Consider the following 57671-nt stretch of genomic DNA (forward strand, 5'->3'; position numbering starts at 1 on the left):
TCAAGAGTGGTGGAACCGACATTCATCGCTTCACTGGCTTGTCGATATGAGTAGCCCTTATCAAGAATCAGCTGTGCACATTCCAGCCTGAACTCGGGGGTGAAAGTACGCTTAGTTTTCTTGTTCATTAAGTCACCTGTTTTGTGTTGAGGTGAGAATATCACCTTTAATCAGGTGGCCAAATTTACTGTGCCACTACACGATATCCGATAAGACGGGGCTGGCGATTAATGAAGTTGGCAATATGTTTATTACAACCAATGACGGTGCCAGCGAGGCCATCAATAAGTTAATTGATGTCGGGTATAGTTACGATGAAGCACGTCAAAAGGTCTCACAATATAAGGATTCAGAAAATTTTACGGCTCTGAATGCTGATATTGACATGCATCGTCGAGAGATACTTAAAATTGGCGACTCCTGGATGGCAGCGGTAATGAAAGTAAAAAACTATTACACAGCTGCAGACAAAGGTAAGCAGGCTGTTGCTCTTGGTGGCGCAATAGACCCCACGATGAGAATTATTGGACAGGCCATTGATCTACAATCAACGATGAATGTCCTGACTATTGAGGGAAATAAAGCTTTTGCAGAATCTGTAGACTGGATTAATAAAGAGTATTTGGCGGCTGACAGAGTCGCTGGAGCCGAAGTAAGGCTAAAGGAAGTGAGGGCGTAATCAAGAAAAATAGCTTTCTCAGGTAATAAAGAGGCGATTGAACAAGCTAATGCGCTCATTGCTGTTCGTGAAAAGGAATTGGAACAGGCCAAAAAGCAGGGAAATGAAAAACCTAAGAAAGAGATAAAAACATTTACAGAGGACGCAGCGACTCGGCCAAGCGGTGATAAACATACTTCTGCTATCTTTGTACGTAAGAAATCGACGCTGCCCCTGATTCTGAATGGTGGCCAGAGCCCGGAGCAGAATATGGGGCTTCCCGGCTTAATGGGGATATTCGCCGTCTACAATCGCGTATTGTCCGATGCTGAGCAGACAGATGTCCGTGACAAAATGAAAAGTATCATGGCAATGCGAGGGGTGGTTGTGAACTAAGCGTTTCTACTGAGTTCTTGTATGTAAAAAACCCGGTATCCTTATGCAAAGGCTATCGGGCTATTTTGTAAGATGATACGCACTAATATCTAAAGCTCAGTGATTTTTGCATCAGCAACATACAGGTTACCTGATGACATATTGTTTAATGAGATTTTGACAATAAGTTCAGTCGCCCATTCAGGGGTATAATTTCTGGCACTCTGTTGGGTAACCGGTATCCATTCAGATATAGTGGAAGAATCAATGGTTCGTGTTGGCCCGACCTTTAAAACTCTTGATGCTATTGGAATTCCAATTTGGTTGTTATATATTGTTCTGCAATAATAAGCGCTAATGTTAATGTTTCCTGTGAGATTGACTCCCTGAATAAACATAGTATACATGGTTAGCATGTTTGCTGATATTGGAGCGTTTATTTGTATTTCTGAAGAAGTACCGACACCAAGGGCTTTGCTTATTTTCAAGGATGCTGTACCACTTGTTCTAAAGTTGGATGTATCCTTTGATAGTTTGGTGTTTTCACCTGATGTCCGACTGGTTAATGCTCCTGTATCAGATGAAATATACCAGTCTACAACCTCTGTTTGGGTTAATTCAGGGTCTGATATTAAATTGTGTGTATCAGATTTGAGAAGTGGGACCCGAGGGTTTCCGCCGCCAGAAATAATATCTATACCAGTGGTCTGGAATTTCCCTTTACCACTGTTTATATTAGTAAATCCTGTTGGTAGCACTATGTTCATCAATTCCATATTTGATAAACCAATTCCATTCGTATTATCGCCACATTTAAATATTGTGGTAACCTCATCTGGCAGTGGAGTAATATAGCCTCTTATCCCGCCTCCCATTAGTGAAATTTTCGCTGTTTCTGCACCAGAGGTTTCAAAAGGAATTCCATTCAATTTGTTCGAGTTGTTGTTAAATTCAATGTATGTTCCATATGTTTCAACACGGCCAGCGGTAACAACTATGATCCTCCCCATATAATCCAGTGATCCACCATACACTCGTATCGCACCATCAGCATTGTCATTGCGGATACCTGTGCCACTTGAAGTTGAAATGGTCGATGCGTGATATTCTATTGCTTCGCCGTAGTTTGAGTAACCAGATGGCATCCATATATGATTGGTACAGCGGGTAATACTCCTTCCCCAGTGTTTTATAATATATGCATTTTGACGGTATGAATCGCCAGTTCTGAATCCCATAGTACCAAGACTTCTGGTTGTGAAAGATGCTATGGCACGTGTGGGATTATGGTAAATTATTGCATCAACATTACTGGTAGCCCCTGGGCCAAGACAAAAAATGTCACGTATTTTATCCGTGTAAATGTTTCCAATATTGTTAATACTGGATGCGCCGGAGTTATACAGACGTAGCCAGTAATTACCATCAACATCAGGAATGCTTGTGGCATCGATTGTACAAACACCACCTTCACCAACCAAAGAGACCCACGCAAGGTCAATATCAGTTTGGGGGGCAATCCATGGCTCGAATGCTTTTGAAAGACGAATCTCAGTTGCTTTTTTAATGTTTGTATTGACGTAATTTACAGCATCTACCAATTCATCACGAGACTTTACCCGAATGTATCCTTCGCGAAGGAAATCGCCGAGGAAAACCTCAGCGCCTGTAATGTCGTCGTAGATGATCGAGTCAGCATTTAAATTGTCTGAAATACTTTCATTCATTATCTAACCCTCAGATTTTAATAAATATTGCATTAGGCGCGGTTTGCATAGGATCACTCCTCAACTAACCACATGTCAGATTCTTCAAACATCTCTTCAAGCATGCAATTCAGTCGCTCTTTCTCCGTTTTTGTGTAGTCACTGTTTAACGCGTTTGTCTGCATTGGCTTAACCTTTACCTCTGCATCAGGGAAAACTCGATGTACTCGCTTAGTCAGTTCAGCCAGTATGATTTGTTGAGCGCCAGGCAACCCCTGGACATTGCGCTTGTCATAAACGAGCTCCACAAACATCTTAAATACCTCTTTACTGGGTTCGAATACAGTAATTATACTGTATAAATAAACAGTATCAAGGGGAGTTCATAATGGGATTTATATCATCAGTAAAGCTGGCTTTGATGACTGCCCGGTGATGTGATGTTTGCTCTAGTTGATGTGAGCAGCTTCTATGCGAGCTGCGAAACCATTTTCAGGCCGGATCTGCGAGGTAAGCCGGTTGTTGTATTGTCCAATAACGATGGGTGCGTGACAGCGCGTTCGGCCGAAGCCAAGAAGGTTGGCATCAAGATGGGGGATCCGTACTTCAAATGCAAAGACCTGTTTCGTCGGCAAGGTGTGGTTTGCTTCAGTTCAAACTATGAACTCTATGCAGATATGAGCAACCGGGTCATGACGACACTGGAGGAAATGTGTCCCAGAGTTGAAATCTACAGCATTGACGAGGCGTTTTGCGATCTTACTGGTGTACGTAATTGCCGTGTGCTGGAAGAGTTCGGGCATGAGCTGAAAGATACCGTTTACCGCAATACCAGGCTCCCGGTCGGGGTGGGGATCGCACAAACAAAGACGCTGGCAAAACTCGCCAATCATACGGCGAAAACATGGAAAGCTACTGGCGGAGTTGTCGACCTTTCGAATGTGGAACGGCAGCGCAAACTGATGGCTTTACTTCCGGTGGATGAGGTATGGGGGGTTGGCCGTCGTATCAGCAAAAAGCATGAAGCTATGGGGATAAACACCGTCCTGCAGTTGGCTGATACGGATATCCGCTTCATCCGCAAACACTTCAATGTTGTGCTTGAGAGAACCGTTCGAGAGCTTCGCGGCGAGCCGTGTCTTGAGCTGGAAGAGTTTGCGCCAGTGAAACAGGAAATTGTCTGCAGCCGGTCGTTCGGGGAGCGCATTACCACCTATGAACAAATGCGCCAGGCTATCTGTTCATATGCGGCCAGAGGCGCAGAGAAACTTCGTGGAGAGCATCAGTACTGTCGTTACATCTCCACCTTTGTGAAGACATCTCCCTTTGCGTTGAATGAAAAATACTATGGCAACAGTGGGTCCATTAAGCTACTGACGCCCACGCAGGATAGCCGGGATATCATCAATGCCGCGGTAAAGTGTCTTGATGCGATATGGGTAGACGGGCACAGGTATCAGAAAGCGGGGATCATGCTCGGTGATTTCTATAGCCAGGGTGTCGCGCAGCTGAACCTGTTCGACGAGAATGCGCCAAGGCAGAACAGTGAGAAACTGATGGAAGTGCTCGACCACCTCAACGCAAAGGACGGGGGGGGGAACTCTGTATTTTGCTGGACAGAGGATCCAGGCCACCTGGCAGATGAAAAGGGAAATGCTATCCCCGCGCTATACTACGAGGCTCTGTGACCTGCTCAAAGTTAGATGATTCGGCTATTAACGGTAGTGGTCATGCTGCTACTACAGTCTGTTTAGAGCGAAGAACGGACGTTTGAAATTTTCTTCACTGTTTTAAGGCTATCCATGTACATTGACTAACGGATGGCAAGTAAATGCTCAATATAATAGAAAACTTCTAAAATTGGCATGTTTAAGGCAGATCGTATGGAATACATCAGTTTAATAGAGGGCGAAGAAGAGCCGATAACAGAGACGACTCTTCTTCTTATCCTCAGCCAATAAAATTGCATTGGTTTTCGGGTACTTTCACACGACGTTGTTGGACAATTTAACGCTCTGTTGAATTCATACAGGTCTGGCGAAATGATGAATCAAGCATAAGGTCTCGTGCTTCATTTGGATTTCGGAAATTAATCCATTTGGCCATTCCGGATATACACTGTTCAAGTCGAGCGTAATCAACTCTACTGGGTGGAGTTTTTGCAGTAAAACAGCCAACCGCTCCCCAAGACTCACGAACTTTCTGATCAGTTTCGTCATTAGTTAACACAATTGCATAGCCAGATGTAACCGAAATAACATCGACTCTATGCGTGAGGAAAGAACCACTTAATTTCTCTGTAAGTGTCTCGATATCTTTGGTTGATACAGAATGTTCCTTAGTACACTGCTCTCCGGATACACACTGGAGGTTGCATATCGGTAGAAGTCTCGGTTGCTGATTAGCGCAAGCAGCTAGTAAAAATATCTGCGTAATTGCGATAAAACCTCTGCACTGGCAAGTCATGGCAACAACTTAATGTTTGAAAGTTCTGTAAGTATATCCTTTTCAAAAGCGGTATTTTTTTGAACGATGTAGCCAAGTACTCGAAGGCTTGAGTCACCATCAGAAAAGCGTAGCTCATCACCATTTTGTTCAACAGTGTGTTTTTCCTGATGTTCATGACGCTTGTAGCCTCCGCCAAGACCAATTCCAAACAAGCGAACAGAACCACTACCGCCGACAGAGAAATCGCGAGCATAATCGTACTTCCATATATTAGTAGACTTAAAGATTACATTAAATCCTCTCATAACAACTAATGCTTTGGGGTAATAGAGGAGGGTACCTTTAGCTCCAAGGAATCTGTCGAAGGTTCTTTTATTTTTAAGTATTAACTGATTTTCAAAGAGATTAGAATTAAACCATGATGGAGGCTGGATGGGCACTATCATACATGCTTTGCACCCTAACATTACATCTTTAGTGTGAGAAAACTCTTCTTCGATCTTAGTTGATGAAGAAGCGTTGACTGATGCGCTAAACCAGCCATAAGAACCAGATGCTGAAGCAGACCAATCAACGGACATACTCTCTTTCGCAGTACTAGACTCGGTAATTCCAGCACTAAATTGACCGAGTGAACCGCCAGCTATAGTATCAAAAGACATATCGGGGAATATCACAGGTCTATCGGCAAATAGTGCACTATCACCTGTGGCTAGCGATGCAAGGTAAGGTAATGAAAACTTTGAACCATCAGGATACTCATCATCAGGTCGACGTGGATATCTAATGCGAGCCCCGACAGAGATCAACTTGTCCCACGCCTCCTTTATTTCCCGTTGATCCACATCAGAGTATTGTCGTCTTCTCAAGCGTTCAAGCGTTCCGTAGGCGTCAGCAAGTGCTTTACCTTGAGCATCTATGTCGTTTGCATTTCCATAGCGGTTACTCCATTGTAAGTATTGAGACAGGTCCCCAGATGGAATGCCGCGAAGCTCCGCATACTCTTTCCATGCATCAGCTTCTTCTCGTACAAGACGGCGAACCTCTTTTTTGATGTTGTCTAAACGTACAACTTTAGCGTTGATTTCGCTGACTACCTCAGGAGGAAGCTCGATCGCTTCTACAAGTTGCAAGGCGGTTTCAACAAACCTCTCATACTCTCGCGCTAACGTTCTATCTGTAACGGAAAACTGATCACTCAGAGGTTCGGGTTTTATTATTTGGTCGACTTTATTTAAATAAGTAAAGTATGAAAACCAACAGTAATTCTTTGAAAAATCCAAAGGTTCGGCAATTGTTTGAAGTTGAATATACTGTTCTGCTTTTATATCACTTTTAACTTGACCTTTCACAAACTCATAAAACAGGTCAAATGTGGCTTTATAGTGACTAAGCGGTTGTATTTCTTGTAGGTTGGCAATGTGCGGCATTTATTTATCCTCGGTTTTTGATGTGTGAAGAGAATAAAACGCTTCGGGCTAGAACTATGATCCGTACTCACGAGAAAAGATATAAATAGAGAGCCTCCATATTTCCAATGCTGTGGATTACAAACATTGGCCGCAATATGGAATATTTTCTCGTACGATTTGATTAACTCTACTTCTGACACAAGTCTGCTGTTGTAGTCCTGACAATCTTAGATATCAAGCTGTAAGCACCCCTGCAAAACGACCCTTCTACTTTTATATAGTCTATGGTACTCCACCTTCCGTTTCTGACACACAAGGGACGGACTTGTCCAGTAAACCTGGAGACAGAACCGGCCTAATTTGGATGTGCCACCAATTAAATCAAAGGCAGGTATTTTAATACGTTACTCAGTTTAATTATTTTCCGTGCATGTATTTTATATTCCGTTTTAATGTCAGATGTTAATTACATCTCCTTTTTTTAATTTACGCTTTGCCGATAATCTGATTGGTAAATAATGTAAAATTTCTCAAGGAGTGGGGGCTTTATCAATTGCTCCCGCTATCGGCATTTAATAAACATGCGCAAGTCGTTTTATAATACATATCCAAATTCATGTGTGGTCATGAAGGTAATTAATGCCATTTACTTATTTTTAGCACAGCGTATTAAAGTAGTCTAAAAATAAAGTAAAAAAAGATTTATTGCTTCATAACGCTTAAATTCATGGTTCAACTATAGAACGATACAATTCTCGCAACCTAAAATATCGTTAGCGTTCTAATTGAATAGAAAGTTTATGGTGGATACATTGACTGATCTTGACCCACCATCTCCGGACAGCTTCCTATCTGCACATATCATGTGATGAACTACGTCTGATTTGGGCACATTGCGGACGTTATCAATTTATGGGAGCTTAATAGCCTTGATTAATTCTGCCCCCTAGTTTTTCACGTTACCAACGGCCCGTGTCACCGCGTGCCAGATAAACTTGTCTGCAGGCACCGTACCGTCCGCAGATATTTCTTCTGCCTCTTTCCCTCCTACATCCTGTCTCATCCATTCCCTGGCTGCTTCTGGTAAAAGTACCAGCGGCCGGCGGTCATGAATATCTACCAGCCCTTTATCTGCTGCAGCGGTGACAATCAGAAAGCCCTCTGCTTCATCTCCACGTTCAAATGGTGTGCTTCCGATTGCCGCCATGAATATCGGCTGGCCATCGGCACGATGGATAAAGTAGGGTTGCTTCTTGTCGCCTTCCTTCTTCCATTCGAACCATCCATCAGCAAAGCAGATCGCCCGGCCATGTTGCCAGAGAGGTTTAAACATTCTGCTGGTGGCCGCCGTTCCGACACGTGCGTTAATCAGAGGTGACTTATCCCACCATCCTTGCGCATAACCCCAGAAGACAGGATCGATATGTAATTGTTCGTCGCGTTCGCTCAGAAGCAAAACTTTGGTGCCTGGTGCGACGTTGTACCGCCCAATCGGCTCCGGGTCATATGCGATGTCACGATCGGCTTCATCGGCAAGATAGGAAAGATAATCTTCACGGGTCATTGACTGGGAAAAACGTCCGCACATATCAACCTCCAGTGGTCAGACTGAAAGTATAGAAAATGGGATTGTTGTAATGGGGCATGAAAGTGCATCCAAACTTAGATGAACTTGGGAGGTTGGGTGATTTGATGTGTGTAACTAACTGATGTCTGGTGCGCTCTTGGACGATCTTGGTAAGTTACAAAATTTGAATGGTCATATCATGAATATGCCGGTTTAGTCATAAAATCACGGCGCAATTTCTTCCTGCAAACCGCTATGCTTAATGCTGGCGGTTTTGTCTATTTACGGCGACAACGGCAAAAAATTGCGCGCCTCTGCATTGATTTTAATCCATCAACCGGTGAATGAATGAGTCTGAAATATCACTACAATCGATAGGGGATACAGATCAATAGCCGCTCATCGATCGATACAAACGATCTGACTACTACCACTACAAACTGTATGGTCTTGCCAAAATAATTCTAATTTGGAATAGCAGATGTCCGAAAAAGTAGACCATCAATTGCGGCGTAAGGTATGGATAGGGATTTTTCTCGGTTTGTTAGTCTTTTGGGGAGCGATAGCGACGATGGTGGCCTACGCGTTGGCGTAGTCCGAACAGCTTAGACTGTTATTTAGTATCGGCTTGTCAGCCAGAAGACAGGCATTGTTGTGTGAGCGGGGTAAGGCGAAAATTTAAATTTGGATGGCAATTCACTATCGTTTTTCGGCTCTGTAGCAAATAATCTGCGCAAATTTTGCTCCGCGGAGGCGTTATGCTGTGGCTTCAGACCGTTGTATTTTTTGTCGTTTTAGCTTTTGTTGCGATAGCGATGTTTCATGAAACCTGGCGACAGGATAGCGAGTAACCGCCGCTTTTACTCTTCTTGATATGCCCCCTCCTTACCAACAACTAAACTTAGATCGTGTCTAACAATCGTCTGGAGGTTGTTGTGAATAGATTCCACGATGAATACGACGAGCGGGAGCTGTACCATATGGTCTGCCGTTGGGAGGATGAAGGCGGGGCGGTAGCGTAACGCATCTCCTTTGAACTGACAGCATTCTGGCGGATCAGGCGTGAAACCGTTGTAGGGTATGAACGCGCGCGCTTGACCCCTGGCAACTTCAGGGGCAATATTCCACAGACTGTGGTAACCCCGGCAGTGGCATTACATCTGAGCATTTGGCTGAGCAACGCAATGGGTATCTTCAGTCGGAAACGTTGGACAAATATATAACCAGCATGGAGGAGCCTGACGTGGGAAAGCAGCTAACAGAAGATGATCTTCGTGAACATGGCTTCACCGATAAAGAGATTGCCCGCTTACGTGAAATCCTGACGCGACAAGAAAGTAACAATGAAACCTATGCTACTTTGATCGACAGTTTACGAAAACGTTTTTGGGGCGGCGTTATTGTTGTTTGTATTGCCTTTGCCATAGTCGTTTCGTGGATTTTTAACTTCGAAAGTAATGATTTTACTTATCCGCTAATCATTATTTTTATCCTGATTGCTGTTTGGAAATTAACACCTTTCCCGATGGCTTTTAAAGCATATCTTATCTACTTGAAAATCGAGTGATTACTTATTATCAATTTCATATATGGTATTGCCTATTTGTATTCCTTTTACCGTTGATGAAACACCTTTAAGAGCCAGCGCAGGGGCGCTCATCGTAGTTATTTTTCGATAAAAGTCCGGTCCGGTATAATAAAATAGCCGCCATGCTTCGGGTTTTAATGCTAGCTTAAAGGCTCCATAAAGTGACGTTGAAAGATCAACAACCTGATAGGCTAGTAACCCTACTTTTTTATCAAATCCTAAAAAGGAGGCTGTATCCTGATATGCGTTAATCGCAAAATTATCTTTACCTAAATGCTCTCGTATCGTTCCCGCCCCATGGAATACAAGCGTTGCTCCAGCTACAATACCAATGACATTTCCGGTACCTACTGAACCAAGCACTAGTCCTATTCCTCCGATAACCTGCATACCGCCAAGAACAACACCGATTCCGTCGATGATATAGCCGATGATTTTTTCATTTTCCCGGTAGAACCGCACGGAGGCAGTGAGCATGGCTTCACCGGTTCGCAACATTCTGTCCTGAATAAGCAGATTTTCCCGCTCTTGTCTGATTGCCTGAATGCACTGCTGGCACTGCTTATCATCACTGCTATGACGGATAGTGTTAATCTGTGAAAGGGCAAATCTTTTAACACTTTCCTGAAACCTGACTCGGGTCAGGGGATCATGAAGGTGATAAGCAGAAACCGCCAGCGCGGTATTCATTAATCCGTTAGTTTCAGCTTGCGCCATGGCCATAAAATAATTGGAAAAACGCGTTTTCCCGAAGAATACATCCATGTTTTATCCCGTGAGTAATATCATATTAACCCGGTCAAGATAACACAGAATATTTTGCAGGCATATTTCCCTAAACTTGTGAGTTGTTTGTTTTAGCTGGCAGGATGTTTAGGGTATTTAATTGATGAATGTATGAAGCGTAAATAAAATAATAGATTATATATTATTGCTTATTAGCCCTGTAAAACCCGCCGATGGCTTACCAGGCAACACTCTGCATTGCCCTGGTGAGACCCATCATGCGCTTCCTGGCCGGAATATCTGGCTGTGAGGCTGTTGTTGTTATTGTAATTCTTCGCTTTTGCTCTTGATGGCGACCACATTATCGGACTGCAGTTCGCCAAGCAGGAGCGAGCGATCGTCGAACTGGCCGTAAGCGTTGTTGACCGCGTTCTGGCGAGTGGATTGATCGATCAGCGTTTTTAATTGCTCCATCCGCTGCTGCAACAGCCCTTTCAGTACCCCTTCGTTGTCGATAATCTGCTGCAACTTAGCGTTGAGCATCTCTTGCAGAGCCAGCGATGGCCCCGCTTTGCCGGTAAATTCGGCAGTTTTCTCAACCGCCGTCACGTAGGCAAACTGCATTTCCACCAGCGCTTCCCATTGCCCGGCGCGCGCCAGGGCAATCATCTGACTGCTCAGGGTATGGATCTGCTGATAGGCGGCTAAAAGCTGCTGTTGGCGTTCCATCACAATGTACCCTGAGCAGGTTGATAGTTTGGCCCAATTTGCCGCCAGGCATCGGCGATATTCTCCAGCAGCTTGACCACTTCGACGATCGCCGCTTCGTCATTATGCAGGTTGGCCTGCATCAGGCGCCGCTTCATATAATCGTACAGCGCCGCCAGATTATCGGCGATTTCGCCACCTTGCTGGTGGTCGAGGCCGCTTTTCAACCCGTTGTCGATGATGTTGATAGCCTTCGACAGCGCCAGGCCTTTACCGGCGATATCACCCTGATTCATCAGGATGCGTGCGCGAAGCAGGGCGTTAAGCGCCCCGTCGAACAACATTACGATTAACTGGTGCGGACTGGCGCTCATCGCGCTGCTTTCCAGACTGACCTGTGCGTAGGCTTGCGTGCCGCTACGGTTATACATGCTGTTTCATTACCTGATTAAGGGTTACTGGGACGAGAACTGCTGTTGTAAGTAGTTACCCGTGCTGCTCAGCTTGGACATCATGGTATCCAACTGAACAAACTGTTGTTTATAGCGATCGATAGTGTTCTGGATGCTATCGGAAACGGTGTCGATCTGGATATTCAGGCGATCGAGATTGGTGTTGATGCTTTTGGTCGAGTTCTCGATGATGCCGCCCGCTTTAATATAGTTCTGGATTTCATTATGGATTTCGGTGGCCATCCCGGTGTCTTTACCGTTGCCGGCGAAGAAGTTGGCGACCTGATCCGGTTTCTCGTCGAGCGCTTTATTGAGTTTCGTGCTGTCGACTTCAAGCTTGCCGGTTTTGGGATTGGTTGAGATCCCGAGGTTACCAAGGCCTTTCAGCTCCGGGTTGTCCTGAGCGGCGCTGAGCGCGCTTTTAATCGAGGACTGAATGCCGCGCAGGGTGTTATCGCCCAGCAGCGCGCCGTTCTTGGCGCTTTGCGCTTCACCGCTTTTCACCGGGGTGTATTTGGTCAGCGAGCCGAAGGTGTCGAGCAGCGAATTGTAGTTATCGACCCACTCTTTGATTTTGTCGGCGGTGCCGCTCTTATCAATGCCGATCACCAGGTTTTGCGGTTCGCCGGCTTTGGTGGTGGTTTTCAGGTCAATGGTGACGCCCTGCAGCGCATCGGCAATCGAGTTGGTGCTGCGCTTAATTTTGGTGCCGTTGACGATAATCTCCGCATCCTGCCCGGCGACGGTTTGCTTCATCGCGCCGCTTTTGCTGCTGCTGTCATAGTTGAGGATGGCGCCGAGTTTATCGTCGTTATTCACCTGCACCGACACGGTGTTTTTCTCGCCGGTGGTGGAGGAGCTCAGCGCCAGCTGATAGTCATTGTCGCCGACGCGCATGATGCTGGCGGTGACGCCGGCTTTAGCGCCGTTGATGGCATCGCGCATCTCCAGCAGCGAGGTCTGGTCGTCGCTCAGCGGAATCGTGGTCTGTTTTGGCGGGTCGCCGGCGGTGATCGTAATGGAGCGGTCGCTGTTGCCGGCGGTTCCTAGTTTCTCTTGTTGGTCGGTAATTGTCGCCTGGGTGGTCAGGGTTTGCGGCTGCGCCAGCTTCTGCACTTCAACGCTATAGTTGCCCGGCACCGCCTTATTGGTGGTGGTGATGGTGAACTGGTCGTGCTTGGTGGCGGTGGTGCTGTTGAAAAACTCCGGCTTGGCCAGCTCCTTGCTCAGGTTATCGAATTTTTCCAGCGAGCTTTTTAACGTGCCGTAAGCCGTTAGCTGCGCGTTATAGCTGGTTTGCTGAGTGGTATACGGCGTCAGGCGCTGTTGTTCCGCCTTGCTGAGTTTGTCCAGTAAACCGTTGAGGTCGAGTCCTGAGCCGATGCCTAAGGAACTGATCGATGCCATTGGTGTTTCTCCTTACTAATGACGTTATTCGCTTATTGCGTTATCGGCCCAGTGGAGAAAAAGTTTACCGAAAAAGTGAAAAAGGCGATGGCGTAATAGAAGAGGGAAAAAGCGCGTTATTTTCGCCATTGGCGGAGGGGCAAAAATTTTTCAAAAAATGGCTAAAGGTTGCAGAGGATACGTCGATACCAGAAGGGACGGTGGTTGACGCCGTGGGCAAGCAAGCCCGAACCTTTTAACCACGTTGCACTGAACGCAACTGACTCGTAAGGAATGCATATAATGGCACAAGTAATTAATACCAACAGCCTGTCGCTGATGGCGCAAAACAACCTGAACAAATCCCAGTCTTCCCTGGGCACGGCGATTGAGCGTCTGTCTTCCGGTCTGCGCATCAACAGCGCCAAGGACGATGCCGCGGGTCAGGCGATCTCCAACCGTTTTACCGCTAACATCAAAGGCCTGACTCAGGCTTCCCGTAACGCTAACGACGGTATCTCCCTGGCGCAGACCACCGAAGGCGCGCTGAACGAAGTTAACGATAACCTGCAGAACATCCGTCGTCTGACCGTACAATCACAGAACGGTTCTAACTCCGCAAGCGACCTGCAGTCCATCCAGGATGAAATCTCCCAGCGTCTGTCAGAAATCAACCGTATCTCCGAACAGACCGATTTCAACGGCGTTAAAGTCCTGAGCGGCGACCAGAAGCTGACCATCCAGGTCGGCGCCAACGACGGCGAAACTATCGATATCGATCTGAAAGATATCAATGCGAAGACTCTGGGTCTGGAAAAATTCAGCGTGGCTGACGGTATTGATACCACTAAAATTGATGGTGATACCACAACTGTTGCTACCGGTAAGTCGTTGGCTATCGATGCCAACAGTAAGAAAATCGGTGCAACTCCAGCCGACCCGGACCATTTTGTACAGGCTAAGGACGGTAAGATCTATGGTACTAACGCCGCAGGTAGCGAAACTTATGAAGCCACCATTGATAAAGCTACAGGTAAAGTAACTGGCTTTAGCACCTCGGATTCTGGTGCCGTCACTGGCTTGACCGGAGCGAAAACAGTGACCACCGTTGGCGAAGAAGTAACCGCAACCGGCGATACCACTGGCCTGAAATCCTACGATGGTGGTAAATCCTACATCATCCAGGAAGGTACTGGTGCGGATGCGAAATACTTCAAAGCGACCGCTGACAGCACCGGTAAAGTGACCAAAGGCGCTGAAATGAGCACCACGCCGAAAACTGCCGATCCGCTGGCTACCCTCGACAAAGCGCTGTCCCAGGTTGACCAACTGCGCTCCTCCCTGGGTGCGGTACAGAACCGTTTCGATTCTGTTATCAACAACCTGAACAGCACCGTGAACAACCTGTCCGCGTCCCAGTCCCGTATTCAGGATGCTGACTACGCGACCGAAGTGTCCAACATGAGCCGCGCGAACATCCTGCAGCAGGCGGGTACCTCCGTGCTGGCGCAGGCTAACCAGTCGACTCAGAACGTCCTGTCTCTGCTGCGTTAATCGCACGCCTGATTACTGTCGCATCGCAACCCCGCTTCGGCGGGGTTTTTGCTTTTTGCCCGTAACCGCCTGGCAAAACGGCTGAATGAGAAAGCATGTCGTAAATAGAGACGCTTTTATGCGGTTTTTCCGGCGATTGGCATTTTTGCCCCTGCGCATAATAGCGCTGACTCTCTTATCCGCAGGTTTCAGAAATAGTGAGCGATTTGTATACCGCCGAAGGCGTGATGGACAAAAATTCCCTCTGGCTGCGCTACGTTCCGTTAGTGCGGCACGAGGCGTTACGCCTGCAGGTCAGGCTGCCCGCGAGCGTCGAGCTTGACGATCTGCTGCAGGCCGGGGGAATCGGGTTGTTGAACGCCATCGAGCGTTACGACTCGCTACAGGGAACGGCCTTTACCACCTATGCGGTGCAACGTATCCGCGGCGCAATGCTTGATGAACTGCGTAGCCGCGATTGGGTGCCGCGCAGCGTGCGGCGTAACGCCCGCGAAGTCGCCCAGGCGATGCAGAAGCTGGAGCAGCATCTGGGCCGCCCGGCCACGGAAAGCGAACTCGCGCAGACGCTGGGTATCACCCTTGCCGAGTACCGACAAATCCTGCTGGATACCAATAACAGCCAGCTGTTCTCCTATGACGAATGGCGGGAAGAGCAGGGCGAGAATGCCGAACGACTACTGGAAGGGCATGAAGAGGCCAATCCGTTGCATCATCTGCTGGAAGGCAGCCTGCGCCAGCGGGTCATCGAGGCGATTGAAGCCTTGCCGGAACGCGAAAAAATGGTCCTCACCCTTTACTACCAGGAAGAGCTAAACCTTAAAGAGATTGGCGCGGTGCTGGAGGTGGGAGAATCCCGCGTCAGCCAGCTACACAGCCAGGCGATTAAGCGCCTGCGCGCGAAGCTGGCCAACGAAGGCTAATAACCACCTGCCGGGCAGGTGGTTAGCGGATTACGATTTACGCAAATCAATGCGCAGAATGCGCTCCTTCGCCCCTTCGACAAATACCTCAGGATCCCACTCGCGATTGAACCCTTCTTTAATGCCGACGTACAGGGTATCCATGTCCGGCGACAACACCATTTGATTCGGATAAACCGGGGTGCGGAATTCATGAGTCACCCGCCAGGTTTTGCCATCCACGACGCTGATGGTGCCGCTGGTGAAATTACTCACGTACAGCTCGTTATATTTCGGATTGAAGCGCACCGCGTTAGCGCCGATGCCGGTACGCACGTAGCCCAGCGATTTGCCGTCTTTAAGAGCGAATATATACAGGCCGTCGTGCGGGCCGCTGCGATCGTCGTGATCGAAGGCGACGACGAAAATACGCCCTGAGTCGGAATCGACGATCAGGTTTTGCGCGCTGGCCAACTGCGGCGCGTTAAGCGGGATGGTACGGACAACTTGCTGGGTTCTGGCATCGATCTCGTTGATATAGTCGCGGCCGCCAACGTAGATCTTCTGCGTCTTTTCATCCAGCGTCAGGCCGTAGGCGGTGCCGCGATAGGCGCCTTTGACTTCCCCTTTCAGCTGCAACGTCGTGCCGTCGAGCATCAACAATTTATGCAGCGGACGCATCCCGTCCTGGGTTTTCAGCATATGGCTGTAGCTGACAAATAACAGGTTAGCGGCGTGGCTGTATACCATATGCCGCAGATGTTCGAAGCGCGCATCGGCGGCGCCGTCGGTAGTGAAGCTCAGGCGCGGGCTGGTGCGGATGATTTTACCGCTGGCGGCGTCGAACAGGCTAATACGCAGCGAAGCCGCCTGGGTATGGCCGACGTAAAGCACGCGCGCCGGCTGATTCATCGCCAGCGAGAAGGCACGCCTGGGCATATCGTAGCGCTGGATAACCTGCAGGGTGGCCGGATTAAAGGCGTAGAGATAACCTTTATTGGCCGCGCGGTTAACCCGGTCGGTCGCCGCGGCGAATAGCAGGTTGTCGCCATTATCGAACGCCAGCTCATAAACCCCTTCATTGGCTTCCTGCAGATAATTGGTTTTCATCGCAAAGCGCGACGCTTCCCGCGGCGGTGGATCGATAGCGAAAGCCGGGTGGGGGAGCAGGGCGGCGAGCAGCAGCGCAGCCAGCGGTTTTATCAAGTTGCGATTAGGCATGATGGTTATCCTTGTTGATAAATAGGGATCAGAACTGGATTTCGCCGCCGAAAATATAGGTGCGGCCGCGGGCGGTGGTGTTAACAGAGGCGCCCTCTTTGGCGTTATCGAGACTCTGGTTCATACGGTTTAGCGCTTCGGAGTAGTCACGATTCGTCACGTTCTGCACGCTAAAGCGCAGCAGTACGTTATCGGTCATCTGCCAGCTGCTATAGAGGTCGATAATGGTCGGGATATTCGGCATGCTCTCTTTAGGCACCGTGTTGGTGTCGAGGCTAATGCCTTCGGTACTCAGGCGTTTTGATTTACCGGTGAATTTCACCAGGCTGCCGACGGTGAGTTTGCGATCGAACAGGCGCCCGCCCACATCCACCGTGGCGTAGCTGTTGGGGAGATCGCTAAGGTCGCTATAGGCGAAGCTATAGACCGTACTGGCAATAGAGGTGGGCTGATCGGTACGCTGCTTGCTCCATGACACATTGGCGTAGGCAAAACCGATGTCGTATCCGGCTTCAATCTCGTAGCCCTCGGTGGTCACCGGCGAGGTGACGTTAACCGAGATATTGGCGTTGAAATCCGGTGAAGCATTGGCGACATCTTTACACAGCCCGCCGTTACTGCACAGCAGGAAGGATTCGCTGGTGATGTAATCTTTAATCCGCGAGCGGTAGGTCAGAGCTTTCAGATGCAGGCTATCCTGCTCGCTCAATAACCCTTGTTTGATAACGTTAAAACCGGCCTCCCAGGTCTCGGCTTTTTCCGGCTTCAGAAACGGGTTCATCGATGCGCCGCCCTCATTGGCGAAGAACACTTCCTGAACGTTCGGCGCGCGCGATGAACGGCTCCAGCTGACGAACGGCTGCAGCCATGGCGTCACCTGCGCGGAGAAGGTCGCCGAGGGATTAAAACCGTTATCTTTGACGTTGAGTTGGGTTGCCCCTTGCGGGAAGCATTTTTCGTTATCTGCACAGGCCGGTTTATAGCCCTGTACCCGGCTACGGGTATAGTTAAGATTAAGATCGAGCTGATAAATATCCTTGTTTAATGTCAGCCCGCTATAGAGCGAGGCGATCTTCTGTTTGCCCGCCGGGGCAAAGGCGTTATGGTCGGTCTCATTATCCTGCACGAAGCGGCGGGAATAGCGGGTATCCATTAATTTACCGCCGAGCTGGAAAGCGGCATACAGATCGTCGGTAATACGAAAACGGCTGGTGTTGTTCATATCCAGCGCGTTGGACTTATTGGTGGTCGAGGAGTCGTTAAAGTTATACAGCGACTCCGGTTTATATGACTGATTGCCGCGGCTGGTGCTGGCTAAAACATTGAACTCGACCAGTTCATTGAGCGGCGCGTAGTTATAGCGCAGATAGTAGTCGTCGCTGCTAATATCGCGACGGGTAAAGCTATTGCGGTAATTACGCCCGGAAAACTCGAAGCGGTTAAATTGATCGACGTTGAAATTGATTTTATACAGCTGCGAGCGCGGCTCCTGGCGCAGATATTTATTATCTTCGCCGATAAACTCTTCGCTGCTGCGTCCGCCGCCGTTTTTATAGGTCGCATAGGTGCGGGTGCCGCTGATGCCGAGTAGCGCGCCAAGGCCGCCGCCGTTATCGAAGGCGTCGGTTTTGCCGGCTACCGTTACCATACCGGTGCGGCCGAGTCCGTTATCGCCCACGGAAAAACGCGACAGCAGGCCGACCTGATGCCCCGGTTTTAACACATCATCGATACCGATCGTACGCAGGTTGGCGCTGCCCGCCAGCGCGTTGACGCCTTGCGAACCGGCGCTGTTGCCGCGGGTGATATCCACTTCGGCCAGGAAGTTGGGGTCCAGCGGCACCCCGGCGGCGGTATTCGCCCCGCCGTGATAGTTAGCCGGCGCCATGCCGAAGAAGGTCTGGGTGACGCCATCCACCATGGTGTTTACCCGGCCCAGCCCGTTCATGCCGCGAATATTGACGCTGATGGTGCCCTGCAGCGGGTCGATTTGCGTATAGGTGCCCGCCATGCTGCGCAGCGAGGCGTCGAGGCTTTGCAGATTCTTATTGAGCGTTCGCGAACTGTAGGCGCCGGGACGGGTATAGCTCTCCTCTGAGGAGCCGACCTGGCCGACATTTTCCGCCAGCGGGTTATCGGTAATGGTGATAGGAGAGAAAACCGATTCTCCTGCGCTTTCGGCGGCGAAAGCCTGGCCGTTGACGATAAGTAGCCCGGTGACGAGCCCCGTGATTATTTGTGATTTTTCCATAATCCAATCCTGAGGTAATAAATATTTAACGCACAAAAAGGGCAGCAGCGTGCATCGCGCTTATTGCTAAGTGCGATGACACATTGCCCAAAATAAAAAAACATCAGCGGTCAGTGACCGTTATAAATAACGTCCGGGTTGCCTGAATAAATAACAGGGAACCCTGGGTTTATATTTTTAATAAGCCGAATTCCACCGGCAGCGTGACCTTATTTATACCGTTACGCAGCAGCTCTTTTGGCGGCGGCGGAAGCGGACGCGCATTTTCCAGCGCCATCAGCGCGGCGCGATCCAGCGAATGGGTCCCTGATGAGTTTGCCAACTGCGATTGCAACACCTCGCCGCGTTCGTTGACGCTGAAGGTAATAATGACGGTACCGGTACGTTTACGGCGGCGCGCATCTTCCGGATAGTGGCGCATTTTGTTGATTTTGCCTTTCACCAGCGATTCCCAACTGATCTTGTTGTGGCTCAGGCGCGCGGCATCGCTATCGAGCGGCGCGGTGGTGCGCTGAGTAAGGACGGCCGGCGCCGGGGGCGCGGCGAAGCTGGTGATGGTTGAATTGCCCTTTTCCTCTTGTTGCTGGCGGCGGGACTGTTTTTTAACCTCGATTTTCTTTTTCCTCTGCGGTTCGGGTTTGCTGGCGGAGAGCTTTATTTGCGCATTGTCGTGAATTTGTAGCTTCGGCGCCTCTTTCACCGCGGCTGTTTCCTGCTCGGTCATCGCCTCGACTTTGCGCTGCTGGGTGACGCCCGGCGGCAGCTCGGGATGAATAAATGACACTTCCAGTTCCGGCGCGTACTCCACCATCACCGCGGCAGGGGGCGCGGCATCCGGCGGCGAGGCGAAGTGAATGATAAAAGGCACAGCCAGCGCCAGATGACCCAGCACGCTGGCCGTTGTTCCCGTGAACCAGCGAGGGCGCGACGCTATCAATGGCGTGGAGAGAGGGATATTCATTTTTCCGCCGCCACCGACCAGATGTAATCAGCCTGCTTCGCCGTCAGCGTGGCGCCGTCGGTGGTCAGCAGTAACACCAGCGGTTTTTCCGCCTTGAGATCGGCCAGATGCAGCGGTACGCCAATATCTTTCGCCGCATGATAACCGCCGGCAATTAACAGCGCAGGGCGCGGCGCGGCTTTCATTTGCATCGCCATCAGGCGATCGCGCTGCTGTTGGATAGCGAGCATAGAGGTAACCTGCTCGCCATCGATTTGCCCGTTATGCATCAGAAAGATAATGGCCGATAGCGATTCATGTACCTGCGGGCTGTTGGAAAGTGCTCCGCGGGGAAACGTGGGATGTTGATAAATATCGCTCACCTGCTGGCGGCTGAGGTTAGCTGCCAGCAGTGGATAAGGCGCTTGCAGCGCGGTCATCACGACATCGCGATAAAGCGCCCACGGCCAGCCGGGATTCCAGCGCAGCGTTTCCGCCGCGCGAGTGGCGCTCACGGTCGTTCCGCTGAGGCTGGCCTGCTTGACCCGATTAACCGCCTCCTGCTGGCTTAGGTCGATCATCTCCATCAGTACGCTGCCCTGCGGGCGATGGGTATGAAGGTTCTGCAGCAGCCAGCGCTCAATCTGGTGATGCTGGGTGTTGGTATGTTCTTCGCCGACAATAACCAGCGGCGCCTGAGCGAGTTGGTTCAGCAATTGTTGCGGCGTCAGGGAGCGTCCGCTGGCGGTATCGCGAATATCCGCCTGCTCTACCAGCGCGCGCTCCCCGGCAGGGGAGAGGGGATAAACCGGGCTGTGACAGGCGCTGATGAGCAACGTGCAGCCTATAACCATAGTGTTTAAAAGGGTTTCCTTAAACATAAAATATCCATTTTCGGCTTTTTAGTCGTCTTTTCTTCGTATCTTGCTGCTGGAACAGGATGATATGTGATATTGAGAATGATTATCAAGATCATTCTCATTTAAAATTATTGGCAAGAGTGATGGTTTCACCCGGCAAACAGCTGTCCGTTGCCGTGTCGTGGGTAGAATCTGTGAAGACGATCAAGATTTTAAACAGCGATAATATTTAAAGCTGCTGGCTTAATGTTGTCTTAATGTTTGTTTCAGTCGCGCGTCGAAATAAGCATTTTGTCATCAGGAAATTCTAATTGGCGGTGTTTTTCACTTTTTTAAAATGATGGTAATTGTTTTCATTATCATTCACATTCCTCTGTGATTTAATCCGTGCCAACCCGGTTTCTCCACGGCTTTTCGACTACCCATACTAAGGATTAGCTTATGAATTTCCGCTTATCGGCATATTGCGCGGCGATGCTCGCTGCTTCGGCTCTGATTACCGCTCCGCAGGTTATGGCGGCTGACAATGGCGACGGCATTGTGGTGTATAACGCCCAGCATGAAAACCTGGTGAAATCCTGGGTTGACGGCTTTACCAAAGAAACCGGTATTAAAGTCACGCTGCGCAACGGCGACGATAGCGAATTGGGTAATCAACTGGTGCAGGAGGGGTCAGCCTCGCCGGCGGATGTCTTCCTGACTGAAAACTCGCCTTCAATGGTGCTGGTTGATAACGCCAAACTGTTTGCGCCGCTGGATGCCGCAACGCTGAATCAGGTCGCGCCGCAGTATCGTCCTGAGCACGGCCGCTGGATTGGCATTGCTGCCCGCAGCACCGTTTTCGTCTATAACCCGGCGAAAATCAGCGAATCTCAGCTGCCGCATTCGCTGATGGACCTGGCGAAACCTGAGTGGAAAGGGCGCTGGGCCGCCTCTCCATCGGGCGCAGACTTCCAGGCCATCGTCAGCGCCATGCTGGCGTTGAAGGGCGAAAAAGCGACGCTCGACTGGCTGAAGGCGATGAAAACGAACTTCGTGGCCTACAAAGGCAACAGCACGGTAATGAAAGCGGTCAACGCCGGACAAATCGACGGTGGGGTGATCTACCACTATTACCGCTTTGTCGACCAGGCGAAAACCGGCGAGAACAGCAAAAACACCAGGCTGTATTACTTTAAAAACCAGGATCCGGGCGCTTTCGTGAGTATCTCCGGCGGCGGCGTACTGGCTTCCAGCAAACATAAAGAGCAGGCGCAGGCGTTTATCAAATGGATCACCGGCAAGCAGGGTCAGGATGAGCTGCGCACCAATAACGCCTTCGAATATGCGGTGGGCGTGAATGCCGCCTCTAACCCGAAACTGACGCCGCTGAAAGAGCTGGACGCGCCGAAGGTAGAGCCGTCAACGCTGAATAGCAAAAAAGTGATCGACCTGATGACCCAGGCTGGCCTGCTGTAATTTGATGCTGAAGTGATTTATCTATGTCTGTCCTGAGTCTGGTACTCGGAAAGAAAACAGGACGCCTGCCCGAGCGCAGGCGTCCTGCATTTCCGATGGTTGCCTTAGCTGTACTGTTTTCGCTAATGGCGTTACTGCCGTTAGGTTTTGTGGCCGCCGTAGGAATTGAGACCGGCTGGCCGACTATTAAAGCCCTGGTGTTTCGCCCCCGGGTGGCCGAACTGCTCAGCAATACGCTGTGGCTGACGCTGCTGGCGGTGCCCATCTGCATCACGCTTGGCGTGGCGGTGGCCTGGCTTACTGAACGCACCGCGCTTGCCGGGCGTCAGCTGTGGTCGGCGCTGGCGGTCGCGCCGCTGGCTATCCCGGCATTTGTCCAGAGCTATGCCTGGGTTAGCGCGGTTCCCTCGCTGCACGGCCTGTCCGCCGGGGTGTTCCTTTCGGTGCTGGCCTACTATCCCTTTATCTACATGCCGGTGGCGGCGGTGCTTCGTCGTCTCGACCCGACGCTGGAAGATGTTGCCGCCTCGTTGGGTACGCCGCCGTGGAAGGTTTTCTTCCGCGTGGTGCTGCCGCAACTGCGGTTGGCTATCTGCGGCGGCGCGCTGCTGGTGGCGCTGCATCTGCTGGCGGAATATGGCCTGTATGTGATGATTCGCTTCGATACCTTCACCACCGCCATTTATGACCAGTTCCAGTCCACCTTTAGCGGCCCGGCGGCGAATATGTTGGCAGGGGTACTGGCGCTGTGCTGCCTGGCGATCCTGCTACTGGAGAGCCTCTCGCGCGGCAAAGCGCGTTATGCGCGTATCGGCGCCGGCGCGGCGCGAGAACAGAAGCGTCGTCCATTGGGCAACGTGGCCGCATGGGGCGCGCAACTGCTGCTGTTGACGCTGGTGATGCTGGCGATGGGCGTCCCGCTGCTGGTGCTGTGCCGCTGGCTATGGCTTGGCGGGGTGGAGAACTGGCTGCATGCCGATCTTTGGCATTCGCTGCGCCAGACCCTGATGCTGGGCGCGGGCGGCGCGCTGCTGACCACCGCCTGCGCGATTCCTATCGCCTGGCTCGGCGTGCGTTATCCGCGCCGGATGTTCCGCCTGCTGGAAGGCTGTAATTACATCACCAGCTCACTGCCGGGCATCGTCACCGCGCTGGCGCTGGTGACGGTCACCATCCACTATGCCCGTCCGGTGTATCAGACCGAAGTGACGCTGTTCCTCGCTTACCTGCTGATGTTTATGCCGCGAGCGCTGATTAACCTGCGCGCCGGTATCGCCCAGGCGCCGGTTGAGCTGGAAAACGTCGCCCGTAGCCTTGGCCGCAGCCCGGCTCGCGCCTTATGGAGCGTTACCATGCGGTTGGCCGCGCCGGGAGCGGCCGCTGGCGCCGCGTTGGTGTTTCTTGGCGTGAGCAACGAGCTCACCGCGACGTTGCTGCTATCGCCGTTAGGCACCCGCACGCTGTCGACCGGTTTTTGGGCGTTGACCAGCGAGATCGACTACGTCGCCGCGGCGCCCTATGCGATGCTGATGATCGTGATTTCGCTGCCGCTGACGGCGGTTCTTTATGTGCAGTCGAAAAAAATTGCAGGGTTGTAACATGCTGGAATTGTCCTCTATCTCGAAATCCTTCGCCGACGCGCTGGTGCTTGATAACCTTAATCTGACCGTGGCGCCGGGAAGCCGTACCGCCATTGTCGGCCCGTCGGGTTCCGGTAAAACCACGCTGCTGCGGATTCTTGCCGGTTTTGAAACCCCGGATAACGGGCGAATCGTTCTGCAGGGCAACACCCTGTTTGCCGAAGGCGTGTTTGTGCCGGCGCATCAGCGCGGGATCGGTTTCGTGCCGCAGGAAGGGGCGCTGTTCCCCCATCTTAACGTCGCGGACAATATTGCCTGGGGGCTGGATTGTAACCGCGAAGAGAAACGCCGTCGGGTCGCTGCGCTGATGGAGATGGTGGCGTTAGATTCGACATTAGCGAACCACTGGCCGCATGAAATTTCCGGCGGCCAGCAGCAGCGGGTTGCGCTGGCGCGCGCGTTGGCCCAGCGGCCATCGCTGATGTTACTGGATGAACCTTTCTCGGCGCTGGATACCGGACTGCGGGCGGCAACGCGTAAAGCCACCGCCGACCTGCTGGCCGAGGCTGGCGTAGCGTCGATTCTGGTTACTCACGATCAGACGGAGGCGCTGTCGTTTGCAAGCCAGATCGCGGTGATGCGGCAAGGGCGTTTTGCTCAGGTAGGAACCCCGTTCGAGGTCTATTCGCGCCCGGTTGACGAGGCCACCGCGCTGTTTCTTGGCGATGCGCTGGTGCTCGACGCCGAGCTCACGGAGGGGCGCGCGCGTTGCGCCATCGGCGAGTTACCGACTGACAATCCTCACGCCAGCGGCCGCGGACGCGTGATGCTGCGCCCGGAGCAACTGCGGGTGTCGCCGTGCGCGCCGCAGGAGAGCGCCTTTCGCATCGTAGATGTCGATTTCGCCGGCCATATCTCGACGCTGACGGTGACGGTGGCAGGGCAATCGATGCCGCTGGTGCTGAAAACCGTCAGCCAGGCCGCCTGGCAAACTGGCGCCGCGGTTCGCCTGGACGTTATTGGCCAGGCGCGGATATTTTGCGCATAGCGGTGAAAAGGTGAACGTTCAGCCGGGATAAAAATTGATTTGGCGCGGAGATACGTTAATTAGCTGCTGATGTAGCACATTGTGCTAATTACACTTCCAGCGAACGCTTTAGTATCCGCGCCACTGATCTCGTCGCCATGGAGTGGTAGGTCGTTGGAATAATTCCGCGAGGTCAGTCCATTCTTATTTACCCTGGGGATGATTATCGTTGCTGCGCGCTACGGCAGTGCCGACGATATTCCGAGGGTGAACGTTCAGTATTACGTTTAAACACCCGGCAAAAATAGTTGCTATCGATGAAGCCGCAATTATGCGCAATTTCTTTTACTTTTAAATCATAACCGCGTAATAGTTGCTTGGCTTTTTCCAGCCGCACGGCGGTTAGATATTCATTAAAGCCCACCGAGCCTGACTTCTGAAATATATGCGAAAGATAGTTCGGGGTAATATGAAAGCGTCTGGCCACCGATTCTCGGGTCAGCGGCTGGCTTAGATTTTCTTGTAGATAATCCTGAACGGCTAAAAACAGATCGCGGCTGCGGCTTACGCGCATTTCCAGCCCGACTAGTTGTTCAAGGCAGTGGCTTAACAGCGCGGAAACTACCAGCCGGGCGGTTATTGGGTCAGGCTGCAGGCAGACCTCATTCAACGCCAGCAGCAGATAGGAGCCAACGCGGGGGCCCAGCCTGGCGACGTTTTGCTTTTCAGTATGTAGTGTTTTACCGTCCCAGCGCTGGAGGCAAAAGCCGAGCTTTTGGCGGCCGAATAAAATGCTGAGCGTGGCCGCCGGGCCGGTCCACTCGGGTAGCGTCCACTTTCCCGCCTGTACGTAGAGTACCTGGGATGTGGCTAAGACCGCCGCGGATAGCGGCAGCCCCTGTTCATGAAGCTCGCCTTCAAGGACAATCTCCAGGCGCGGGAAGGGCACCTTCAGCGCCAGCGCCGGAACGGGAATATCCGGTTCCGGAAAGCGGACTTGCAGCCTATCTTTTTGATTAACTAAACGATTTAGTATGCCCGCCAGATCATCAATCATCCTGTCGACCCCGAGTTAAAATTATCTCGTTGATTATAATCTTTTTTATCCTGATGTTCCGCCTTACGGCGCGCGGCGGATGCATTATTAAATGGGTGAATATTTTCAACGAATTTACCCATCGGCAATTATTGATAAGGCTCACATTTTTGTGGCTGGCGTACGGATATCCAGTTTTTCGTAGTTTTTCCTTCCTGCCTGGTCGTTGTCCGCATCGTAGAGTTTGATTGTGTTATCTAAAAGTTAAAAGGAAGACAATATGGACTCACAATCGACGGTTCATCTGGCTGCGCTTGGCGCGACCCAGACGTTAAGCGACCAAATGAAACATGAACTTGATACGCTTGGCTATACCGTGGTGCACAACGTCGTTGATCCTCAGTGGCTGAACGAGATGCGCGAGCGCATTGACGCGCTGGTGGAACGTGAAGGCGAGAATCTGGCGATGGAACACCATCAGGAGGCGACGGCGACGCGTATTGCCAACCTCATCAACAAGGGTGTTATCTGGGAAAAGGTGTGGTCACATCCGCTCATTCTTTCCGCCTGTCGTTATATTTTTAATGGCGCGTTTAAGGTTTCCAGCCTTAATGCCCGCGAGGCGCTGTATAACGGTGGTCATCAACCGCTGCACGCCGACTGGAAAAAGCCGCGAGTAGACTTCCCGAAAGTGCATCTGGTCAATACGATATGGGCTATTGATGATTTGAGCGCCGCCAACGGGGCGCCGAGGATTATTCCGGCGACCCATCTGCGCCCGGAGCTGCCGGAAGAGGTTTTGGCGGATCCCGAAAAGACGCATCCTGATGAAATTGTTTTTGCCGCGCCGGCCGGCAGCGTAATGATTTATAACGCGCATGCCTGGCACGGCGGCACCCGCAATCGTGAAGGCAGCAGAAGGCGCGTGCTTCATGGCTTATATATTGACCGTGCTGATACCGCGCAGCAGGACCAGCAGCGCTGGCTGACACCGGAAACGGCGAGCCGCCTGACGCCCGCGCAAAAGTGGCTGCTCGACGTGCAATAAGCGCCGTGGCCGGTCAGGGAACTTCCAGGTAAACGACCGGCTTTTTCATAATGCTATTAACGGCTTTGACAATTTGCTGTGGCTGCAACAGGAATGTGGCGATACTGGTTTTAATGGTACGGAGTCCGTTAAAGCGCTGAGCGCCATCGATTTCGATATCGGTTACCAGTAACACCACCGTGGCGCGGGCAATATCCTCTTCGCTAATTCGGTTTTCCACGCCGAGCGCGCCCTGGGTTTCCACTTTCAGAGACCATTTTTCATGGTGACCGACTTTTTCCAGCAGCTCGGCTGCCATATAGGTATGTGCAACCCCGCTCACGCAGGCGGTCACGGCGACAATGTTGAAGTCCATAACATCCTCCAGGCGTTAACCGCCGATAGTGACGTGATATCCTGCTGCTTCAGCCAGCGCTTGATAAGGATGAATATCCGCCTCTTGGGGAGCGTTGACGCCGGCCAGCGGCCAGCTTTTAGCCAGCAGACGGTATTTCGCCTCGCCATATTGATGAAACGGCAACAGGTGAATCTCCGTCAGACCGAACGGCGCGAGGAAATTTAAGATCTGCTTAAAATTCTCCGTGTTCATCGTGTAGCCAGGGATCAGCGGCACGCGCGGGATAAGATTCATTTTGCGGCTGGCCAACTGACGAAAGTTGTCCAGTACCCGCGGCTGATTCATCTGCAGTAGTGAATGGGCCCGCTCGCTATTCATGATTTTCAAATCAAACAGTATTTCGTCACAGGCTTCGGCGACCGGGAGGAAACGGTTAAAGGCGCAGTCGCCTGCGGTTTCGATAGCGGTGTGGATCCCCCACTGGCGCAGATGCTGGAGGAAACTGGCAGCAAATCCGGCCTGCATCAGTACTTCGCCACCTGACAGGGTGATGCCGCCGCCGGATGCCCGGAAGAAGACCTCGTCCTTAAGCACCTCGCGCAGCAGAGCATCGAGCGTGACATCCCGGCCTATCTGCTCCCATGCGCCGGAGGGACACTCAGCGACATCCTGCAGGCAGCGCGTGCAGCGCAGGCATTTACTCTCCCGGCGCAGGGTCTCAATCTTTGGCGAGATCGATTCAGGATTGGCGCACCACGGGCAGGTATGAGGGCAACCTTTGAAAAATACCACCGTGCGGATGCCTTGTCCGTCATTAAGCGAGTAGCGTTGAAGGTTAAAAATGCGCGCCGTATCGGCGCGCGTTTCGATGACCTCACAGCTGATGCGCGGTGCGGCGGATAATGTCATCCTGTATCTCCTTCGACAGCTCAACAAAGAAGGCGCTGTAGCCCGCGACGCGCACCACCAGGCCTGCGAAGTCCTGCGGCCGCTGCTGCGCTTCACGCAGGGTGTCGGCGTTGACCACGTTAAACTGGATGTGCTGCAGCTTGAGCTTGCAGAAGGCCTGTAAAAAGTCTGCCAGTTTGTTCAGGCCGCCATCTCCGGCAAGCGTTGCCGGGGTGAATTTGACGTTCAGCAACGTACCGTTCGACAGCAGATAGTTATCCAGTTTGCTGACCGATTTCAGCACCGCCGTCGGCCCCTGAGCATCCTGTCCAACCATTGGCGACAGGCCGCCGTCCGCCAGCTGTTCGCCAGCCAGTCGACCGTCCGGCGTCGCGCCGACGACCGAGCCCAGCGGCACATGCGCGGAGACGGTATATGAGCCAGGGGTAAAATGGCCGCCGCGAGGGTTCAGATACCGTTCTACCTCTTTACAGTAAAAACGCAGCAGATCGGCGCTAATATTATCGACTTCGTCGATATCGTTGCCGTATTTCTCGTAACGGTTGATCAAGCGGGCGCGGATTTTTTCTCCTTCCGGCGTGCGGAAGTTGGTTTTTAGCACCGCCATCAGCTCGGCAAAACTGAGGCGCTGTTGCTCGAAGACCATGCCCTTCAGCGCGTGCAGCGAATCGCTCAGGTTAGCGATACCGATGCCCTGAACGCCGGAGAAATTATAGCGCGCGCCGCCTGCGGTGATATCTTTGCCGTGCTGCACGCAATCTTCGATAAAGGATGACAGCAGGGGGACCGGCGCCCAGTCGCGGTGTCCGATATCGCAAATGTTGCTGCCTTCAACCATCAGCTTGATGTAATGGCGGATTTTGTCGCGGATCTGGCTAATGAGGCCGTCCCAGCTGACATCGGGCTGCTGTTCATTTTCCTGCAGCACAATTTCCATCACCTTCAGCAGATTAAACATCGCGATATCGTGCAGGCCGTAGGTGCGCCCGGGAATAGAGAGCTCCACGCAGCCGACCACCGCGTAATCGCGGGCATCTTCCAGCGACACGCCGCGGTTGAGGAAGGCCGGGACGACCACCTCATCGTTGAAAATCTGCGGGATCCCGGTGCCCAGGCGAATGGTCTCAGCGGTTTTGCGCAGGAACGGGCGATCTATTAGTTCATTGACCCGTACTCCCAGATTCGGCTGCGGTAGCTGCACATTCTGGTAAGCATCGAGAGAAAGAAAGGACAGTACGTTTACCGCACTACGCCCGGTTTCCGTCAGTCCGCCAAGCAGGGCGGTGTAACCGGTAGGGAAACCTGCGAAATAGCGCGCGCTGCTGGAAGATCGCAGCAGAACGATATCGTTGCATTTTACCCACAGCGACTCCAGCAGCTCCTTGAGATAAGCGGGATCCTGACCCTGAGTCAGCGACGCCTGATAAAAAGGCAGCATGTACTGGTCAAAACGCCCGAGCGAAATCGAGCTGGCGTTGGATTCATACTGCAAAATAATGTTCATATACCAGAACAGCTGGCAGGCCTGGGCAAAATCCTGCGGCCGATGCTGCGCGTTATGGCGTGAGGTCGCGGCGATGGTTGCCAGCTCCCGCTGACGCTGGGCATTCGCGCAGTTGGCGGCCATCTCTTCCGCGAGCGCGGCGTAGCGCAAAATATGGCGCTGAGAGGCTTCAAGTAAGATCAATACCGCCTGATAAAAGTGGTTATCAGGCTGCCGGGCGCAGTGTGATTTCAGCTCGGCGATCAGCGCGTCAAGGCCATGATTCAGCAGCCGCGGATAGTCGATAATAATATGGCCCTGGCCTTTATCCGTCTGGTTAACGCTGAAAATCTGCGTGCTGATAGCAGCCTTTACTTCCTCGGTCATTTGACCATTGATGAAATCTTTCATTGAGCGCTTTTCCCAGTAAGGGAACAGCGTTTCGCGGTAAATTCGTTTATCTTCTTCGCTTATCGCGAAGCGGTCCTGCGGGCGGGTCGGGAAGGCGTCGAGTTCGTTGAGCAGCCAGTAGGGATCCATCTCCGGCGATATAATTCCCGCACGTGGTTTAACGGTGCGGTTGCCGGCAATCAGTTCATCATCACGAATCGAAATGGCCACCTTATCGAGGATCCACGCCGTGGCTTTCGCCCGGCGGATAATCACCGGCTCGCCCTCCGTCAGCCGATGGCTGGCGGTATAAAGCAATGCGCGTTCAAGGGAGATTTCGCGCGGCTGGGCGAACAGGCTGGTTTTCAGGCGTTGCGTACGATTCGTCATGACAAACTCCGTGTTGTGGCGAAGAGGCGCGTAGCGCCTCTGAGATTAATGACAAACCTCATGCAATCATTGAGCTTGCAAATTGCACCAGGCAAATAACAAGGAAAATCAATTTATTGATTTTCGGCTGATAACCACAAAGAAGGAAAAACCACGCTTTTTCCTTCTTTGTCAGCAGTCTGAGAGGCGCGTAAGCGCCTCTTTTGGGCTTCAGGCGTTCTGGGAAAGGTGGCTGTCTATCTTGTTCATGATGGCGTCGGCGCGTTTTACCGCATCGCTGATATTGACGCGCACAATGGTTTTCCCGGCAAAACGTTCTTCAAACTTAATGCCGATATCTTTGGTCAGAATGACCATATCGGCAGCGGCGATATCCTCCGCCGTGAGTTCGTTCTCAATGCCGATGGAACCCTGGGTTTCTACCTTAACCTGCCAGCCTTTGGCTTTAGCGGCGCTTTCCAGCGACTCGGCGGCCATATAGGTATGGGCGACGCCCGATGGGCAGGCGGTGACGGCGATAATGTGGGTCATAAGGTGTTCCTTCCAGTCTGTTAGTTAATTTCGAAATCAAGATCTAATTCATCGTCGGCCTGGGCGTCGGACGGTTGCTTTTTGGTGAATGCTTTCAGGGCGATGACGCAGGCCGCGCTGACGCAGGCGCCGACAAAGAGTGCGGTGACAAAGGCGAGTTTGCCCTGGACCACCGGCAGCACGATAAGCCCGCCCCAGCCGGCATAGCACTGCGCGCCCATCAGCGCGGCGGTGACGCAGCCGCAGGCGGCGCCAATCATGTTGGCGGGAATAACGCGCAGCGGGTCGGCGGCGGCAAAAGGAATGGCGCCTTCGGTCACCCCGACGCAGCCCATCACCAGCGCGGCCTTGCCGGTTTCACGCTCTTCGGCGGTAAAATATTGGCGACCAATTAACGTCGCCAGCCCCATGCCCAGCGGCGGTACGGCGATGCCGACCGCGGCGATTGCCACGACGCTGTAGACGCCCTGAGAGACGCAAATCAACATAAAGGCGTAGGCCACTTTGTTAACCGGGCCGCCCATATCAAAGGCCAGCATCAGGCCCATAATGATGGCCAGCACCACGATGCTGCCTTCGCGCATCCCCTGCAGCCAGCTGGTCAGGTTTGCGGTCAGCGCGCCCACCGGTTCGCCGAGGCCCCACATCATGATCCCGGCGGTGATAAAGGTGCCGATGATGGGAATAATGAAGATAGGCATCACTGAGCGTAGAACTTTATGAACGGGAATTTTTTTCAGGTAATAGACCACCAGACCGCCAATCATTCCGGCTATCAGCGCGCCGAAGAAGCCGGCGCCGAAGCCGTTGCCGACCCAGGCGCCAATGGCGCAGGGGGCCAGCGCGGCGCGGTCAGAAATGGAGTAGCCGATGTAGGCGGCAAGGAAAGGTACCATAAGCGTCAGCCCGGCGACGCCGATATCAAAGAGCTTCTTCAGATTAGGGTCGGTGGCGGCATCGGGCACCGCGCCTTTGCCATATAACATGACGGACACCGCCAGCAGGATCCCGCCGGAAACGACGAAGGGGATCATGTGTGAGACGCCGGTCATCAGATGCTGGCGGGTATTTTTTAGTATGTGCACCAGTTCGTTCATTGCTTGCTCCTGAGCGCTGTGTGGCCCGTGACAGTATTGATGCCTCAACATTAGAAAAAGGGCGGGGTATAAAATAGTAGAGAAAAAGTGCATTTACTGGATATTTGTAAGGTGAGAAAGGAATTGCGATCCACCTCAAATCTTAGCTGTTATTAGGGCTACGTACGCCTGAACTGATGAATTGTGATGGCGAGCATAAAAAAGATGTATGTGTACAATAGTCCAGTAATTGCCAGTTTTATCACGTAGTTCATTGCCACTACTTTCATTACCTTTGGCTGAAATAACGCATTGCTCAGGAGGAAGGCGATGGCACTGGTAATTGAATTCATATGTGATTTGCCAAATGGCGTGCATGCGCGCCCGGCAAGCCTGGTCGAAACGCTGTGTAACCGTTTTTCGTCGGCGGTTGAGTGGCGGAATCTGCGGAGCGACGGTCGCGGGAATGCGAAAAGCGCGCTGGCGATTATCGGCAGCAACACCCTAAAAGGAGACGCCTGTCAGCTGATTATCAGCGGGGAGGATGAAGACGAAGCGTATGCCGCGTTAACCGCGTTTATTGAAAATGAATTTCCGCACTGCGATGCGCCGCTGCCCTCTGCGCAAACGCTGGATGTCCAGCCGGTGCCGGAATCGCTGTCGCGGCTGAACCCAACGCTGTTCCCTGCGCGCCCGGTGTGCGCCGGCAGTGCTGGCGGTAAGCTGGTTCATCTCAAATCACGCGATCTTCACGACCTTGGCGAACTGCCTGTCGCCGCCGGCCTTGAACAGGAGCAGACGGCGCTGGATAACGGTTTGCGTCTGTTGGTGCAGGATATCGATCTGCGGTTGCTGGACAATGACGGCACCGCCAGCGCGATTCTGCAAGCTCACCGTTCGCTGGCGACCGATGCTTCGCTGCGCCAGCACCTGCTTGGCGGTATTCTCACCGGCCTTAGCTGCGCACAGGCTATTGTCGCCACCGGCGACCACTTCTGCACCCAGTTCCGCGATTCCGGCAACAGCTATCTGCAGGAACGAGTGCTGGATGTCCGCGACGTCTGCTTCCAGCTATTGCAGCATATCTATGGCGAAGATCGCTTTCCGGCACCGGGACAACTGCGGGAAGCGGCTATTTGTCTTGCCGATGAACTAACCCCAAGCCAGTTTCTGGAACTAGATAAGTCGCAGTTGAAAGGGCTACTGCTGCGCAGCGGCGGCACAACTTCACATACTGTCATTCTGGCCCGTTCGTTCAATATTCCTACGTTGGTGGGCGTTGACCTGCCGGCGCTGCTGCCGTGGGTCGATACTCAGGTACAGATCGACGGTAATGCCGGGCTGCTGGTGGTGGACCCCAGCCCAGCGGTAGCGCGCTATTATCAGCAGGAGTCCTGGCTACAGGGGCAAATTCAGCAACAGCAGCAGGTATGGCTTGATAAAGCCGGGCAGACGCAAGACGGCATCCGCGTAGAGATCGCCGCCAATATCGCGCATTCGGTGGAAGCGGTGGCGGCATTTAATAACGGCGCGCAGTCGGTTGGGCTGTTCCGTACCGAAATGTTGTATATGGACCGTCCCGGCGCGCCGTCGGAAAATGAGCTCTACAACATCTTTTGTCAGGCGCTTGAGCCCGCTAACGGGCGCAGTATTATCGTGCGCACCATGGATATCGGCGGCGATAAGCCGGTGGCGTATCTCAATATTCCGGCGGAAAACAATCCGTTCCTCGGCTACCGCGCGGTACGCATCTATGAAGAGTATCAAGCGTTGTTTCATACTCAGCTGCGGGCCATTTTACGCGCCTCGGCGCACGGCTCGCTGAAAATTATGATCCCGATGATTTCATCAATGGAGGAGATTCTGTGGGTGAAAGAGCGGCTGGCGGAGGCCAAGCAGTCGCTGCGCGCCGAACAGATCCCGTTTGATGAAAAGATCCCGCTCGGCATCATGCTGGAGGTGCCGTCGGTGATGTTTATCATCGATCAGTGCTGTGAAGAGGTCGATTTCTTTAGCATCGGCAGCAACGATTTAACGCAGTATCTGCTGGCGGTCGATCGCGATAACGCTAAAGTGACGCGTCATTACAACAGCCTGAACCCGGCCTTCCTGCGCGCGTTGGACTATGCCGTGCAGGCGGTGCATCGTCAGGGAAAATGGATTGGCCTGTGCGGCGAGCTGGGGGCGAAAGGATCGGTACTGCCGCTGCTGGTTGGCCTCGGTTTAGATGAATTGAGTATGAGCGCGCCGGCAATCCCGGCGACTAAGGCGCGCCTGGCGCAACTGGATAGCCGCGCCTGCCGCCAGCTACTGAATCAGGCGATGCAGTGCCGTACCTCACTGGAAGTCGAGCATCTGCTGGCCCAGTTCCGCATGCGTCAGCAGGATGTTCCGCTGGTGAGCACCCAGTGCATTACGCTTAATAGCGACTGGCGCAGCAAGGAAGAAGTGCTGAAAGGGATGACTGATAATCTGCTGCTGGCCGGGCGTTGCCGCTATCCGCGTAAGCTGGAGGCAGACCTGTGGGCCCGCGAGGCGGTGTTCTCCACCGGTCTGGGCTTTAGCTTCGCCATTCCGCACAGTAAATCCGAGCATATTGAGCAGTCGACCATCAGCGTCGCGCGGCTGGCGCAACCGGTGATGTGGGGCGATGAAGAAGCGCAATTTGTCATTATGCTGACGCTGAACAAACACTCGGCGGGTGACCAGCATATGCGGATCTTCTCACGGTTGGCGCGGCGCATTATGCATGAGGGTTTTCGTACCGCTCTGGTAAATGCGGCAAGCCCCGAGGATATCGCCGAACTGCTGCGCCGCGAGCTGGAATTGTGATTGTCTCTCCGGCCAGCGCCGCTGGCCGGAGAGCGAGCTATAAATCCAGCACCAACCGGCCGCCTTTAGCGCGTGAGCAGCAGATCAGCATACTCTGCTGGCTGGCTTTCTCTTCATCGCTGTAGTACTGATCGCGGTGGTCGGCTTCGCCCTCCAGAATCATCGTTTCGCAGGTGCCGCACACCCCTTCGCGGCACAGGCATTCCACCTTCGCCGCTTTGTTATTCTCAATCACCTGTAAAATGGTCATATCCTGCGGCACGGTAAATTCGCGTCCGGAACGCGCCAGCACCAGCGTAAATGCCTCTCCGCCTTTATCCTCAAGGATAAATTGCTCAAAGTGCAGCTGGCTGGCGGGAACCTGATACCGTTCGGCGGCGGCTTTCACCGCCTCGTTAAGTGCAGCCGGGCCGCAGGTATAGACGTGGGTTCCGGGCTCGATGTCGGCGAACAGGCGCGACAGATCGAGACGGCTGCCGAGCGCTGATATGTGAATATTGACCCGGTCGCGCCACGGCGCTGCGCTGAGCGCATCGACGAAAGCATTATTGTCGGCGTCGTGGAAACAGTAGTGCAGTTGCCAGTCGGCCTGCTGCTGTTCCAGTTCAGGAATATGCGCTAAAAACGGCGTGATGCCGATGCCGCCGGCGATCAGCAGATGTTTTCGCGCCTGCGGTTCGATGGCGAACAGGTTGTTGGGGGTGGACACCGCCAGAGTATCGCCCGGTCGCACCTGCTGATGCATAAAACGCGAGCCGCCTTTGGAAGGCGACTCAAGACGCACCGCAATCTGCCAGCTTGTGGTATCCAGCGGCGAGCTCATGAGCGAATAGGCATTGCTGTAGCGCTGCTCGCCATCCTGCATCTGGACGATTATATGGCTACCGCCGCTGAATGCCGGCAGCGGGGCGCCGGTCGACGATACCAGCGTAAAACGCTTAACCTGGGCGGTGATCTGTTCAACATCGCGAACGATCGTCTTAAACATTTGATAATCAGACATCGCTGAACTCCATCAAAAATCCCGGCGTGGCCAGAGCCGCCGCCGGGAGAATACAGTTACAACCCCTGGCAGAGATACTTCATCTCCAGGTAATCTTCGATTCCGTGTTCCGAGCCTTCGCGGCCAAGACCCGACTGTTTCACCCCGCCAAATGGCGCGACTTCGTTGGAAATCAGCCCGGTATTGATGCCGACCATGCCGTATTCCAGCTGCTCGGAGACGCGCCAGATACGGGCGGCATCGTTGCTGTAGAAATAGGAGGCGAGGCCGTAGATGGTGTTATTGGCCTGCTCAATGACCTCTTGCTCATCCTCAAATTTCACCAGCGCGGCCACCGGGCCGAAAATCTCTTCCTGCAGCAGCAGTGACCCCGGCTGTACGTTGCCGATAACCGTAGGGGTGAAGAAATTACCGCCCAGCGGATGTGCTTTTCCGCCGGTTAACAGCGTGGCGCCGCGGCTCAGGGCGTCGTCGAGCAGGGACTGGACTTTGCGCCCGGCGTCGGCGTTGATAAGTGGGCCAATCTGTACATCGGACTCGCTGCCATCGCCGACTTTCAGGGCGGCGACGCGGGCGACGAACTTATCGCAGAATTGGTCGTAGACGGCGCGATGAATATAGAAGCGGTTGACGCAAACGCAGGTTTGCCCGGCGTTGCGGAACTTGGCGATCAGCGCTCCCTCGACGGCTTTATCGATATCGGCGTCGTCAAAGACGATAAACGGCGCGTTACCGCCGAGCTCTAAAGAGAGCTTTTTGATGGATTCCGCGCACTGGCGCATCAGCACGCGGCCAACTTCGGTCGAGCCGGTAAAGGAGAGCTTTCGCACCCGCTCATCGCCGGTGAACACCGCGCCAATTTCACGCGACTGCCCGGTGACAACGTTAATCACGCCCTGCGGGATCCCGGCCTGATTCGCCAGTTCCGCCATCGCCAGCGCGGTAAATGGCGTTTCGTTGGCAGGCTTAATTACCATCGTACAACCCGCGGCCAGCGCCGGGCCGGCCTTACGGGTGATCATCGCCGCCGGGAAGTTCCACGGGGTGATCGCCGCGCAGACCCCCACGCCCTGGCGGATCACCATCAGGCGTTTATCGGCGCCGGGGGAGGGGATTATCTCGCCGTTGGCGCGTTTCCCTTGTTCGGCAAACCACTCGATAAACGAGGCTGCATAGGCGATTTCGCCTTCCGCTTCCGCCAGCGGCTTGCCCTGCTCGGCGGTCATTATCTGCGCCAGCGCGGTCTTGTTTTCGAGGATCAGGCGGTGCCAGTTCTTCAATAACGCGGCGCGCTGGGCGGCGGTAAGCGCGCGCCATGCCGGCAGCGCGGCAGCGGCGGCATCCACCGCCTGCTGCGCTTCCGTCCGTCCCATATTCGGGATCTGGCCGAGCGCCTCGCCGGTGGAGGGGTTGCTGACGGCAAGGGTCGTACCGTCGGCTGCGTCGCGCCAGCTTCCGGCAATCAGCGCCTGCTGGCGAAACAGATTTGAGTGAAATACGGACATGGCTAACTCCTTCAACGATTACGGCTGGAACACCTGGGCGACCAGATTATGGAAATGGGCGATCCCGTGCTCGGAGATACCGCTGCCGCTGTTATCCGCCATAATGCGCCCCTGGCCGCGATAACCGCGGGACTTCAGCCCCTTTTGCACGCTTTCCACCAGACGTAAATCTTCCGGGCGGAACACGTCGCGATACCACTCAATCAGCGCTTTCTGATCGTCGGTCAGCTCTTCGTTGGTGAAATAAATGTCGTAATTCTGCAGGGTGGTCTCTTCATCCACCGGGAATTCATAAATGACGGTCATCATGCCCTTGATCGGCGTGACGTTGAGCATGGTGCACGGCCACAGCCAGAAACCGTGGAACGCGGCGTCGGTGCCTTCTTCGAATTTAAACGACTGCTCGGACGGCTTGGCGAAGCCATACTGCAGCGTCCATTTGCCGTGCATGGTGTGCCAGTAACGGTCAACCTGCACGGAATCCGAGAAGCCCGGGTGCGCCGGGCCGCAGTGGTAACATTCCAGATAGTTATCGACGATATTTTTCCAGTTCGCCGGGGTAAGAGTGGTAAAGCGCGCCGCCAGTTTCAGCTCATGCACATCCGGGCAGGCTTCCAGCACTTTGTCCTGCAGCCCCGGTAGCTGCGTTTCCACGCTCTCCGCTTGTGGGTTCATATTGATAAACACGAAGCCGGCATACTCTTCAAGGCGAACCGGCACAAGCTTTGCCTTTTCGCTATCGAAATTCTCCACGTTTTCGCAGTTGCGGGCGTGGGCGAGATTGCCGTCCAGCTTGAAGGCCCAGGCGTGATAGGGGCAGGTAATCACGTTTTTGGCTTTACCTTCGCCGCTCAGCAACTGGTGGCCGCGGTGCGGGCAGACGTTATAGAAGGCGCGCAGAATGTTGTCGCGCCCGCGGACGATAACGATATTTTCGCCGATGATCTCCCGGGTAATGTAATCGTTCGGCCTGGCGACTTCGCTGCCGTGGGCGACGCAAATCCAGCTATTGGCGAAGATACGCTCTTTCTCGTGCTCAAACGCCTGGCTGTCGGTGTAAAAACGGGCCGGAATGGTCCAGGCGTCCTGCGGATTGGCGCAAAAGTTAATCGGCAGGGTAAAGTCAGGGCTTAAATTGCTCATGTAGGGTCACCTTGTGATTATTGTCAGTAAGCGTTTTTTACAGCGACTGGCCGTCGCCTTTGAGTACCGCGCCAACCGGCAGCGTCTCGGCTTTAACGATCGGCTCGGGCGTATGGGTTTCTATCTGATGCACAGGCACGTGGGCGTAGTCCTGTTTTAGCCAGCGTACGAAGCCGCCGGTCTTGATCAGTAAAATGGCAAGGAACGGTAAGGCGGTTAGCACCACGGTGGTTTTCATGGTTTCCAGCGAAGCGCCGGTAAACAGAATCGATAGTGGGATGAGGGTTATCACCACGCACCAGAACAGGCGCATGCCGCGATCCGGATCCTCGCCTTCGCGCAGGTTACGGGTACTGGTCGCCGCCATGGTGTAAGCCACCGCATCCATGTGCGAAGCGAGGAAAACAATCATCACGAACAGATAGGCGGCGAGGAATAACTTGCCCGCCGGCAGCGACATTAGCACCTGCTGGACGGCGGTTTCGCCGCCGAGGGTCTGCATGACCTGCGGCACGTTAATCACGCCGTTGACGAACTGATGCATGGCGTAGCTTTCCATCACTCCGAAGAAGAACCAGCAGCCGACGGTGCTGCCGAGGATAAGCCCCCAGATCACCTCTTTAATCTTACGTCCGCGGGAGACGCGGGTGACGAACATCGCCACGCCTGGGGTATAGGAGATCCACCACAACCAGTAGAAGACGGTCCAGCTGCGGGTAAAGGCGCCGTCGCCGAGCGGGTCGGTAAACAGGCTCATCTGCAGGAAGTTTTGGGTCGTCAGACCGATGGCGTTGATGATGTTATTGGTGATGAATTCGGTCGGGCCAACCAGTAATACCACCAACGGCAGCAGGAACGCCCCCCAGCCGACCATTTTGCTCAGACGCTGAAGGCCGTTGTTGATGCCAATCCACGAACTCATGCAGAAAATACCGCCGGAGAGCAGGATCACAAACGCCTGGACGGTGAAGTTATCCGGCAGTCCGGTGAGTGCTGACAGGCCGCGGGTGAAGGTGGCGGCAGTGACCACCAGCGAAATGGTTAACGCGCCGACGGTGGCTATCAGGAACATCAGGTCAACCAGACGACCCCAGAAGCCCTGCGGATTGACGCCGGTGATCGCCGAAATGATCCCGGAGAGGCTGAGCCCTTTGTTTTTCCGTACGTGGAAGTGATAGGCCATGATCAGCGAGGCGAGGGTGTAGGTCGCCCACGCGCTAATGCCCCAGTGGAAGAAAGAGTACGGGATGCTGTATTCCAGCGCTTTTGCTGAATGCGGCGCAATATTCAGGCCAGGGGTCTGGTAGTAATAAGCCCACTCGGCAACACCCCAGTACAGCGTAGAGGAGCCGAGCCCGGCGCAGATAAACATAAACAGCCATGAGAGAGTGCTGTACTCGGCTTTGCCTTCGCCGAGCCGGATATTGCCGTATTTGCTGGTGGCCAGATACAACACCAGTCCCAGCGCCAGCAGCACCAGCACTTGTACCGCGGAACCCAGCAGGCGGGTAACGCCGTTAAAAATCGAATTAGCCGCCTGCGCGGTTTGCTGGGGGAAGAGACTTAATGTAGCGGCGATGAAAACAATGGCCGCGAGACTGATGACAATCAGCGGCACATCTTTTTTCTTTACGTTGCTCAACATGAGTGATCTCCTGGGCACGGTTGCCCGTCGGTGGCTTTAGCCTGTCGTTGTTATCACGCTGTAGGGTCAGGGTTCGTAGCAAAATACTATTAACAATTGGATTATTTCTTCGTTACATGAATTAAACAATTGGCCGATTCGTGAAGCAATAAAACACGGAACGGAAATAATAAAAGGTGAATTGGCGCAGGTTCTTTCCTTTCGGGAATGAATAAAGTTCGCCGCTGTGATGCGGTTCACTTGTCAATCGTGGGGGATTCTGCATTCAGAGGAGAGAGGGGAGTTGGCGCAGGTCTTCCCGGGTAGCGGCTACGCCTTACCCGGGCTACGCGATCGGGCGATATTCTCGTGCCATTGTAGCCCCGGTAAGCGCAGCGCGACCGGGGAGCGGCCGGGTAATTACGCCAAAATGGCCTTGCAGATAGCGTCGCTGACCTGCTGCGTTGAGGCGGTGCCTTTCATGTCCGGAGTTTTCGGACCGCTAGCGATCACCTGTTCTATCGCTGCCAGAATACCGTTATGCGCGGCGTGGTAGCGCTCATCGCCGTTGCCGAGGAAATCGAGCATCATCGCCCCGGCCCAAACGGTAGCGATCGGGTTGGCGATATTTTTACCGTAGATATCCGGCGCCGACCCGTGAACCGGTTCGAACAGCGACGGGAAGGCGCGCTCGGGATTGAGGTTAGCCGACGGCGCAATACCGATAGTGCCGGTACAGGCCGGGCCGAGATCCGACAGAATATCGCCAAACAGATTGGAGCCGACGACCACGTCGAAACGTTCCGGCTGCAGCACGAAGCGGGCGCAGAGAATATCGATATGCTGCTTGTCCCAGCGAATCTCGGGATAGCTTTTGGCCATCTCTTCCACGCGCTCATCCCAGTAGGGCATGCTGATCGCAAGGCCGTTAGATTTGGTTGCGGAAGTCAGCGTTTTGCGCGGGCGGCTTTGCGCCAGCTCAAAGGCGTAGCGCAGGATCCGGTCAACGCCGCGGCGGGTGAAGACCGACTCCTGAATCACCACTTCATGCTCGGTGCCTTCATTGGCGCGACCGCCGAGGGCGGAATATTCACCTTCGGTATTTTCGCGCACCACGTAAAAATCGATATCGCCGGCCTTTTTACCCGCCAGCGGGCAGGGGACGCCGGGGAACAGGCGCACCGGGCGCAGGTTGACGTACTGATCGAACTCACGGCGGAACTTCAGCAGCGAACCCCATAGGGAGATATGGTCGGGGACGGTATCCGGCCAGCCGACGGCGCCGAAATAGATAGCATCGAAGCCCTGCAATTGCTCGCGCCAGTCGTCCGGCATCATCTTGCCGTGATGGGCGTAATATTCGCAGCTTGCCCACTCCATCTGTTCGAAGCTCAGCGACAGATCCCAACGCTGCGCGGCGGCTTGCAGCACGCGAATACCTTCAGGCAGAACTTCTTTACCAATTCCGTCACCGGGGATGGCGGCAATACGACAGGTTTTTTTCATTCCGGTTCTCACTTTTTAGCGATGATGTTTGACCACCTGCCTATCCTATAATTGACTGGTTCATAATTAATCACGCTAACTGGTGAAACATAAAACACAGATCATGAATAATCTGCCGCTGCTAAATGATTTACGCGTGTTCATGCTGGTCGCTCGCCGGGCCGGTTTTGCTGCCGCCGCCGAGGAGCTTGGCGTATCGCCGGCGTTCGTCAGCAAGCGGGTTTCGCTGCTGGAGCAAACCCTGAATGTGATGTTGCTGCACCGTACCACCCGTCGGGTCACCATTACCGAAGAAGGGGAGCGGATCTACGAATGGGCGCAGCGCATTCTGCAGGATGTGGATGAGATGATGGACGAGCTTTCCGACGTGCGTCAGGTACCGCAGGGAACGCTGCGTATTATCAGCAGCTTTGGCTTTGGCCGTCGGGTGGTGGCCCCGGCGCTGTCGGCGCTGGCGCGCCAGTACCCACAACTTGAGCTGCGCTTCGATGTCCAGGACCGGCTGGTGGATTTAGTCAATGAAGGGGTGGATCTCGATATTCGCGTCGGCGACGATATCGCGCCGAATCTGATTGCCCGCAAGCTGGCGACCAACCATCGTATTCTCTGCGCGTCGCCGCAGTTTCTTGCCCGCCATCCGCAACCGAAGCAGCTTAGCGATCTGGCTACCTTACCCTGCCTGGTGATCAAAGAGCGCGACCATCCGTTTGGCGTTTGGCAGTTGCACAGCAAAGAGGGTCAGCACGCGATCAAGGTGACCGGGCCGCTCTCCTCCAACCATGGTGAGATCGTGCATCAGTGGTGTCTGGATGGGCAGGGGATTGCGTTACGTTCCTGGTGGGATGTCAGTGAAAATATCGCCAGCGGCCATTTGGTGCACGTGCTGCCGGACTACTTTCAGCCCGCCAACGTCTGGGCGGTCTACGTGTCGCGGCTGGCGACCTCAGCCAAAATCCGCACCACCGTGGAGTTTCTACGCCACTATTTTCAGCAGCACTATCCCCAGCAATGTATCGTCAGCAGCGAGGAAAACAGCCGGCGACCAGCGCCGCCGGCGGAGGGCGTTACAGACGCGTGACGCTCTGCAGAATCGTCAGCGCGCGGGAGAACTGCGCATCCGGGATGGTCAACGGATAGAGGAAGCGAATGACGTTGCCATACTGACCGCAGGTCAACAGCAGCAGGCCTTGCTCCAGCGCCTGCTGCTGGATTTTCTGCGCAATCGCCGCCGACGGTTCGCCGGTCGCCGGGTCGAAAAACTCGGCGGCGATCATCGAACCCACGCCGCGCGCTTCCACCAGCGCCGGACACCAGCCCTTCACTTCCTGTAGCGTCGCCAGCAGGCGCTCGCCGAGGAACTGCGCGCGCTCGCACAGCGCTTCGTTATCAATGATATCCAGCACCGCATGCGCGGCCGCCACTGCCAGCGGGTTGCCGGCGTAGGTGCCGCCTAAGCCGCCCGGCGCCGGGGCATCCATGATCTGCGCGTTGCCGACCACGCCGGAAAGCGGCATGCCGCCCGCCAGGCTTTTAGCCATCGTCATCAGATCCGGTTTATCGGCATAGTGATCCATGGCGAACAATTTACCGGTGCGGGCGAAGCCGCTCTGTACTTCATCGGCAATCATCACGATGCCGTGCTCATCGCAGAGGCGGCGTACTGCGGCAACCAGCTCTTTCGGCGCGACGTTAAAACCGCCTTCGCCCTGTACCGGTTCGAAAATAATCGCCGCCACCTGTTTGGCTTCGATATCGGCTTTGAACAGGCGTTCAAGGGCGGTAATCGAATCGGCGGTGCTGATACCGTGCAGCGCTGACGGATACGGCACGTGGTATACCGAGCCGGGGAACGGCCCGAAGCCTAGCTTGTACGGCGCGACCTTACCGGTTAGCGCCATCGTCATATAGGTACGGCCATGGAAACCGCCGCCGAAGGCGATAACGCCCGGGCGTCCGGTATGGGCACGGGCGATCTTCACCGCGTTTTCGACCGCTTCCGCGCCGGTAGAGAAGAAGGCGGTTTTTGCCGGGCCTTTTACCGGCGCCAGTTCGTTGAGCTTCTCGGCCAGCGACACATAGCTTTCATAAGGCACTATCTGATAGGCGGTATGGGTAAACTGCTGTAGCTGCTGTTCAACCGCGGCGACCATCCGCGGATGGCGATGGCCGGTATTCAGCACCGCGATGCCGGCGGCGAAATCGATATATTCATTGCCTTCGACATCGGTCAACGTGGCGTTTTGCGCGCTCTGGGCGAAGAAGTTGCACATAACGCCCACGCCGCGCGGGGTAGCGGAAAGACGACGCTGATGGAATTCATTGTTGCTCATAATAAACACCCTTTAGCAAAAGTTAATCACGGAACCGAACGGCAAATCAGACCCCAAGGCGATCGCGCAGGCTGTAGTAGGCGGCGCCCATGGCGGTAAAAGGAATTCGCAGGCTGCGCCCGCCCGGGAACGGGTAGTGCGGCAGTTTGGCGAAGGCATCGAAGCGCTCGGCATCGCCGCGTAGCAGTTCTGAAATCAAGCGTCCGGCCAGATGGGTACAGGTCACTCCGTGGCCGCTGTAGCCCTGCATGTAGTAAATATTGTTATCGAGACGGCCGAACTGCGGCATACGCGACAGGGTCAGCAGGAAGTTGCCGGTCCAGCGGTAGTCAATTTTTACCCCCTGCAGCTGCGGGAAGGTTTTCAGCAGTTTCGGCATGATCAGGCGCTCAACGTCGTCCGGATCGCGTGCGCCGTAGACCACGCCGCCGCCGTACAGCAGGCGGTTATCGCCGGTGAGGCGGTAGTAGTCCAGCAGGTAGTTACAATCTTCCACGCAGTAGTTTTTCGGGATCAGCGAGCGGGCTAAGTCTTCCGACAGCGGAGCGGTCGTCACGACCTGAGTGCCGCACGGCATGCTGCGTTTTGCCAGCTCCGGTTCAAGCTTGTCGCCGAGATAGGCGTTACCGGCGACGATCACGTAGCGCGCGGTTACCTGGCCGCGAGCGGTACTGACTACCGCCGGGCTGGTGTGCTGAATTCGGGTCACCGGCGACTGCTCATACACCCGGCCGCCGTTAAGACGAATGGCGTCCGCTTCGCCGATGGCAAGGTTCAGCGGGTGAATATGGCCGCCGCTGTGGTCGAGCAGGGCGCCGACGTAGCGGTCGCTGTCTACTTCGCGACGAATGGCATGGCTGTCGAGCAGTTCCAGTTGGGTATTGCCGTAGCGCTCCCAGTTGGCTTTTTGCTCTTCCAGCGTTTCCATTTGCTTATGGTTCATGGCCACAAACAGGCCGCCTGGGCGGTAATCGCACTGGATCTGGTAACGCTGGATGCGCTCGCGAATAATATCGCCGCCTTCGAACATCATGCTGCCGAGCATTTTGGCCGCATCCGGGCCGTAGTTCTTCTCAATAACGTCGATATCGCGGCTATAGGAGTTAACCAGCTGTCCGCCGTTGCGGCCGCTGGCGCCGAAGCCGATACGCGCGCCTTCCAGCACTACTACGTCGTAGCCCATTTCGGCCAGATGCAGGGCCGAGGAGAGGCCGGTGTAACCGCCGCCGACGACGCAGACGTCACAGTTGATTGATTCCTCCAGCGTCGGGAACGGTTCATACTTGTTGGCGCTGGCGGCGTAGTAACTAGTGGTATGTTCAGTCATGATCAAGACTCCAGAGCAATCCAGATGGTTTTCAGTTCGGTGAATTTTTCCAGCGCGTGCAGCGATTTATCGCGCCCGTTGCCGCTCTGCTTATAGCCGCCGAACGGGACGGTCATATCACCATCGTTGTAGTTGTTGACGAAGACCGAGCCGGCCTTCAGGCGGCGACTCATGCGGTGGGCGCGCGACAGATCGCGGGTCCACACCGCGGCGCCGAGACCGTAGTCGCTGTCGTTGGCCAGCTGCAGCGCCTGTTCTTCGCTTTTGAAGCGCGTGACGACCAGCACCGGGCCGAAGATCTCTTCGCGGCTGAGGGTTGAGGACGGGTCGACATCGACGAAAATGGTCGGGCCGACGGCGGCAGGCCACGGATTTTTCCGCCCGTCGAGGAATAGCGTGCTTTTGGCCTCACCGCCGCGGATAAAGCTGTGTACGCTGTCGGCATGGGCGTTATCAATTAACATCCCCATGGTGGTATTGGGATCGAGCGGATTACCCGGCTGCCAGTTTTGCGCCTGCGCTTTCAACAACGTCAGGAACTCATCAGCGATGCTCTCTTCCAGCAGCAGGCGGGTGCCGGCGATGCAGACCTGCCCCTGGTTATAGAAGATACCGCCGGCGGTGGCGTTGACCGCTTTTTGCAGATCCGGACAGTCGGCGAAGACGATATTGGCGCTCTTGCCGCCGGCTTCCAGCCACACGCGCTTCATATTGCTGTCGCCGGCATCTTTTAGCAGCTGTTTGCCGGTACGTGTGGATCCGGTGAAGGTAATGACTTCAACGTCAGGATGCAGCGCCAGCGCCTGCCCGGCCTCGTGGCCAAAGCCGCTGACCACGTTTAACACCCCGTCCGGAAGTCCGGCTTCTTTCGCAAGCCCTGCCAGACGCAGGGCGGTGAGCGGCGATTTTTCCGAGGGTTTGAGGATTACGCTATTACCAGCCGCCAGCGCCGGGCCGAGTTTCCAGCAGGCCAGCAGCAGCGGGAAGTTCCACGGCACCACCGCGGCAATCACGCCAATCGGTTCACGAACGATCATTGCCAGCTCGTTGCCGCCGGTGGGCGCGACTTCGCCATAGACTTTATCCAGCGCTTCGGCGTACCAGCGAATGGCGCGGGCGGCGCCGGGAATATCGTCGCGCAGGCTGTGGCGAATCGGTTTGCCGGTATCGAGCGTTTCCAGCAGCGCCAGCTCTTCACGATGGGTTTCCATCAGGTCGGCAAATTTCGTGAGAACCGCTTTACGCCGGGCCGGGGAGGCCTGCGACCAGTCGCCGTTATCAAAAGCCTGACGCGCGGTTTTCACTGCCCGTTCGACGTCGGCTTTTTTACCGCGGGCGACCTGCGCCAATGTCTGCTGTGCGGCAGGGTCGATAGTCTCAAAAGTGGTATCATCGGCCGCGGCGCAATATTCGCCGTTAATAAATAAGCGCGTTTCAATGACCAGGTTTTTCGCTTTTTCCTGCCAGTAAGCCAGGTGCTGAAAATTCATCATGACTCCTTAAAAACATCATCGGCAAAATATAGGGTTCGGCGTTTTCAGGGTGCAGAGCATCCCCGGAGTTGAGTACCGTTTTTCGCCATTCACTGGCGTTAATTATCTGAGGGCCGGCAGGAAATAAGATTTCCGCGCTGCGCAGGTATTATCGCTGCGAGTTCTTCGCCGCGGCGGAAATATTACATCCGCCGCGACAGGCCTGAAGAAAGCCTGAAACCTGCTCAGGCTAAGAAATCAGAATGTGGTGGGGGTATGGGCACTGATAATGCGGCAGATACCTGCCGAGGTGTTGCTGAAGCTATGAGGGATGCCGGTATTAATGGCATAGCTCTGTCCAGCCACCAGGTGGTACGACTGACCGTTAATCGTCAGCACGATCTCACCTTCCAGTATGGTGCCTATCTCCTCACCCTGATGCTTAATTCTCTCCCCGGTTGTGGTCCCAGGCTGGTAAGTTTCAAAAATCATCGCCAGCGTACGGTTCGGATTTCCGTTATGAACCAGTTTCATTGAAACGCCCTGACTCCCCATTTCGATAAGATCGTCCTGATTAATGACGACCTGCGGTTCATCCGGCTTTTCGGGTTCAGAAAAGAATTCCGAGAGCGACAGCCCATATACTTTCAGCAGCTTTTGCAGCGTACTGATGGCAGGACTGACTTTGTCCTGCTCTATGGTGCTGATGGCACTATGTGTTAACCCAGACAGTTCGGCGGCACGACGCTGTGAAAGACCCAGCTGTTGGCGGATCTCTGACAGACGTTTCCCTGGCGCCAGTCCGTCATCGCTCATATTTGCATTTCCTTAACTGTAGTGGTCAGAGCCGCCGCTTTTCGGCGACATGGTTCTGACAGGCGGTGATAAAACCATCAAACAACATACGCGACAGGGCGTATTCGCTACTGTTCCATTCAGGATGCCATTGTACGCCCAGCGCGAAAGGGTGGTCGTTGACGCTGACCGCCTCAACCAGCCCATCCGGTGAACGGGCCTCCACGCGCAGACGCGAACCCAGCGTTTTTGCGCCCTGGCCGTGTAGCGAGTTTACCCAAAACGTGTTGCAGCCCGGTATTAACTGAGAAAGTAAACCCCCTTCCTGCACCTCCACCTGGTGGGACGGCGCATACTGCTGCTCCACCGGTAGTTCAGGATCTTCGCGATGCTCCAGCAGTTCCGGCTGTTCAAACAGACGACGATACAGAGTCCCGCCGGTGGCGACAACCAGTTCCTGCAGCCCTCGGCAGATGGCGAAAATGGGGATGCGCCTTTCGAGCGCGGCGTTAATTAGCGCCATGCTCAGAAGATCACGCCCGGGGTCGGCGTCAGGCTCATCGCCGTTTTCACCATAAAGGTGCGGCTGCACGTTGCTGGGGCTGCCTGGCAGGTAGATCCCGTCCAGTTTATCGACTAACGCATCCAGCAGTTCCGGCTCGGCCAGCGCGTGCGGCAGGGCAATCGGCAGTCCGCCAGCGTTAACAATGGCATTCAGGTACTTTTCTTGCAGAGTCTGGGTCTGGTGACCCTTAAGCCTGTTTCTACACATCACGACGCCAATAACTGGCTTGTACATTATATTTTCCATGATCGCCCTCACAAAGTGGACTAAATTATGACCGCCAGTGGCTGATAAACGGCCATATCGTTCAATATTTTATCAATCTAGCAGTGGAAATAGCCGTTTGCAAACTTAATTTAACATTTGACAAACATTTTGTTTGCATACACATTCGAAGGGTGGACATTATATTTGACGTTTTCAGTCAGGGTCCGAAAACTAAAACAACGGCGGTGAATCATGGATACCAATATCGTAGAAGTTGAGAATTTTGTTCAGCAGACGGAAGAGAGACGGGTAAGCGCGTTCGCTAAAGAAGTGAAGCGCTACCTCGAAACCTACCCCAATACTCAGTATGTCGATGTACTTCTCACAGACCTGAACGGCTGCTTCCGCGGCAAACGCATCCCGGTTGCCAGCCTCAGCAAGCTGGAGAAAGGCTGCTACTTCCCGGCATCCGTTTTCGCGATGGATATTCTCGGCAACGTGGTGGAAGAGGCCGGGCTTGGCCAGGATATGGGCGAACCGGACCGCAGCTGCGTCCCGGTATTGGGTACGTTGACCCCTTCGGCCGCCGATCCGGAATACATCGGCCAGGTCTTGTTGACCATGGTTGATGAAGATGGCGCTCCCTTTGACGTTGAGCCGCGGAACGTACTCAACCGCCTCTGGCAGCAGCTCCGCCAGCGCGGATTGTTCCCCGTGGTAGCGGTAGAGCTGGAGTTCTATTTACTCGATCGCAAACGCGATGCCGAAGGCTACCTGCAGCCGCCGTGCGCGCCCGGCACCGACGACCGCAATACCCAAAGCCAGGTCTATTCCGTTGATAACCTCAACCATTTTGCCGATGTACTGAATGATATTGATGAACTGGCCCAGTTACAGCTGATCCCGGCGGATGGCGCGGTGGCCGAAGCCTCTCCAGGGCAGTTCGAAATCAACCTCCACCACACCGATAACGTGCTGGATGCGTGCGATGATGCGCTGGCATTAAAACGTCTCGTGCGTTTAATGGCGGAGAAGCATAAGATGCACGCCACTTTTATGGCGAAACCTTATGAAGAGCATGCGGGTAGCGGGATGCATATCCATATCAGCATGCAAAACAATAAAGGTGAAAACGTGCTGGCGGATGCGGACGGCGAGGATTCAGCCCTGCTGAAACGCGTGCTGGCCGGGATGATTGACCTGATGCCGGCGTCGATGGCGCTGCTGGCGCCGAACGTGAACTCGTATCGTCGCTTCCAGGCGGGCATGTATGTGCCGACCCAGGCGTCATGGGGGCATAACAACCGTACGGTAGCGCTGCGTATTCCGTGTGGCGATCGGCATAACCACCGCGTTGAATACCGCGTGGCCGGGGCGGACGCCAACCCGTATCTGGTGATGGCGGCGATTTTCGCCGGTATCCTGCACGGGCTGGATAATCCGCTGCCGCTGCAGGAAGAGGTGGAAGGTAATGGTCTGGAACAAGAAGGCTTGCCGTTCCCGATCCGCCAGAGCGATGCGCTGTGGGAGTTTATGCAAAACGATCATCTGCGGGAGCGTCTTGGCGAGCGTTTCTGCCACGTTTACCACGCCTGTAAGAATGATGAGTTACTGCAGTTTGAGCGTCTTATCACAGAAACCGAAATTGAGTGGATGTTGAAAAACGCCTGATGTTCGCCCCGAAAGGGGCGCATTAGTTTAACCGGTAGCATCATACGGCCTGAGCGGAGCCTGGTCGTCCTTTTTGCTGGGAGCCCAGCCATTTCCCGGATGTCGCGTTAAGGAGCGCAGGCGGCAACGGGGCTTCAGTTAACGACACAGTGTGTGACGAGGAAATGAGATGATGCAGATGTTCAAATATCCGCAGGGAGAAGGGGGCCTCTTTGGCCGCATTGGATGCCAACTTACCGCCGTTCATCGGTCCGTCTTACCCTTTTATTTACGTCTTACCCCCTTGCTAAGCAGGTTTGTTACCCGGTCTTTGTGCCCGCAAACTGTCGTCGGCATGGGGGGAATGCGTCATGGCTGCTAATCTTCCTGCAGAAAACGCCGCTCAGGCGGGAAAACCGCGTCTGCGTAAATCGCTCAAACTGTGGCAAGTGGTGATGATGGGGCTGGCTTACCTGACCCCAATGACGGTGTTTGATACCTTCGGCATCGTTTCCGGTATCAGTAATGGCCACGTTCCAGCCTCTTATTTGCTGGCGCTGGCAGGGGTGCTGTTCACCGCCATCAGCTACGGCAAGCTGGTGCGCCAGTTCCCGGAAGCGGGCTCGGCCTACACCTATGCGCAAAAATCAATTAGCCCGCACATCGGTTTTATGGTCGGCTGGTCCTCACTGCTGGACTATCTGTTCCTGCCGATGATTAACGTCCTGCTGGCGAAGATCTACCTCTCCGCGCTGTTTCCGGAAGTGCCGCCGTGGGTGTGGGTGGTGACCTTTGTCGCCATTCTGACCGCGGCGAATCTGAAAAGCGTCAACCTGGTGGCCAACTTCAATACTTTGTTCGTGCTGGTGCAGATCTCCATCATGGTGGTGTTTGTGGTTCTGGTGGTACAAGGGCTGCATAAAGGCGAGGGTGTGGGTACCGTCTGGTCGCTGCAGCCGTTCATCAGCGAGAATGCGCATCTGATCCCGATTATTACCGGCGCGACGATTGTCTGCTTCTCGTTCCTCGGCTTTGACGCCGTTACCACGCTTTCAGAAGAAACCCCGAATGCCGCGCGGGTGATCCCGAAGGCCATCTTCCTTACCGCAATGTACGGCGGCATTATTTTTATCGTCGCCTCGTTCTTTATGCAGCTGTTCTTCCCGGATATCCATCGCTTTAAAGATCCGGACGCCGCGCTGCCGGAAATTGCGCTCTACGTCGGCGGCAAGCTGTTCCAGTCGATTTTCCTGTGCACCACTTTTGTTAATACCCTGGCATCGGGCCTGGCGTCGCACGCCAGCGTGTCGCGCTTGCTGTACGTGATGGGCCGCGATAACGTCTTCCCGGAGCGCATTTTCGGCTATGTGCATCCGAAATGGCGAACCCCTGCGCTCAACGTGATTATGGTGGGCATCGTCGCGCTGTCGGCGCTGTTCTTCGACCTGGTGACCGCGACGGCGCTAATCAACTTCGGCGCGCTGGTGGCCTTTACCTTCGTCAATCTCTCGGTATACAACCACTTCTGGCGGCGCAAGGGTTATAACAAAACCTGGAAAGATCGCTTCCACTACCTACTGTTGCCGATGGTCGGCGCCCTGACCGTGGGGGTGCTGTGGTTGAACCTCGAGGCGACCTCGCTGACGTTAGGTCTGGTTTGGGCGGCGCTGGGATTGCTTTATCTCACTTACCTGACCCGCCGTTTCCGTAAACCGCCGCCGCAGTTTGATGCAACAAAGGCGGAGCAGGCCTGGGAGTCTTAACTTTTAGTGATAGCAGGAGAGAAGGCAGGCGCTAAGCCTGCCTTCTCTGTTTGTTACGTAGCCCAGGTGTAAAGATTGGCAAAGGGGGATTATTTCTTTTTTTTATCGGTTGGCAACTGACCGGCGCGACGTTCTTTGATATAGGACACCAGACTGTAAACGGCGACTCCCAGTAGAGCAATCGCCACGATAAAGAGCACAAAACCCGACATAAATTAACCTAATGATTTGTTTAAACAGAAGAAAAAATAACGCCTCACGAAGACGATAGCATCGGGATGTTTCCGAAAGATGACCTAAAAGTGCCAAAGGCATCAGCCATGGCTCATTATGTTAAAGTATTGATGGTGTTAATGTGTTGATGGCGCTCTGTGAGCGCCTTAGCGTCTGACGTAACACTCCGTTAAGTCATTTTACAGACGGACGGGATTGCGGCTGGTACGCTAATCGTTGAATGAGAATTTTCTGAGAGTAATGCATGTTTAAAAACAGTACCGCTGGCCTGTTTGCTTCGGCGCTAATGCTGACGACTTTTGCCTGTTGGGCACAGTCGGAAAGCCAACAGGTTCGCGAACGAATCGTCGAGCAGGTGCTTAAACCCTGTGAAGGAAAAAAAGCCGGCGATAAAGTCGTTATGGTCGATCGCCGGGGCGGCGAACATGAAGCGATTTGTACGCTGGCGGCGGTACCCTTACCGGAATAAGCGCCGCCTTCCGGATTTACAAGTTGCCGGTGCCGCCATCAACCAGCAGCTCGGTTCCTACCACGTAGCTTGATTCATCCGACGCCAGGTACAGCGCCGCTTTCGCCAGCTCTTCTGGCGTGCCCATCCGGCCCAGGGGTACCAGTGCTTTAATCTCTTCCTGTAACGCCTGCAGCGCATCTGCGCCGAGCCCAAGTTTGTTCAGCGCCGGAGTTCGAACCGGGCCGGGACTCAGGCCGTTGACGCGAATTCCCCGCGACAGCAGCTCCGCTGACAGCGTGCGCGCCAGCGATAATATTCCAGCTTTACTGGCGGCGTACACGCTGCTGGCGGGCAGCCCGATATGGGCGCTTACCGATCCGCAAAGGATGACCGATGACGGATTCGCCAGCAGCGGCAGTAGTGCCTGCAGCAGGAAGAACGGTCCTTTCAGGTTGATGTTCATCAGTTGATCCCACTGCGCGGGCGTCCAGTCGCTAATCGCGCCATGGGTAACGTCCCCTGCATTGATAAATACCGCATCCAGCTGTGGCCAGCGTTGGCTAATTACTTGTGCCAGGTGCCGCTGTCCCACAATATCGCCGGCATCCGCTGCGATGGCCCAGCCGTTTTCCCCTAATTGCGCCTGTGCCTGTGCAAGGGCGTCAGGATTGCGACCGGTGATTGCCACTTTCGCCCCTTCGGCGATAAACGCTTGCGCGGTGGCTAACCCAATACCGCTGGTACCGCCGGTAATCAGCGTATATTTACCTGCTAAACGTGCCATCTGTGAAACTCCAATGTGCGGGGTGGAAAAGGCACTATAAAAAATTTAGTATCCAAAGGATACCAGGTACCAAATGGATACTAATGCGCAAAGAGGTGTGCAATGACGGTAAAGACTGCGCGGGCGGCGCAAAAAAAATTTGATCCACAACCTTGTCCGATGACGGATTTCGTTAATCTGATCGCCGGGAAATGGGCGATTCCGATTTTATATCGGCTGATCGTGCTTAATGAACCGGTGCGATTTGGCGAACTGTTGCGGGCGGCGGCCCCGATCACTCAAAAAGAGTTGACCCGGCAGCTCCGCTTGTTCGAACAGCGCGGGTTGGTCTCCCGCGAGGTGTACGCTGAAATACCGCCACGTGTGGAGTACCAGATAACGCCGCTGGGCCTGTCGATGCGCAGCGCGTTGCAACCGCTGGCGGAATGGATGCGCGATTATGGCGACCGGCTGAAGCGCTAAAAAAGCGACCGACGCCTCAGTTTGTGAGCCATTGCCCGCAAAAATGTCATAAATCCGTCACAATGATGGCGATGATAATAAATGACTGAGGATGAAGGGATGAAAAAAAGTCTACTTGCCGCCGCGGTGGCCGGGGCCGTATTGTTATCCGCCGGCGCCCAGGCGCAGGACGCCGCTGCGCCAGAGGGGTATCAGCTGCAACAGGTGTTGATCATGAGCCGCCACAACCTGCGCGCTCCGCTAGCCAATAACGGCAGCGTACTCGAGCAGTCGACGCCAAAATCCTGGCCGCAGTGGGATGTGCCTGGCGGCCAGTTGACCACCAAAGGCGGCGTGCTGGAAGTCTATATGGGCCACTATATGCGTGAGTGGCTGGCGCAGCAGAAGCTGGTGACCAGCGGCGAGTGCCCGCCGGAGAATGCGGTTTACGCCTACGCCAATAGCCTGCAGCGGACCGTCGCAACCGCGCAGTTCTTTATCACCGGCGCTTTCCCGGGCTGCGGGGTGCCTGTGCATCATCAGCCGCAGATGGGAACCATGGATCCCACTTTCAACCCGGTCATTACCGACGATTCAGCCGAATTCGCGCAAAAAGCGGTGCAGGCGATGGAGAAAGAGCGTCAGGGGATGCAGCTCGCTGAGAGCTACAAGCTGCTGGAAGAGATGACCGACTATCGCAATTCGCCATCCTGTAAAGAAAAGCATGTCTGCTCGCTTAGCGACGGTAAAGATACCTTTAGCGCCAAATATCAGCAGGAGCCGGGCGTCTCCGGGCCGCTGAAGGTCGGCAACTCGCTGGTCGACGCCTTCACCCTGCAGTACTACGAAGGTTTTCCGAAGGATCAGGTGGCGTGGGGCGAAATTGCCAGCGATAAGCAGTGGCAGGTGTTGTCGAAGCTGAAAAATGGCTATCAGGACAGCCTGTTTACTTCCGCGGAAGTGGCGCGCAACGTCGCTAAGCCGCTGGTCAAATATATCGATAATGCGCTGGTGGGCGATGGCGCCGGTAAGGCGAAAGTAACGCTGCTGGTCGGGCATGATTCCAATATCGCTTCGCTGCTGACGGCGCTGGACTTTAAACCCTACCAGTTACCGGGCCAGTATGAGCGCACCCCCATCGGCGGCAAGCTGCTGTTCCAACGCTGGCACGATAGCGGCAGCAATCGCGATTTAATGAAGATTGAGTATGTCTATCAAAGCACTGAACAGCTGCGCAACGCGGACGCCTTGAGCCTGCAATCCCCGCCGCAGCGGGTCACGCTGGCGCTTAACGGTTGTCCGGTAGATGATCAGGGATTCTGCCCGCTGGAGACGTTCAAAAAGGTCATGAACGAGGCGGCAAAATAGAACAAAAAACCCGGAGCAATCCGGGTTTATGCTTGATGGCATTATGCTGAAAATTATTTCCAGGATAGTCTTTACGTTAATGTGTTGATATTTGCGGCAAGGATGCACATAATTTATTGAGAAATGCAGAGGGTATGCGAAACAATAAAATTATATTATGGAAGATTATGAATGATTCATGGGTGATATATTCAAGCGTTAATTATGAGCTTACTAAAACTGAGGCTCGTACAATTAAAGCTTACTTGCTGAAAAACTATTTAAGATATTTTCTGAAGTATAATATACAAAACACAAAAACCACAAAATGGTTCAAGGTTGCCGACAAGGGTAAGTTTGCACGCCGATTTAATGTTGTGATGACCATCTCAATTTTTACCTCATTTATTATTTCTTTTAAGCTTCGTGGTTACTCCGTTGAATCTGTACTCGCATTTTTAATTGTATTTCCGATGGTTATTGTTGTCTTTAAAAAATACAAACACCGATTGCAGGACTATTGTTATAAAACCTATTTAGCAAGGTGCGTTAAATACAGGAAGTTTACGCTTCGATGTCTTACTGCAATAAGGGCTAATGTGTTAATAAAGCGCAGTATGCGCTCATTGCGCAGCACCAGGAGCGTAGAGTTGAACTGTATTGACGGCCTGGGAAAGATAGTCACCAGTACGGGGAAAATGCAGTACTTTGAATATAGCACTTTACGAGTTGTTGCAAATCTCGGCGATGTTATTTTTTATGGGATGATTGACAAGGATAATGGCAATTTTTATATACTGCCGATCCCGGAAAGGTGTCTTTCACGGTCTGCGCGCCTCATAACCGGCAACCATAATACGCTTTAAATGACGATCGTCTTAACGAGGTAATCAATAACTATGCCCGGCAACATTCATAATGTTGTCAGGGGGAGGGCTTCAGGTAAGGTCAGTTATGACCACCTTTATACGGGAATATGCGGGCCTGAAGCCCGCATTAGGCGATCGTCGTCAGACGTTTTTACGTTCGATGGTCTGTTCGCCCCAGAAGAGGCTGTCTTTGTCGGTTTTGGCGAAAGCTCGCGACAGCACCTCATCGCTGCCTTCTTCCCAAATTTTCTCCGCCAGCTTTTCATCGTAATTCGCGAGTTCGAAAATGGCTTCGGCGATTTCCAAAGAGGTATTACGTAAGCTTGCCCATTCGCCCACGTGGTGGGCCTTCGCTTCTTGGTTCGGCATGCAACTCCTCCTGTTAAAGGTTAGCCGTGTAATTTCACAGCCACATTGGCGACGTGTTCACCCTGATAGCGAGCGATAGCCAGCTCTTCCTGGCTTGGTTGACGGGAGCCGTCGCCGCCTGCGATGGTGGTTGCGCCATACGGCGTGCCGCCGCGCACCTGGGAGACATCGAACAGCTCCTGCGCGCCGTAGCCAATCGGCACAATGATCATCCCATGATGGGCAAGGGTAGTCCAGGTTGAGGTAATTGTCTGCTCCTGGCCGCCGCCGGTACCGGTTGAACTAAAGACGCTGGCGACTTTGCCATACAGCGCGCCAGACGCCCACAGGCCGCCGGTCTGATCCAGGAAGGTGCGCATCTGTCCCGACATATTGCCGAAACGGGTAGGGGTACCAAAGATGATGGCATCATACTCCGCCAGTTCCTGCGGCGTGGCGACGGGCGCATTTTGTGTTTTCCCGCCTGCTTTGGCAAACGCTTCAGCCTGCATAGTTTCCGGCACGCGCTTCACAACCACCTCAACGCCGTCAACTTTATTTGCCCCTTCGGCAACGGCATGAGCCATGGTTTCGATATGTCCATACATGGAATAATAAAGCACCAGAATTTTAGCCATTTGCATCACTCCTCGGTTGCGTAATTGTCCAGCCAAACGACTGGCTATCTATAAAGATAAGACCTGTGGCGCAGAGTGCAAATCCAACAAACATTTGTTTGATTTATAACAAAATGGCAAAGATTAATTTGCAACATACCTCGTAGCAAATAGATACATTTTACGCAGGGCTGATTTCAGCTGTGAGAAGAAATGCTTAGCGGTTGCGCTGGCGGCTGGCGTCTGGTTTTAACGATTAAATGTTGCGGGATGTGACTATTTTTCCAGGGAATGAGTTTCATTTACTACGCTTATAAGCACGCGATGCATAATGGCCATGCCATATGTCGCGGGGGCTTAGGCCCTGAACTCACCTAATGCAATATGATGTCAAACCCAATGGAGGTCAGTAATGGCAAACCATCGTGGCGGTTCCGGCAACTTTGCCGAAGATCGTGCCAGAGCATCAGAAGCAGGTCGTAAAGGTGGCCAGCACAGCGGGGGGAACTTTAAAAACGATCCTCAACGCGCCTCGGAAGCTGGCAAAAAAGGGGGTAAAAATAGTCACGGTAATCGCAATAGCTAGCCGGGACTGTCTTTAATGATGCGGTGTTAATCTCCCCCGACCCTGCCGCATCACCCTCGCCGCCGACGTATGTCGGCGGTTTTTTTGTTAATGAGTGTTGCTTTTAGCCTGAAGCGCCTGCGAAACTGATTAGCTATATTTTGCTATTGGTCGCCTCATGTCTTCGCTCAAACTCTCGATAACGCCGCAGGAACTGATCCTGATTGTGATCACCATGTTCTGGGGCGGTACCTTTCTTGCCGTACAATACGCCGTG

General features: G+C 53.8%; 54 protein-coding genes and 2 pseudogenes (1 of these 56 running past the window's edge). 22 read left to right on the forward strand and 34 right to left on the reverse strand.

Annotated elements, in window-relative coordinates; genetic code table 11:
• Positions 1–164 (reverse strand): transposase (locus PGR10_RS00005; RefSeq protein WP_430923086.1); only part of this gene is annotated, 164 nt, incomplete at its 3' end.
• Positions 165–244: 80 nt separating this feature from the next.
• On the opposite strand from PGR10_RS00005, the gene PGR10_RS00010 reads away from it, so the two are divergent.
• Together PGR10_RS00010 and PGR10_RS00015 are read left to right on the forward strand one after the other, a co-directional pair.
• Positions 245–679: a hypothetical protein gene (locus PGR10_RS00010; RefSeq protein ID WP_430922711.1), complete on the forward strand. Its 435-nt coding sequence runs from the start codon at positions 245–247 to the stop codon at positions 677–679.
• Positions 680–757: 78 nt separating this feature from the next.
• Positions 758–1054: a hypothetical protein gene (locus PGR10_RS00015; RefSeq protein WP_430922712.1), complete on the forward strand. Its 297-nt coding sequence runs from the start codon at positions 758–760 to the stop codon at positions 1052–1054.
• Positions 1055–1143: 89 nt separating this feature from the next.
• Here PGR10_RS00015 and PGR10_RS00020 read toward each other — a convergent pair whose 3' ends face one another.
• Positions 1144–2760 carry a hypothetical protein gene (locus tag PGR10_RS00020; RefSeq protein WP_430922713.1) on the reverse strand — a complete coding sequence of 539 codons (1617 nt, stop codon included), beginning with the start codon at positions 2758–2760 and terminating at the stop codon, positions 1144–1146.
• Positions 2761–2813: 53 nt separating this feature from the next.
• Entirely contained in the window at positions 2814–3053 is a 240-nt protein-coding gene (locus tag PGR10_RS00025) for a DinI family protein (RefSeq protein WP_430922714.1), read from the reverse strand.
• 126 nt (positions 3054–3179) lie between these two features.
• Here PGR10_RS00025 and PGR10_RS00030 point away from each other — a divergent pair.
• A pseudogene (locus tag PGR10_RS00030) lies at positions 3180–4446 on the forward strand (Y-family DNA polymerase).
• Positions 4447–5201: 755 nt separating this feature from the next.
• Here the strand turns inward: PGR10_RS00030 and PGR10_RS00035 are convergent.
• Together PGR10_RS00035 and PGR10_RS00040 are read right to left on the reverse strand one after the other, a co-directional pair.
• Positions 5202–6617, reverse strand: coding sequence for a hypothetical protein (locus PGR10_RS00035; RefSeq protein ID WP_430922715.1), 1416 nt, complete (start codon positions 6615–6617; stop codon positions 5202–5204).
• 928 nt (positions 6618–7545) lie between these two features.
• A complete protein-coding gene (locus tag PGR10_RS00040) occupies positions 7546–8187 on the reverse strand; it encodes an SOS response-associated peptidase (protein ID WP_430922716.1) in 642 nt (213 codons plus the stop codon).
• 460 nt (positions 8188–8647) lie between these two features.
• On the opposite strand from PGR10_RS00040, the gene PGR10_RS00045 reads away from it, so the two are divergent.
• The gene (locus PGR10_RS00045; protein WP_072048039.1) at positions 8648–8761 is read left to right on the forward strand and encodes a YmiA family putative membrane protein; all 114 of its coding nucleotides are present in this window, start codon (positions 8648–8650) and stop codon (positions 8759–8761) included.
• Positions 8762–9409: 648 nt separating this feature from the next.
• Positions 9410–9733, forward strand: coding sequence for a hypothetical protein (locus PGR10_RS00050; protein ID WP_045386397.1), 324 nt, complete (start codon positions 9410–9412; stop codon positions 9731–9733).
• Here the strand turns inward: PGR10_RS00050 and PGR10_RS00055 are convergent, their stop codons facing one another.
• From PGR10_RS00055 to fliD, 4 genes are all read right to left on the reverse strand, one after another.
• Positions 9734–10519, reverse strand: coding sequence for a DUF4225 domain-containing protein (locus PGR10_RS00055; RefSeq protein ID WP_430922717.1), 786 nt, complete (start codon positions 10517–10519; stop codon positions 9734–9736).
• 282 nt (positions 10520–10801) lie between these two features.
• Positions 10802–11209, reverse strand: coding sequence for a flagella biosynthesis regulatory protein FliT (gene fliT / locus PGR10_RS00060; RefSeq protein ID WP_032714211.1), 408 nt, complete (start codon positions 11207–11209; stop codon positions 10802–10804).
• Positions 11209–11619 (reverse strand): flagellar export chaperone FliS, encoded by a 411-nt coding sequence (gene fliS, locus PGR10_RS00065; RefSeq protein WP_015704959.1) that lies wholly within the window; start codon positions 11617–11619, stop codon positions 11209–11211. Before fliS ends, fliT begins: the two co-directional genes overlap by 1 nt.
• Before the next feature lie 24 nt (positions 11620–11643).
• Positions 11644–13047, reverse strand: a complete 1404-nt coding sequence (gene fliD, locus PGR10_RS00070) for a flagellar filament capping protein FliD (RefSeq protein WP_430922718.1) — start codon at positions 13045–13047, stop codon at positions 11644–11646.
• On the opposite strand from fliD, the gene PGR10_RS00075 reads away from it, so the two are divergent.
• From PGR10_RS00075 to PGR10_RS00085, 3 genes are all read left to right on the forward strand, one after another.
• A complete protein-coding gene (locus PGR10_RS00075; RefSeq protein ID WP_015367282.1) occupies positions 13041–13286 on the forward strand; it encodes a hypothetical protein in 246 nt (81 codons plus the stop codon). The genes fliD and PGR10_RS00075 overlap by 7 nt on opposite strands.
• A gap of 43 nt (positions 13287–13329) precedes the next feature.
• A complete protein-coding gene (locus PGR10_RS00080) occupies positions 13330–14580 on the forward strand; it encodes a FliC/FljB family flagellin (protein ID WP_087858071.1) in 1251 nt (416 codons plus the stop codon).
• 197 nt (positions 14581–14777) lie between these two features.
• The gene (locus PGR10_RS00085) at positions 14778–15500 is read left to right on the forward strand and encodes an RNA polymerase sigma factor FliA (RefSeq protein WP_015704963.1); all 723 of its coding nucleotides are present in this window, start codon (positions 14778–14780) and stop codon (positions 15498–15500) included.
• 30 nt (positions 15501–15530) lie between these two features.
• On the opposite strand, the gene PGR10_RS00090 is transcribed toward PGR10_RS00085, so the two are convergent.
• The 4 genes from PGR10_RS00090 to PGR10_RS00105 form a co-directional block, all read right to left on the reverse strand.
• Positions 15531–16700, reverse strand: a complete 1170-nt coding sequence (locus tag PGR10_RS00090) for a YncE family protein (protein ID WP_430922719.1) — start codon at positions 16698–16700, stop codon at positions 15531–15533.
• Positions 16701–16728: 28 nt separating this feature from the next.
• Positions 16729–18951 carry a TonB-dependent receptor domain-containing protein gene (locus PGR10_RS00095; RefSeq protein ID WP_430922720.1) on the reverse strand — a complete coding sequence of 741 codons (2223 nt, stop codon included), beginning with the start codon at positions 18949–18951 and terminating at the stop codon, positions 16729–16731.
• A gap of 169 nt (positions 18952–19120) precedes the next feature.
• The gene (locus PGR10_RS00100; RefSeq protein ID WP_430915008.1) at positions 19121–19912 is read right to left on the reverse strand and encodes an energy transducer TonB; all 792 of its coding nucleotides are present in this window, start codon (positions 19910–19912) and stop codon (positions 19121–19123) included.
• On the reverse strand, positions 19909–20772 hold the full coding sequence (locus tag PGR10_RS00105) for a ChaN family lipoprotein (RefSeq protein ID WP_430922721.1): 864 nt from the start codon (positions 20770–20772) through the stop codon (positions 19909–19911). Before PGR10_RS00105 ends, PGR10_RS00100 begins: the two co-directional genes overlap by 4 nt.
• Positions 20773–21192: 420 nt before the next feature.
• Between PGR10_RS00105 and PGR10_RS00110 the strand changes: the two genes are divergently transcribed.
• The 3 genes from PGR10_RS00110 to PGR10_RS00120 are packed head-to-tail and all read left to right on the forward strand — an operon-like array spanning position 21193 to position 24837.
• Entirely contained in the window at positions 21193–22209 is a 1017-nt protein-coding gene (locus PGR10_RS00110; RefSeq protein WP_113374238.1) for an iron ABC transporter substrate-binding protein, read from the forward strand.
• A 23-nt stretch (positions 22210–22232) separates the two neighbouring features.
• Positions 22233–23807, forward strand: coding sequence for an ABC transporter permease (locus PGR10_RS00115; RefSeq protein WP_430922722.1), 1575 nt, complete (start codon positions 22233–22235; stop codon positions 23805–23807).
• 1 nt (position 23808) lies between these two features.
• Positions 23809–24837 carry an ABC transporter ATP-binding protein gene (locus tag PGR10_RS00120; protein ID WP_430922723.1) on the forward strand — a complete coding sequence of 343 codons (1029 nt, stop codon included), beginning with the start codon at positions 23809–23811 and terminating at the stop codon, positions 24835–24837.
• 202 nt (positions 24838–25039) lie between these two features.
• Here the strand turns inward: PGR10_RS00120 and PGR10_RS00125 are convergent, their stop codons facing one another.
• Together PGR10_RS00125 and PGR10_RS00130 are read right to left on the reverse strand one after the other, a co-directional pair.
• Positions 25040–25873 carry a helix-turn-helix transcriptional regulator gene (locus tag PGR10_RS00125; protein ID WP_087858062.1) on the reverse strand — a complete coding sequence of 278 codons (834 nt, stop codon included), beginning with the start codon at positions 25871–25873 and terminating at the stop codon, positions 25040–25042.
• A gap of 236 nt (positions 25874–26109) precedes the next feature.
• Positions 26110–26229, reverse strand: a pseudogene (locus PGR10_RS00130) (hypothetical protein); the annotation flags it as partial.
• On the opposite strand from PGR10_RS00130, the gene PGR10_RS00135 reads away from it, so the two are divergent.
• The gene (locus tag PGR10_RS00135) at positions 26196–26900 is read left to right on the forward strand and encodes a phytanoyl-CoA dioxygenase family protein (protein ID WP_372585008.1); all 705 of its coding nucleotides are present in this window, start codon (positions 26196–26198) and stop codon (positions 26898–26900) included. The pseudogene PGR10_RS00130 and the gene PGR10_RS00135 sit on opposite strands and share 34 nt — an antisense overlap.
• A 13-nt stretch (positions 26901–26913) precedes the next feature.
• Here the strand turns inward: PGR10_RS00135 and PGR10_RS00140 are convergent, their stop codons facing one another.
• From PGR10_RS00140 to PGR10_RS00160, 5 genes are all read right to left on the reverse strand, one after another.
• Positions 26914–27255 carry a PTS fructose-like transporter subunit IIB gene (locus tag PGR10_RS00140; protein WP_047065412.1) on the reverse strand — a complete coding sequence of 114 codons (342 nt, stop codon included), beginning with the start codon at positions 27253–27255 and terminating at the stop codon, positions 26914–26916.
• Positions 27256–27270: 15 nt separating this feature from the next.
• The gene (locus PGR10_RS00145; protein WP_430922724.1) at positions 27271–28146 is read right to left on the reverse strand and encodes a [formate-C-acetyltransferase]-activating enzyme; all 876 of its coding nucleotides are present in this window, start codon (positions 28144–28146) and stop codon (positions 27271–27273) included.
• Positions 28112–30409 (reverse strand): formate C-acetyltransferase, encoded by a 2298-nt coding sequence (locus tag PGR10_RS00150; RefSeq protein WP_430922725.1) that lies wholly within the window; start codon positions 30407–30409, stop codon positions 28112–28114. The genes PGR10_RS00145 and PGR10_RS00150 overlap by 35 nt, the downstream gene beginning before the upstream one ends.
• Before the next feature lie 210 nt (positions 30410–30619).
• On the reverse strand, positions 30620–30940 hold the full coding sequence (locus PGR10_RS00155) for a PTS fructose-like transporter subunit IIB (protein WP_087858058.1): 321 nt from the start codon (positions 30938–30940) through the stop codon (positions 30620–30622).
• Positions 30941–30960: 20 nt separating this feature from the next.
• Positions 30961–32037, reverse strand: a complete 1077-nt coding sequence (locus tag PGR10_RS00160; RefSeq protein WP_087858057.1) for a PTS fructose transporter subunit EIIC — start codon at positions 32035–32037, stop codon at positions 30961–30963.
• Positions 32038–32346: 309 nt separating this feature from the next.
• Here PGR10_RS00160 and ptsP point away from each other — a divergent pair, with 309 nt between their 5' ends.
• Positions 32347–34848, forward strand: coding sequence for a phosphoenolpyruvate--protein phosphotransferase (gene ptsP / locus PGR10_RS00165; RefSeq protein WP_430922726.1), 2502 nt, complete (start codon positions 32347–32349; stop codon positions 34846–34848).
• A gap of 37 nt (positions 34849–34885) precedes the next feature.
• Here ptsP and PGR10_RS00170 read toward each other — a convergent pair whose 3' ends face one another.
• The 5 genes from PGR10_RS00170 to PGR10_RS00190 form a co-directional block, all read right to left on the reverse strand.
• Positions 34886–35851, reverse strand: coding sequence for a PDR/VanB family oxidoreductase (locus PGR10_RS00170; RefSeq protein WP_430922727.1), 966 nt, complete (start codon positions 35849–35851; stop codon positions 34886–34888).
• A gap of 56 nt (positions 35852–35907) precedes the next feature.
• A complete protein-coding gene (locus PGR10_RS00175) occupies positions 35908–37356 on the reverse strand; it encodes an NAD-dependent succinate-semialdehyde dehydrogenase (protein ID WP_271032326.1) in 1449 nt (482 codons plus the stop codon).
• Between the two features lie 18 nt (positions 37357–37374).
• The gene (gene yeaW, locus PGR10_RS00180) at positions 37375–38499 is read right to left on the reverse strand and encodes a carnitine monooxygenase, oxygenase subunit YeaW (protein ID WP_430922728.1); all 1125 of its coding nucleotides are present in this window, start codon (positions 38497–38499) and stop codon (positions 37375–37377) included.
• 37 nt (positions 38500–38536) lie between these two features.
• Entirely contained in the window at positions 38537–40144 is a 1608-nt protein-coding gene (locus tag PGR10_RS00185; protein ID WP_430922729.1) for a BCCT family transporter, read from the reverse strand.
• Between the two features lie 399 nt (positions 40145–40543).
• The gene (locus PGR10_RS00190) at positions 40544–41629 is read right to left on the reverse strand and encodes a tartrate dehydrogenase (RefSeq protein ID WP_087858052.1); all 1086 of its coding nucleotides are present in this window, start codon (positions 41627–41629) and stop codon (positions 40544–40546) included.
• An 82-nt stretch (positions 41630–41711) separates the two neighbouring features.
• Here PGR10_RS00190 and PGR10_RS00195 point away from each other — a divergent pair, with 82 nt between their 5' ends.
• The gene (locus tag PGR10_RS00195; protein WP_430922459.1) at positions 41712–42707 is read left to right on the forward strand and encodes a LysR substrate-binding domain-containing protein; all 996 of its coding nucleotides are present in this window, start codon (positions 41712–41714) and stop codon (positions 42705–42707) included.
• Here PGR10_RS00195 and puuE read toward each other — a convergent pair.
• The 5 genes from puuE to puuD all read right to left on the reverse strand — a co-directional run bounded on the left by puuE (position 42694) and on the right by puuD (position 48352).
• Positions 42694–43959, reverse strand: coding sequence for a 4-aminobutyrate transaminase (puuE, locus tag PGR10_RS00200; protein ID WP_045386357.1), 1266 nt, complete (start codon positions 43957–43959; stop codon positions 42694–42696). The two genes, PGR10_RS00195 and puuE, sit on opposite strands and share 14 nt — an antisense overlap.
• Positions 43960–44005: 46 nt before the next feature.
• On the reverse strand, positions 44006–45286 hold the full coding sequence (locus tag PGR10_RS00205; protein ID WP_045397003.1) for an NAD(P)/FAD-dependent oxidoreductase: 1281 nt from the start codon (positions 45284–45286) through the stop codon (positions 44006–44008).
• Positions 45287–45288: 2 nt separating this feature from the next.
• Positions 45289–46776, reverse strand: a complete 1488-nt coding sequence (puuC, locus tag PGR10_RS00210; RefSeq protein ID WP_213793831.1) for an aldehyde dehydrogenase PuuC — start codon at positions 46774–46776, stop codon at positions 45289–45291.
• A 240-nt stretch (positions 46777–47016) separates the two neighbouring features.
• A complete protein-coding gene (puuR, locus tag PGR10_RS00215) occupies positions 47017–47574 on the reverse strand; it encodes an HTH-type transcriptional regulator PuuR (protein ID WP_002898590.1) in 558 nt (185 codons plus the stop codon).
• 25 nt (positions 47575–47599) lie between these two features.
• Positions 47600–48352 (reverse strand): gamma-glutamyl-gamma-aminobutyrate hydrolase, encoded by a 753-nt coding sequence (gene puuD, locus PGR10_RS00220; RefSeq protein WP_183269024.1) that lies wholly within the window; start codon positions 48350–48352, stop codon positions 47600–47602.
• Between the two features lie 225 nt (positions 48353–48577).
• Between puuD and PGR10_RS00225 the strand changes: the two genes are divergently transcribed.
• Both PGR10_RS00225 and PGR10_RS00230 read left to right on the forward strand, forming a co-directional pair.
• Positions 48578–49996, forward strand: a complete 1419-nt coding sequence (locus tag PGR10_RS00225; RefSeq protein ID WP_087858047.1) for a glutamine synthetase family protein — start codon at positions 48578–48580, stop codon at positions 49994–49996.
• A gap of 350 nt (positions 49997–50346) precedes the next feature.
• Positions 50347–51738 carry an APC family permease gene (locus tag PGR10_RS00230; protein ID WP_087858046.1) on the forward strand — a complete coding sequence of 464 codons (1392 nt, stop codon included), beginning with the start codon at positions 50347–50349 and terminating at the stop codon, positions 51736–51738.
• Positions 51739–51827: 89 nt separating this feature from the next.
• On the opposite strand, the gene PGR10_RS00235 is transcribed toward PGR10_RS00230, so the two are convergent.
• On the reverse strand, positions 51828–51950 hold the full coding sequence (locus PGR10_RS00235) for a small membrane protein (protein ID WP_430922732.1): 123 nt from the start codon (positions 51948–51950) through the stop codon (positions 51828–51830).
• A 266-nt stretch (positions 51951–52216) separates the two neighbouring features.
• Here PGR10_RS00235 and PGR10_RS00240 point away from each other — a divergent pair, with 266 nt between their 5' ends.
• Positions 52217–52441 carry a hypothetical protein gene (locus PGR10_RS00240; protein ID WP_087858045.1) on the forward strand — a complete coding sequence of 75 codons (225 nt, stop codon included), beginning with the start codon at positions 52217–52219 and terminating at the stop codon, positions 52439–52441.
• A 16-nt stretch (positions 52442–52457) separates the two neighbouring features.
• On the opposite strand, the gene PGR10_RS00245 is transcribed toward PGR10_RS00240, so the two are convergent.
• On the reverse strand, positions 52458–53207 hold the full coding sequence (locus PGR10_RS00245) for an SDR family oxidoreductase (protein ID WP_087858044.1): 750 nt from the start codon (positions 53205–53207) through the stop codon (positions 52458–52460).
• 102 nt (positions 53208–53309) lie between these two features.
• Between PGR10_RS00245 and PGR10_RS00250 the strand changes: the two genes are divergently transcribed.
• The 3 genes from PGR10_RS00250 (at position 53310) to PGR10_RS00260 (ending at position 55861) form a co-directional block, all read left to right on the forward strand.
• A complete protein-coding gene (locus PGR10_RS00250; protein WP_087858043.1) occupies positions 53310–53669 on the forward strand; it encodes a winged helix-turn-helix transcriptional regulator in 360 nt (119 codons plus the stop codon).
• Between the two features lie 99 nt (positions 53670–53768).
• Entirely contained in the window at positions 53769–55016 is a 1248-nt protein-coding gene (agp, locus tag PGR10_RS00255) for a bifunctional glucose-1-phosphatase/inositol phosphatase (protein WP_113374226.1), read from the forward strand.
• Between the two features lie 167 nt (positions 55017–55183).
• The gene (locus PGR10_RS00260; RefSeq protein WP_430922733.1) at positions 55184–55861 is read left to right on the forward strand and encodes a hypothetical protein; all 678 of its coding nucleotides are present in this window, start codon (positions 55184–55186) and stop codon (positions 55859–55861) included.
• Between the two features lie 144 nt (positions 55862–56005).
• Here PGR10_RS00260 and PGR10_RS00265 read toward each other — a convergent pair whose 3' ends face one another.
• Positions 56006–56233, reverse strand: a complete 228-nt coding sequence (locus PGR10_RS00265) for a YccJ family protein (protein ID WP_015367252.1) — start codon at positions 56231–56233, stop codon at positions 56006–56008.
• A 20-nt stretch (positions 56234–56253) separates the two neighbouring features.
• Positions 56254–56850: an NAD(P)H:quinone oxidoreductase gene (gene wrbA, locus PGR10_RS00270; protein ID WP_015367251.1), complete on the reverse strand. Its 597-nt coding sequence runs from the start codon at positions 56848–56850 to the stop codon at positions 56254–56256.
• Positions 56851–57241: 391 nt separating this feature from the next.
• Between wrbA and PGR10_RS00275 the strand changes: the two genes are divergently transcribed.
• Together PGR10_RS00275 and PGR10_RS00280 are read left to right on the forward strand one after the other, a co-directional pair.
• Positions 57242–57415 carry a general stress protein gene (locus PGR10_RS00275; protein ID WP_015367250.1) on the forward strand — a complete coding sequence of 58 codons (174 nt, stop codon included), beginning with the start codon at positions 57242–57244 and terminating at the stop codon, positions 57413–57415.
• Between the two features lie 157 nt (positions 57416–57572).
• Positions 57573–57671: the 5' end (the start) of a DMT family transporter gene (locus PGR10_RS00280; RefSeq protein ID WP_113374225.1), read on the forward strand. Its footprint extends 828 nt past the window's final position; only the first 99 of its 927 coding nucleotides appear in the window; the start codon lies at positions 57573–57575; its stop codon lies off the right edge, out of view.

It is taken from the genome of Klebsiella sp. 141198 (assembly GCF_050600785.1).
GTDB classification, from domain to species: Bacteria; Pseudomonadota; Gammaproteobacteria; order Enterobacterales; family Enterobacteriaceae; genus Klebsiella; species Klebsiella aerogenes.

Coding starts and splice junctions, on each gene's coding strand:
- PGR10_RS00010 (WP_430922711.1), top strand. CDS start 245: ATGTTTATTACAACCAATGACGGTGCCAGCGAGGCCATCAATAAGTTA.
- PGR10_RS00020 (WP_430922713.1), bottom strand. CDS start 2,760: ATGAATGAAAGTATTTCAGACAATTTAAATGCTGACTCGATCATCTAC.
- PGR10_RS00025 (WP_430922714.1), bottom strand. CDS start 3,053: ATGTTTGTGGAGCTCGTTTATGACAAGCGCAATGTCCAGGGGTTGCCT.
- PGR10_RS00035 (WP_430922715.1), bottom strand. CDS start 6,617: ATGCCGCACATTGCCAACCTACAAGAAATACAACCGCTTAGTCACTAT.
- PGR10_RS00040 (WP_430922716.1), bottom strand. CDS start 8,187: ATGTGCGGACGTTTTTCCCAGTCAATGACCCGTGAAGATTATCTTTCC.
- PGR10_RS00045 (WP_072048039.1), top strand. CDS start 8,648: ATGTCCGAAAAAGTAGACCATCAATTGCGGCGTAAGGTATGGATAGGG.
- PGR10_RS00055 (WP_430922717.1), bottom strand. CDS start 10,519: ATGGATGTATTCTTCGGGAAAACGCGTTTTTCCAATTATTTTATGGCC.
- fliT (WP_032714211.1), bottom strand. CDS start 11,209: ATGGAACGCCAACAGCAGCTTTTAGCCGCCTATCAGCAGATCCATACC.
- fliS (WP_015704959.1), bottom strand. CDS start 11,619: ATGTATAACCGTAGCGGCACGCAAGCCTACGCACAGGTCAGTCTGGAA.
- PGR10_RS00075 (WP_015367282.1), top strand. CDS start 13,041: ATGCCATTGGTGTTTCTCCTTACTAATGACGTTATTCGCTTATTGCGT.
- fliD (WP_430922718.1), bottom strand. CDS start 13,047: ATGGCATCGATCAGTTCCTTAGGCATCGGCTCAGGACTCGACCTCAAC.
- PGR10_RS00080 (WP_087858071.1), top strand. CDS start 13,330: ATGGCACAAGTAATTAATACCAACAGCCTGTCGCTGATGGCGCAAAAC.
- PGR10_RS00090 (WP_430922719.1), bottom strand. CDS start 16,700: ATGCCTAATCGCAACTTGATAAAACCGCTGGCTGCGCTGCTGCTCGCC.
- PGR10_RS00095 (WP_430922720.1), bottom strand. CDS start 18,951: ATGGAAAAATCACAAATAATCACGGGGCTCGTCACCGGGCTACTTATC.
- PGR10_RS00100 (WP_430915008.1), bottom strand. CDS start 19,912: ATGAATATCCCTCTCTCCACGCCATTGATAGCGTCGCGCCCTCGCTGG.
- PGR10_RS00105 (WP_430922721.1), bottom strand. CDS start 20,772: ATGTTTAAGGAAACCCTTTTAAACACTATGGTTATAGGCTGCACGTTG.
- PGR10_RS00110 (WP_113374238.1), top strand. CDS start 21,193: ATGAATTTCCGCTTATCGGCATATTGCGCGGCGATGCTCGCTGCTTCG.
- PGR10_RS00115 (WP_430922722.1), top strand. CDS start 22,233: ATGTCTGTCCTGAGTCTGGTACTCGGAAAGAAAACAGGACGCCTGCCC.
- PGR10_RS00120 (WP_430922723.1), top strand. CDS start 23,809: ATGCTGGAATTGTCCTCTATCTCGAAATCCTTCGCCGACGCGCTGGTG.
- PGR10_RS00125 (WP_087858062.1), bottom strand. CDS start 25,873: ATGATTGATGATCTGGCGGGCATACTAAATCGTTTAGTTAATCAAAAA.
- PGR10_RS00135 (WP_372585008.1), top strand. CDS start 26,196: ATGAAACATGAACTTGATACGCTTGGCTATACCGTGGTGCACAACGTC.
- PGR10_RS00140 (WP_047065412.1), bottom strand. CDS start 27,255: ATGGACTTCAACATTGTCGCCGTGACCGCCTGCGTGAGCGGGGTTGCA.
- PGR10_RS00145 (WP_430922724.1), bottom strand. CDS start 28,146: ATGACATTATCCGCCGCACCGCGCATCAGCTGTGAGGTCATCGAAACG.
- PGR10_RS00150 (WP_430922725.1), bottom strand. CDS start 30,409: ATGACGAATCGTACGCAACGCCTGAAAACCAGCCTGTTCGCCCAGCCG.
- PGR10_RS00155 (WP_087858058.1), bottom strand. CDS start 30,940: ATGACCCACATTATCGCCGTCACCGCCTGCCCATCGGGCGTCGCCCAT.
- PGR10_RS00160 (WP_087858057.1), bottom strand. CDS start 32,037: ATGAACGAACTGGTGCACATACTAAAAAATACCCGCCAGCATCTGATG.
- ptsP (WP_430922726.1), top strand. CDS start 32,347: ATGGCACTGGTAATTGAATTCATATGTGATTTGCCAAATGGCGTGCAT.
- PGR10_RS00170 (WP_430922727.1), bottom strand. CDS start 35,851: ATGTCTGATTATCAAATGTTTAAGACGATCGTTCGCGATGTTGAACAG.
- PGR10_RS00175 (WP_271032326.1), bottom strand. CDS start 37,356: ATGTCCGTATTTCACTCAAATCTGTTTCGCCAGCAGGCGCTGATTGCC.
- yeaW (WP_430922728.1), bottom strand. CDS start 38,499: ATGAGCAATTTAAGCCCTGACTTTACCCTGCCGATTAACTTTTGCGCC.
- PGR10_RS00185 (WP_430922729.1), bottom strand. CDS start 40,144: ATGTTGAGCAACGTAAAGAAAAAAGATGTGCCGCTGATTGTCATCAGT.
- PGR10_RS00190 (WP_087858052.1), bottom strand. CDS start 41,629: ATGAAAAAAACCTGTCGTATTGCCGCCATCCCCGGTGACGGAATTGGT.
- puuE (WP_045386357.1), bottom strand. CDS start 43,959: ATGAGCAACAATGAATTCCATCAGCGTCGTCTTTCCGCTACCCCGCGC.
- PGR10_RS00205 (WP_045397003.1), bottom strand. CDS start 45,286: ATGACTGAACATACCACTAGTTACTACGCCGCCAGCGCCAACAAGTAT.
- puuC (WP_213793831.1), bottom strand. CDS start 46,776: ATGAATTTTCAGCACCTGGCTTACTGGCAGGAAAAAGCGAAAAACCTG.
- puuR (WP_002898590.1), bottom strand. CDS start 47,574: ATGAGCGATGACGGACTGGCGCCAGGGAAACGTCTGTCAGAGATCCGC.
- puuD (WP_183269024.1), bottom strand. CDS start 48,352: ATGTACAAGCCAGTTATTGGCGTCGTGATGTGTAGAAACAGGCTTAAG.
- PGR10_RS00225 (WP_087858047.1), top strand. CDS start 48,578: ATGGATACCAATATCGTAGAAGTTGAGAATTTTGTTCAGCAGACGGAA.
- PGR10_RS00230 (WP_087858046.1), top strand. CDS start 50,347: ATGGCTGCTAATCTTCCTGCAGAAAACGCCGCTCAGGCGGGAAAACCG.
- PGR10_RS00235 (WP_430922732.1), bottom strand. CDS start 51,950: ATGTCGGGTTTTGTGCTCTTTATCGTGGCGATTGCTCTACTGGGAGTC.
- PGR10_RS00240 (WP_087858045.1), top strand. CDS start 52,217: ATGTTTAAAAACAGTACCGCTGGCCTGTTTGCTTCGGCGCTAATGCTG.
- PGR10_RS00245 (WP_087858044.1), bottom strand. CDS start 53,207: ATGGCACGTTTAGCAGGTAAATATACGCTGATTACCGGCGGTACCAGC.
- PGR10_RS00250 (WP_087858043.1), top strand. CDS start 53,310: ATGACGGTAAAGACTGCGCGGGCGGCGCAAAAAAAATTTGATCCACAA.
- agp (WP_113374226.1), top strand. CDS start 53,769: ATGAAAAAAAGTCTACTTGCCGCCGCGGTGGCCGGGGCCGTATTGTTA.
- PGR10_RS00260 (WP_430922733.1), top strand. CDS start 55,184: ATGAATGATTCATGGGTGATATATTCAAGCGTTAATTATGAGCTTACT.
- PGR10_RS00265 (WP_015367252.1), bottom strand. CDS start 56,233: ATGCCGAACCAAGAAGCGAAGGCCCACCACGTGGGCGAATGGGCAAGC.
- wrbA (WP_015367251.1), bottom strand. CDS start 56,850: ATGGCTAAAATTCTGGTGCTTTATTATTCCATGTATGGACATATCGAA.
- PGR10_RS00275 (WP_015367250.1), top strand. CDS start 57,242: ATGGCAAACCATCGTGGCGGTTCCGGCAACTTTGCCGAAGATCGTGCC.